Below are 57671 nucleotides of genomic sequence, written 5' to 3'. Positions count from 1 at the left end.
GATACCCAATTTGATTAGCAAAATAAGATATACCCAAAATAAATTTATTTGGATGAAAGCTGCTCTTGGAATAATGACAACAGACACTAAACCTAAGTTGGCTATGGAGGAATGTAAAATTGGAAATAAAAAGATTAAGATTTATGGAATAGCAAAAGGCTCGGGAATGATACATCCAAATATGGCAACTACATTGGCTTATGTATTTACAGATGCAAAATTATCAAATGAAATTTTAAGCAGACTATTAAAAAAAAATATTTCCACAACTTTTAATGCCATTACATGTGATGGAGACACAAGCACAAATGATATGTCAACAATTTTTGCAACAGGTAAAGCAGATAATCTAGTTGTAAAAAATTTTAATGATACAAAAATTAAGAGCTTTGATTTAGCATTAAACAAACTTTTATTAAGTTTAGCTAAAAGAGTAGTCTCTGATGGCGAAGGATCTTCAAAGTTTGTAGCCGTGAATGTAAAAAAATGTGAATCAGAAATAGATGCAAAAAATATTGCTTTCTCAATTGCTAATTCACCATTAGTAAAAACTGCAATTGCAGGTGAAGATCCAAATTGGGGTCGTATAATAATGGCAATTGGAAAATCAGGATCTAAAATAAATTTGAAAAAACTTTCAATCAAATTTGGTAATTTAAAAATTGTACAAGATGGTAAATTACATCAAAGTTATGATGAAAAAAAAACTAGCGAATACATGAAAAATGAAAATATTGAGATTAATATTGAAATTTTTACAGGTTCTGAGAATTTTACAGTTTATACGATGGATTTTACAAAAAAATATGTAGAAATTAATGCAGATTATCGAAGTTAGTAATATTGAAAACTATACTTTAATGATTAATTGAGTAGTAATGATAAAATACAAACTAATCTGTAATGACTGTGAAATAACATTTGATAGTTGGTTTGCTTCATCAAAAGAATTTGAAAAATTAAAAAGAAAAAAATTATTAAACTGCCATAATTGTAATTCGCTTAAGATAGATAAATCACTAATGGCACCAAAATTAATTAATAAAAATAAAAGTCAAAAAAATAATTCAGAATTTACAAAATTTCAAAATATAAAAAAAACCATAAAAGATTATCAAAAATTTATTAAAGATAATTTTAAATACGTAGGTGAAAATTTTGCCTATGAAGCAAGATCTATTCATTATGAGAAAAAAAAAAATTCTAAAGGTATTTATGGTAGTGCCTCAAAGAAAGATCTTATTGAGCTTCAAGAAGAGGGAATTGAAACACAAATGATCCCATGGGTAGAAGATAAAGAAAATTAAACTTTTAAAGATTTTGCAATATAATTAATTGAAGTATCTTTTGAAATATTCCACTCATCTTTGAATATATCAAAGTTCATTCCATCTATTTTTTCGATTTTTAAATTATTCTTATTTAAAATATTCTTAAGATCTTCAGGTTTCACAAATTTTTCCCAATCATGAGTTCCTATTGGTAGCCATCTCAATACATACTCAGCACCAATAATTGCAAAAACATATGATTTTAAAGTTTTATTTAAAGTAGCAACAAACATTAAGCCATTTTTTTTTAAAAGTTTTGAGCAAGATTTGATAAAAAAATTTATATCCTCAACATGTTCAATTATTTCCATATTTAATATTACATCAAATTTTTTTTTGATTTTTAGTTTTTCAGGAGATGAACAAAAATAATTAATATTAAGTTTATTTTTTTTTGCATGTAGTTTGGCAATTTTAATATTCTTATCAGATGCATCTATACCAGTTACATTTGCTCCTAATCTTGCCATTGGTTCAGATAAAAGTCCACCCCCACACCCTATATCTAATATATTAATCTTTTGTAAAGGCTTCTCCTTAGATTTTAATTTAAAACTGTAAATAATATTATCTTTAATATATTTTATTCTTATTGGATTAAATTTATGTAATGGTTTAAATTTGCCCTCAGGATCCCACCATTCAGCAGCCATTTTGGAAAATTTTTCAATCTCTTTTTTATTTACACTACTCATTTTTGTTAATTAGTTGACATAACAACTAAGATGTATTTTATCAATTGTTATTTAAGTTATAATAATTAAATTAATCAAATGAAAACCGTAGTATTAAAATTTGGTGGCACTTCTGTAGGAAGCATAGATAGAATAAAAAAAGTATGTAAAATTATCGCATCCTATAAAAAGAAAAAAAATAAAGTTGTTGTAATTTCCTCTGCTATGAGTGGAGTTACTAATGACCTTATAAATAAATCTAAGCAGATAAGTAATAATTTTGATAAAGCTGAGTACGACGCTCTGGTATCTACTGGTGAGCAAGTTTCGTGTGCATTAATAGCTGGGAGGTTGAATCATATTGGATTTAAATCTAGATCTTGGCTGTCATGGCAAGTTCCAATTTTAACTGAGGGATCTTACTCTGTCGCTAGAATAATTCATATAGTTACAAAAGAGATTAAAAATTATCTCAAAAATAATGGTATTCCTATTATTACTGGTTTTCAAGGTATCAACAGCAAATCAAGACTTAATACAATTGGTAGAAGTGGTTCAGATGCTACAGCAATTATGTTTGCTAAATTTTTAAATGCAGATGAATGTATTATTTATACAGATGTTGACGGAGTTTACACAACTGACCCTAGAGATTATAAAAATGCAAAAAAAATAAAAAAAATTTTTTACGATGAAATGTTAGAAATGGCGTCGCTTGGTTCAAAAGTAATGCAACCAACCTCAGTTCAAGATGCCAAATTAAATAAAATAAATATAGAAGTTAAATCTTCTTTTGTTAAAAAACCTGGGACTTTGATAACTGGATACTCCAAGTCATTTAGTGATCAGATTATAACAGGAATTTCCTCAACAAAAAATGATGCTAAAATTACAATTATAGGAGTAAAAGATAGGCCAGGTGTAGCAGCCTGTATTTTTAAGCCATTATCTCACAATTTAATTAATGTAGACATGGTTGTTCAAAATATCTCATTAAATGGCAAAGAAACTGATTTAACTTTTACAATAAAATCTGAAGATTTAAAAAAAACTGAAAAATTAATTAAACAAAATAAAAAAATATCTTTTAAAAAAATTTCTTTTGACAGAGAAGTTTCCAAAGTTTCAATTATTGGAGTAGGAATGATAACAACTCCAGGTATAACTTATAGAATGTTCCAAGCTTTAGCGTCACAAAAAATTAATATTCAAGTAATTTCAACTTCAGAAATCAAGATATCAGTTTTAGTCTCATCTAAAAATGTAAAAAAAGCTGTAGCAGTTTTACATAAAGAATTTAAATTAGATTAAAATGAGTGTTAGACCTTTCAGAGATATAAAAAGAAGAAAAACAAAAGTAATTAATGTCGGAAACGTAAAAATTGGTGGAGATAACCCAATTTCAGTTCAGTCTATGACAAATACATTAACAACAAACGTGAAAGCCACGATTAATCAAATTAATGATATTGTAAATGAAGGAGCTGATATTGTCAGAGTTTCTTGTCCTGATAAAGATTCCACTCTAGCACTTAAAGAAATAGTCAAAAATGTAACTGTACCTATTGTTGCAGATATTCATTTTCATTACAAAAGAGCAATAGAAGCTGCAGAAAATGGAGCAAAATGTTTAAGAATAAATCCAGGAAATATCGGTGACAAAGTAAAAATTCATGAAGTGCTTAGTGCTGCAAAAAATAATGATTGTTCGGTTAGAATAGGAGTTAATGCTGGATCCTTAGAAAGAGATATATTAGAAAAATTTAAAGAGCCATGCCCAGAGGCATTAGTTGAAAGCGCTTTAAGAAACATTCAAATTTTAGAAGATCAAGATTTTTTTAATTTTAAAGTAAGTGTGAAATCGTCAGATGTTTTTCTATCAATAGCTGCTTATCGTCAACTTTCTAAAGTGACAGACTATCCATTACATCTCGGGATAACAGAGGCAGGAAGTTTTGTATCTGGAAGTATAAAATCCTCAATAGGCCTTGGATCTTTGTTAATGGATGGAATTGGTGATACAATTAGAATTTCTCTGTCAGATGATCCACCTGAAGAAATAAAAGTAGGAAATGAAATATTAAAATCTTTAGGTTTAAGGAATAGAGGAGTTAGGATAATATCATGTCCTTCATGTGCAAGACAAGGTTTTCAAGTAATTGATACTGTAAAAATATTAGAGGAAAAGCTTTCTCATATAAAAACTCCTGTGACATTATCGATTATAGGATGTGTTGTGAATGGTCCAGGAGAGGCTGCCTTGACAGATATTGGCATAACTGGTGGTGGAAAAGGAAACAACATGCTTTATTTATCGGGAGTTCAAAGCGAAAAAGTTTTAACGAATGATATTATAGAAAAAGTTGTGTCAGAAGTTGAAAAAAAAGCTTCTGAATTAGAAAAAAATTCATGATACCAATAAAAACAATTGAAGAGTTAATATTAAAGCACTCAACTCTAGAAAAAGATTTGTCATCTAGAGATTTAGAAAAAAAGGTTTTTGCAGAAAAATCAAAAGAATATTCTGATATAAGTGAAGTAATAGTAAGTGCAAAAAAATATTTATCATATGAAAAAGATAAAAAAGAATTAGAAAATATTTTGAATGACAATTCTGTTGATGAAGAATTGAAAAAATTAGCTGATACGGAATTATTAGAGCTTAAAGATGAATATGAAAGAAATGAAAAAAAGCTAAAATTATTTTTACTACCCAAAGATGAAGCAGATAAAAAAAATGCGATCATAGAAATTAGAGCAGGAACAGGAGGATTAGAAGCAAGTTTATTTGCTTCAGACTTATTTAAAATGTACGAAAAAGTAAGTCACAAAAAAAAATGGGCACTAGAATTAATATCTATTTCAAGAAGCGATGCCGGTGGATTAAAAGAAGTAATAGCTTCAATAAAGGGTACAAATATTTATTCTACTCTAAAGTATGAGAGTGGAGTTCATAGAGTTCAAAGAGTGCCAGATACCGAAACCCAAGGAAGAGTTCATACGTCCGCAGCAACTGTAGCAGTACTACCTGAGGCCGAAGAAGTAGATCTTAAAATAAATGAGGCTGATTTAAGAATTGACGTATTTAGAGCTGGTGGCCCTGGTGGACAATCAGTAAACACTACTGATAGTGCGGTAAGAATTACGCATATTCCTACTGGCTTAACTGTTTCACAACAGGATGAAAAATCACAACACAAAAACAAGGCAAAAGGTATGAAAATTTTAAGATCAAGATTATATGAGCTAGAAAGATCTCGAATTGATCAAGAAAGATCACAAGATAGAAAAACAAAAATTGGAACTGGAGATAGATCTGAAAGAATAAGAACCTATAATTTTCCTCAAGGAAGAGTTACCGATCATAGAATTAATCTCACGCTACATAGACTGGAAGAGTTTTTAGAAGGTGAAGCTTTTGATGAAATGATTGAGTCATTAACACTTCAGGCACAAGAAGATAGCTTGAGCAATTTAAAATAAATGAATATACAATTAGCAATCCAACATGGAACAAATATATTAATAAATAAAAGAATAAATACCGCAAAATTAGACGCTGAAATTTTAATGGCTAAAGCACTTAAGAAAGATCGTAAATACATTATTTTGAATAACAAAGAGGATTTAGATGGTAAAGATTTAAAATATTTTAATAAATTAATAAAAGAACGTGCTAGCTATAAACCAATAGCGCAAATAATTAACAAAAAATTTTTTTGGAATAATGAATTTTTCGTTAATGAAAATACTCTTATCCCTCGACCAGATACAGAGGCAATTGTTGAGCAGGTTTTAAAATTAACTAAACATAAAAATATGATGAACATATTGGATATTGGTGTTGGATCAGGATGTATTCTTTTAAGCATTTTAAAAGAAAGAAAAAATTTTTATGGAACTGGAATAGATATCAGTAAAAATGCCCTTGATATATGCAAAATAAACGCAAAAAGACTCAAAGTTTATGGAAGAGCAAAACTATATAAATCAGATATTGACAAATTTGTGGAAGCCAATTATGATTTAATCATATCTAATCCTCCTTATATTAAAAGTTGTGAACTAAAATATTTGGAAAGTGATGTTGTTAAATTTGAGCCAAAATTAGCATTAGATGGTGGAGTAGATGGCTTATCAGAAATCAGAAAAGTAATAAAAAAATCATCTGAACTGATAAAAAAAAATGGCAAATTTGTTTTAGAGATAGGTTTTAATCAAAAAAATAAAGTAGTTAAACTATTAAAAGAAAAGGGTTTTTATATAAATTGTACTTTAAAAGATCTTGCGTTAAACGATAGATGCATTGTTAGTACAAAGATATAATAAATAAAGCTATGGTCACATTTAGAAATAATAACAATGTAAGAAGAAACAATTTTAGAAGAAATGACAGAAATTTTAAAAGCAATGCTGACAGACCAAAATTTGGGTCGAATTATTCAAACAATGAGAATTTTAAGAGAAAAGCCCCAGGTAGAAATAATCACAATGCTTCAAAATTAATAGAAAAATACAATGATTTAGCTAGAGAAGCTTCATCAAATGGAGACAAAATTCTTTCAGAGAATTATTTCCAGCACGCAGATCATTTTACTAGAATTTTAAATGAACAAGAAAACCAGAGAAGAGCAAGATTTTCTGAAAGCAAGTCAGATGAAAGCAACTTAGACGCTGAGGAAATATCTGAAAAAGTTGAGGACAAGGTTGAAACAATAAATAACGTTTCTGAGATAAAACCTACGATAAAAAAAAGTACTGAAACTAGTTAATTTAAGCCAATAATTTTCTCTGATTTTAAAACATCTATTTTAATTTTATTAGTCTCAAATAATTGTCGATTTTTCCCTTTTAAAATTTTACCTGATGGAAGTTTTAATGTTTGTGAATTAACTTTTTTTCCATTTACAATAACTTCATAATGTAAATGAGGGCCAGTTGATTTTCCAGTTGATCCAACAAATCCTATTGTTTGCCCTTGTTTAACTCTTACACCAGTTTTCATTCCGCGTGCAAATTTAGACATATGAGCATAAACAGTTTCATAAGTTGAGTTGTGTCTTATTTTTATACAGTTACCTCCACCCCCACACCAACCTACTTTTTTTATAATTCCATTCCCAGATGCCATAATTGGAGTTCCTTTAGGTGCAGCAAAATCAGTTCCTCTATGCATTTTAGTAAATCCATCTATTGGATGTTTTCTAAGTCCAAATGATGAAGATAACCGTGCTCCATTAATTGGAGTCTTCATCAATGCCTTTTGAACACTTTTGCCATTTTTATCATAATGACCCATTACATCTTCTTTATCAAAGTAATATAGAGAATTATCTTGACCACTAAGTTTAAGATTTGCAAAAATAATCTCTCCCGTTTCAATTACTTTTTTATTTTTATCAACGAAAACTTCATAAATGATTTGAAATTTATCCTCTTTTCTAATATCCCTTTGAAAATCTACCTGAAAACCATAAATTCTTGCAAATTCAATTATTGTATTTGGTGGAATATTTTGATCTGTAGCAGCTTTATACAAACTTTGTAAAATAGTATTTTCTTTAAAAATAACTTTTTTATCTAATTTCAAGGTTAAAATTTTTTGATTAAATTTTGTTCCTACATTATCCCTTGATAGATAAATTTTTTCTGTGTTAGAGATTTGAAAAATAAATTCTTTAATTTTATTATTGGTTTGATCTATGACAATTTGAATTTTTTGATTTGTATTTAATTTATTAATATTTACTTTTTTTAGAAGACTCTCTTTAATTTCTATAATTTCTTTTTTATTTATTGAATATTCTTTAAGTATCTTATCAAAAGTTTCGCCAGACTTAATTTTATGATTATATTTTTTATATCTAGGTTCTAAATTATTAATAATTTCATTAAGTGTTTTTTTCAAATAAACATTATCAATAAAATTATTGTATTTTTTTGAACCTAAATTTTTTTGATAATTAGAATATAGGGCGACTGTGATTGCAAATATAACTAGAGAAATTAACCCTATTATTTTTAAGTTTTTTGTTAAAAAAAAAATAATTTTTTTTTGCATTTTTAAATGTATTGTAAGGAATTATTAGTTGAGCAATGTAAAAAAATCAAAAAAAACCCAATAAAATCGTCGATTTTTTAACTTTTTTTTATTCATAATTGCTTGATTTCCTTTTATTTTAGCCTATAAGCACAACACTTTCTCTAATAAATTATTGTTAACACAATAAATTTGTTAGGATTATTGTGGCTTTTAAGCCCAATTAGCTATTTAAAAAGTAAAAATTTAAGAAGAGAAGTGTGGACGGTTAAGGTTACCAAAATTTGTCGTACACACTTCAACATTATATAAATTTTATTCTTAGAATTTATATAGAAGCTAGTGTGCGCCGTTTTTAAACTTGAGAGTTTGATCATGGCTCAGAACGTACGCTGGCGGCACGCCTAACACATGCAAGTCGAACGAAGTAGCAATACTTAGTGGCAGACGGGTGAGTAACATGTAGGTATCTGCCCTTTGGCCTGGAATAACACGAGGAAACTTGTGCTAATACCGGATAAGTCTTTACGGAGAAAGCTTTATGCACCATTGGATGAGCCTGCACTTGATTAGTTTGTTGGTGGGGTAATGGCCTACCAAGACTGTGATCAATAGCTGATTTGAGAGGATGATCAGCCACATTGGGACTGAGACACGGCCCAAACTCCTACGGGAGGCAGCAGTGGGGAATCTTGCACAATGGAGGAAACTCTGATGCAGCGATGCCGCGTGAGTGAAGAAGGCCCTTGGGTTGTAAAGCTCTTTCGTCGGGGAAGAAAATGACTGTACCCGAATAAGAAGGTCCGGCTAACTTCGTGCCAGCAGCCGCGGTAATACGAAGGGACCTAGCGTAGTTCGGAATTACTGGGCTTAAAGAGTTCGTAGGTGGTTGAAAAAGTTAGTGGTGAAATCCCAGAGCTTAACTCTGGAACTGCCATTAAAACTTTTCAGCTAGAGTATGATAGAGGAAAGCAGAATTTCTAGTGTAGAGGTGAAATTCGTAGATATTAGAAAGAATACCAATTGCGAAGGCAGCTTTCTGGATCATTACTGACACTGAGGAACGAAAGCATGGGTAGCGAAGAGGATTAGATACCCTCGTAGTCCATGCCGTAAACGATGTGTGTTAGACGTTGGAAATTTATTTTCAGTGTCGCAGGGAAACCGATAAACACACCGCCTGGGGAGTACGACCGCAAGGTTAAAACTCAAATGAATTGACGGGGACCCGCACAAGTAGTGGAGCATGTGGTTTAATTCGAAGATACGCGCAGAACCTTACCAACACTTGACATGTTCGTCGCGACTCTAAGAGATTAGAGTTTTCGGTTCGGCCGGACGAAACACAGGTGCTGCATGGCTGTCGTCAGCTCGTGTCGTGAGATGTTGGGTTAAGTCCCGCAACGAGCGCAACCCTCACTTTTAGTTGCCATCATTAAGTTGGGCACTCTGAAAGAACTGCCAGTGATAAGCTGGAGGAAGGTGGGGATGACGTCAAGTCCTCATGGCCCTTACGTGTTGGGCTACACACGTGCTACAATGGTATCTACAACAGGAAGCGAAACTGCGAAGTTAAGCAAATCCCTAAAAGATACCTCAGTTCGGATTGCACTCTGCAACTCGAGTGCATGAAGCTGGAATTACTAGTAATCGTGGATCAGCGTGCCACGGTGAATGCGTTCCCGGGTCTTGTACACACCGCCCGTCACACCATGGGAGTTGGTTCTACCTTAAGGCAAGGTTTTAAACCCTTGACCACGGTATAGTCAGCGACTGGGGTGAAGTCGTAACAAGGTAGCCGTAGGGGAACCTGCGGCTGGATTACCTCCTTTCTAAGGATGAATGAAAGTAAAATTTTATTCTAAATAATATACATAGGTAATGTTGACCGTCCTCATTTCTCTTCTTAAAGTAGTGTTTCTCTTGCATGGGGGCCGGTAGCTCAGTTGGTTAGAGCACACCCTTGATAAGGGTGGGGTCGAAAGTTCGAGTCTTTCTCGGCCCACCAATATAAGATCATGGGGGATTAGCTCAGCTGGGAGAGCGCCTGATTTGCATTCAGGAGGTCAGCGGTTCGATCCCGCTATCCTCCACCAAAAAACACTTAGTTATAAAAATCGTAAATAAAAATAATAATTAATATCAATATCTATATCCGAACATTAGTAATGTTATTAGCTAATGTTCAAAATAAAAATTTGATTCAACACAGAATTTTTTTCTGTGCATAAATCAAGCGTTTAAGGGCGTGTAGTGGATGCCTTGGCACTGAAAGCCGATGAAGGACGTGATATACTGCGATAAGTTTCGGGGAGCTGTATGTAAGTTTTGATCCGAAAATTTCCGAATGGGGAAACCCACCACTTTATGTGGTACTTTAAACTGAACACATAGGTTTAAAGAGACAACCTGGAGAACTGAAACATCTAAGTAACCAGAGGAAAAGAAATCAATTGAGATTCCGTTAGTAGTGGCGAGCGAACGCGGACTAGGCCAGTAGTTTTGTTAAAAAAATTTGAATAGTTTGGAAATGCTAACCATAGAGGGTGATAGTCCCGTATGAGTAATGTTTAACAAAATTCTTGAGTAAAGCGGGACACGTGAAATCTTGCTCGAATATAGGGGGACCACCCTCTAAGCCTAAATACTCTTCAGTGACCGATAGTGAACTAGTACCGTGAGGGAAAGGTGAAAAGAACCCCTATTAGGGGAGTGAAATAGAACCTGAAACTGCATGCCTACAATCAGTCGAAGCTCTTTTTAGAGTGACGGCGTACCTTTTGTATAATGGGTCAGTGACTTAATTTATAAAGCAAGCTTAAGCCATCTAGGTGTAGGCGCAGCGAAAGCAAGTCTTAATAGGGCGATTAGTTTTATGAATTAGACCCGAAAACGAATGAGCTTACCATGAGCAGGTTGAAAGTTGGGTAACACCAACCGGAGGACCGAACCAGTTGACGTTGAAAAGTCTTTGGATGACTTGTGGTAAGGGGTGAAAGGCCAACCAAATTCGTAGATAGCTGGTTTTCCGCGAAAACTATTTAGGTAGTGCGATGAATAAATAGATGCTTAGAGGTAGAGCACTAAATGGGCTAGGGGGAAGAGATTCTTACCAAACCTAATAAAACTCCGAATACTAAGTATTGTTCTTCATCAGACAGACTGTGGGTGCTAAGGTCCATGGTCGAGAGGGAAAGAGCCCAGACCACCAGATAAGGTCCCCAAATTATGATTAAGTGTGAAAGGATGTGGAAATTCCTTAACAGCCGGGAGGTTGGCTTAGAAGCAGCCATCCTTTAAAGATAGCGTAACAGCTCACCGGTCTAATAGAGTTTCTGCGCCGAAGATGTAACGGGGCTAAAATCATATACCGAATCTGTGGGTTTATAAAACTTTCGAGTTTTATAAGCGGTAGCGGAACGTTCTGTAAGCCTGTGAAGGGATACCTGTGAGGGATCCTGGAGGTATCAGAAGTGCGAATGCTGACATAAGTAACGATAAAAGAAGTGAAAAACTTTTTCGCCGAAAATCCAAGGGTTTCTGCGCAAGGTTAATCCGCGCAGAGTTAGTCGGCACCTAAGGCGAGGGCGAAAGCCGTAGTCGATGGAAATAAGGTTAATATTCCTTAACCAGATGGTAGTGACGAATCTTGTAAGTTGTGTACTCTTAATGGATTGAGTATGCCGCGAAAAGGTTCCAAGAAATAGCTCCATCATTAGACCGTACCCTAAACCGACACAGGTGGATTAATAGAGTATATTTAGGCGCTTGAGAGAATGATGTTGAAGGAACTCGGCAAAATGCTTCCGTAACTTCGGGATAAGGAAGACCTGTTTTTAGGCAACTAGAGATGGGTGGCACAAGCCAGGGAGAAGCGACTGTTTATCAAAAACACAGGGCTCTGCTAACACGTAAGTGGATGTATAGGGTCTGACGCCTGCCCGGTGCTGGAAGGTTAATGCGGTTGGTGCAAGCTAACTTCTGAAGCCCCAGTAAACGGCGGCCGTAACTATAACGGTCCTAAGGTAGCGAAATTCCTTGTCGGGTAAGTTCCGACCTGCATGAATGGCGTAACGATTTCTCCGCTGTCTCCAACATCAACTCAGTGAAATTGAATTCTCCGTGAAGATGCGGAGTTCGCGTAGTTAGACGGAAAGACCCCGTGCACCTTTACTGCAACTTTACATTGGTATTAGGAAAAACATATTTAGTATAGGAGGGAGACATTGAAGCAAAGGCGTCAGCTTTTGTGGAGTCACCAGTGAAATACCTCTTTTGTTTTTCTTGGTATCTAACTGATTGCCGTCATCCGGCATCAAGACATTGTATGGTGGGTAGTTTGACTGGGGCGGTCGCCTCCCAAATAGTAACGGAGGCGTGCGAAGGTAGGCTCAGAACGGTCAGAAATCGTTCGTAGAGTGCAATGGCATAAGCCTGCCTGACTGTGAGACTGACAAGTCGAGCAGAGACGAAAGTCGGTCATAGTGATCCGGTGGTTCTGAGTGGAAGGGCCATCGCTCAACGGATAAAAGGTACGCCGGGGATAACAGGCTGATACTGCCCAAGAGCTCATATCGACGGCAGTGTTTGGCACCTCGATGTCGGCTCATCACATCCTGGGGCTGGAGCAGGTCCCAAGGGTTTGGCTGTTCGCCAATTAAAGTGGTACGTGAGCTGGGTTCAGAACGTCGTGAGACAGTTCGGTCCCTATCTGCTATGCGTGTAGAAGAATTGAGAGGAGTTGACCCTAGTACGAGAGGACCGGGTTGAACATACCACTGGTGGACCGGTTGTAGCGCCAGCTGCAGTGCCGGGTAGCTAAGTATGGAAGAGATAACTGCTGAAAGCATCTAAGCGGGAAACTCACCTCAAAACTAGTTCTTCCTATAGAGCCGTGGTAGACCACCACGTTGATAGGCTGGATGTGGAAGCGCAGCAATGCGTGCAGCTGACCAGTACTAATAGCTCAATTGGCTTGATTTATGCACTGAAAAAAATTTTTATTTGATATTAAAAGTTAAGATAACAAAAAAGTATATTATTCTTTTATGTTTTGTATAAATAAATATATTTTATTTATATGAGAATTTTAGTAACAGGTGCTGCCGGATTTATAGGATCTCATTTATGCGAGACACTCCTTACTCAAAAGCATAAAGTTAAAGCGTTTGTAAGATATAATTCAACACAGTCTCAAGGCTGGTTAGACAATCTTTCACATAAGAATCTTGAAGTAGTTAGAGGAGATATTACTGATTTTGACTCAGTCAATAATGCTTTATTAAATTGTGATTATGTATTTAATTTAGCAGCTAGTATTTCTGTGCCATATTCATTTAAAAATCCACAAACATTTATTGACACGAATATTTTAGGAGCTCTAAATATATTTAGAGCATCTACAATAAAAAAAAATAAAATAAAAAAGATAATACAAATATCTTCTAGTGAAGTTTATGGAAATGATTTACTTAAAAATTCAAACGTTCTCACTGAAAAAACTATCACTGTATCAGAGTCACCATATGCGGCATCAAAAATAGCTGCTGACAATCTTGCAATATCAATGTTCAAAGCAACAGGCTTGCCAGTTGTTGTTGCAAGGCCATTTAATACGTTTGGACCAAGGCAGTCTTTAAGGGCTGTCATACCGACCATTATTTCACAATTTGCAACAATAAGTAAAAAGAACAACACTATTAAGGTAGGAAATTTGAAAACTAGTAGAGATTTTGTTTATGTTAGGGATACAGTTTCTGGATTAATCAGTCTTCTTAAGCCTTCATGTAAACCTGGTGAGATTTATAATATTTGTACAGGCAAATCATTTAAAATTTATGATGTAATTGAGTCATTAAAAAAAATTACTGGTCATAATCCAAAGATAATTATTTCAAAAAAAAGATTTAGAAAAGCTGAAGTATATAATTTAAGAGGCTCTAACAAGAAAATATACACCAGCAACAAATGGAAACCAAAATATTTAAATCATTCAGGTTTTAAAAAAGCTTTAAAAGAAACATATGAATGGTTTAAAGAAGAAAAAAACCTAACTAAATATACGAATATTCAGAAATATAACATTTAATCATGAGCCAAAATGAAATTATCCAAATTGGAAAAAGAAAAATTGGCCCAAATTATAAACCACTAGTAATCTTTGAGTTGGGAATAAATCATAATGGAAACTTAAAATTTGCAAAAAAAATAGTTGATGAGGCAATTAAGTGTGGGGCAGAGGTGATTAAACATCAGACTCATATTCCTAATGATGAAATGAGTGAAGAGGCAAAGAAAATAGTGCCAGTTCATACAAAAAAAAACATATACGAAATAATCCAAAATTGTGCTTTAAATGAAAAAGATGAATTAGAATTAAAAAAATATATTGAAAAAAAAGGAGCTATTTTTTTAAGCACACCTTTTTCAAGAGAAGCAGTTAATCGATTGATTAAATTCAAAGTGCAGGCATTTAAAATTGGAAGTGGTGAGTGTAACAATTATCCTCTTGTTAGTTATATAGCTTCATTTAAAAAACCAGTAATTATTAGCACTGGAATGAACGATTTAAAATCAATTAAAAAAGCAATAAAAATATTAAAAAAAAATAAAGTTAAGTGTGCAATACTTCACACAACAAATCTTTATCCCACACCACATAATTTGATTAGACTAAATGCACTTAATGAAATTAAAAAAAATTTTCCTAAAACAGTTTATGGTTTATCAGATCATACTGGAGAAAATTATACGTCTTTTGCTGCAGTTGCAATGGGCGCATCAATTGTAGAAAAACATTTTATTGATAAAAGTTCGAGAAAGGGTCCCGATATATCTGCTTCTGTAAATTCTAATCAAATGAGAGATCTTTTGCATGGTGTAGAATTAATACACCAAGCAAAACCAGGAGGAATAAAGCCAGTTAAAGAAGAGAAGAAAACAGCTGAATTTGCTTTTGCTTCTGTTGTAAGCAATAGAGATATTCAATCTGGGGAAATATTGAGCAAGAGAAATATATGGGTAAGACGACCAGGAACAGGTGACTTTAGCGCTGAAGATTATCCTTCATTAATTGGAAAAAAATTAAAAAAAAATATAAAGAAAAATACTCAAATTAAAAAAAATCATATTAAATAATTCAGATGAAAAAATTAAATATCGTTTTTTTTTCTGCAAATAGAGCAGAATATGGACTTATTTATCCTTTTCTGAAAATTTTTCTAAAACACAAAATGTTTAATGTTGAACTAGTTGTTGCGGGATCTCATTTTTCAAAAAAATTTGGATTATCAGTAAAGGAAATAAAAAAAGATAAGATAAAATATTTCAAAATAAATTTACCACTGAATACAAACACCTTAGGCAATACATCAGATTATTTTAATAAATTACAAAATAAAGTTAATTTGTTTTTAAAAAAAAGAAAAACAGATTTAGTTTTTTTATCAAGTGATAGATTTGAAACATTTGCATTCGCAATTTCTACCTATTTAAGAAAAATACCAATTATTCATTATGAAGGTGGCGATGTAACAGAGGGTGGTGCATTAGATGATAACATAAGACATGCTATAACCAAAATTTCACATATACACTTAACTTCTAATAATGACTCTTTAAAAAGAATACTAAAAATGGGAGAGGAGAAATGGCGTTGCTTAAATGTTGGTTATTCGCCTTTTTACTTAATGCAAAAGCAAAAGTTTAACCAAAAAAAAATAGAGAAGAAATTTTTACTTAATCATGAAAAGTCGTTAATATTATTTACATTTCATCCAGTTGTGAAAGATGAAAAAGATCAGAGAAAAGATGTTGATGAAGTTTTCAAAGCCCTTGAGCATTTATCAAAGGATAATCAGGTTATAATTACTTATCCTAATTTTGATCCTGGGTATCAATATATAATTAATAAAATTATAAAGTTAAAAAAAAAGGTTAAAGGAGTTAGAGTTATAAAACATTTAGGTCGTGTCAATTACCATTCATTGCTTTATTATATTGGAAAAAATAAAAAAGGTTTTTGTATGGGAAATTCTTCAAGTGGAATTAAAGAGACAATTTTTTTTAATTGCCCAACTTTAAATATAGGTAATAGACAGAAATCGAGATTAAAACCTAGAAATGTTGTGGATGTAAAAGCCAATAAAAAACAAATAATTTATAAAATTTATAATGGATTAAATAATTATAAGGCTCAAGAAAATCCATATAAATTAAGTAGAAAATTTAAAAAAATTCCAAATGAAATATTAAAAAAATTTTTGAGTAACGATTTAAAATTAAAAAAATGTACAATATAAAGAAAAAATTTCCAATAATTCATAAAGATCAAAATATTTCTGAAGCTATAAAAAAGATTTCAAAATCAAAAATAAAAATACTTTTTGTAGTTAATAAAAAAAATAAACTTTTAGGATCGATATCAAGTGGAGACTTAAGAAGATCAATAAGAAAAAAAATAGATTTAGAGCAATCAGTTGAAAAGATTATGTTCAAAAAACCAAGATATTTCAAAAAAAAAGGTAATGATTTGTCTTCTTTTAAAGATATTATTTGTATTCCGGTTGTAAATAAAAAAAAAGAGATTATCGATTTAGAGTTTAGTAAAAATTTATTAAATAATAAAAAAAATACAGTTTTTTTAATGGCCGGTGGCAAAGGTTCTAGATTAATGCCTTTAACTAAAAAAATTCCAAAACCACTCTTAAAAATTAAAGGAGTGCCAATTATAGAAAAAATTATATTAAATTTTATGAGGCAAGGTTTTAAAAATTTTATTATATCAGTTAACTATTTAGGACATAAGATAAAAAAATATCTTGGTAACGGTAAGAGATTAAAAGTTAATATTAATTACATTAATGAAAAAAAATATTTAGGCACGGCAGGATCTTTATCATTAATAAACCTAAAACAAACAGAATTTCCTTTGATAGTTGCAAATTCAGATTTACTATCTGAGATTGATTACAATAATCTTGTTGATTATCATAATAAAAAAAAGGCCGATATAACTATTTGTGGCAAAAATAAATTTTTTGAGATGCCATATGGAGAAATCTTAGGAAATTACACAAAAGTAAATGCAATAGTTGAAAAACCAAAAATTTATCATCTAATTAATGCAGGAGTTTATGTTATTGATAAAAAAATCTTAAAAAATATTATTAGAAATAAAAAATTAATGATGAATGAATATATTACACAGCAATTAAAAAAAAATAAAAAGGTATTCTGTTATCCAATTTATGAAAATTGGATAGATATTGGCAATAAAATAGATTATAAAAATAACAGGTAGATAGTGTTAATTTATTATGACAAAATCTTAAAATTTATTTTTTAGTAAATATACATTAATTAAAAGTTCATGTATTTAATTTTAATTTTAAATAAGAAAATTGAAGTATTTGTCGAGTAAGGATAAATTTTTTTATGAATAAAGAAAAGGTTTTATGTATAATATGTGCAAGAGCTGGATCAAAAAGATTAAAAAATAAAAATTCAAAAAATTTGTTTGGTAAACCTTTGATATATCACACTATCAAACAAGCTATTGCCTCAAAAATTTTTGATAAAGTTGTATTTTCTACAGACTCAGATAAACTTAGCAGAATGGCAGTAAAATTTGGTGCCAAATCCTGGTTTATAAGACCTAGAAAACTTTCAAATGATAAAGCTGCAAAAATGCCTGTTATAAGGCATGCAATTTTAGAAGCAGAGAAAAAATTCAACTGTAAATTTGACTATATTTGTGATTTAGATGTTACTTCTCCACTAAGAAAAATAGGTGACATTATAAAAGCGTTTAGAAAATTTAAAGTTTCAAAACAAGATATGTTAATTTCTGGAAATAAAGCAAGAAAAAATCCCTTTTTTAATATGGTACAAAAAAATGGAAAAAATTCACTTGAATTAGTCGTAAAGCCTAAAAAATTTTATGTAAGAACACAAGATGCCCCATTAGTTTACGAGCTTAATGCTTCAATTTATTTTTGGAAAAGGGAGTCATGTTTTAAACAGAAAGGACCGTTCTGTAAAAAAACACTTTTTTATGAAATGCCTTACAGAAGATCTATCGATATAGATAGTTTATCTGATTTTAAACTTGTAGAATTTTTTGGAAAAAATGAAAATTAATTTTAAAAATCTTTTTAGCCTAAAACACCATGAAATTTATGTTCTAGGTGGGTGTGGTTTAATTGGATCTCAAATTGTAAAAGCATTAGAGGAGTTTGATGCATCAGTTACAGTATTTGACTTGAATATAAAAAATAAAAGAAAAAACTCAAAAACTAAATATGTCAAATTTAATTGTGCTAATGAAAAAAGTATTAAAAATTTTTTTATTAATTATATGAGAAAAAATGAATGTCCGCATGTATTCATAAATGCATCTTATCCTGTATCAAAAGATTGGAAAAAGAATACTTTTGAAGAAATTAATTTTAATTCATATAAAAAAAATATTGAAATTCACTTAAATAGTTATGTGTGGATTGCTAAGTGTATTGCTGATAAAATGATGAAAAATAATATTCATGGAAGTATTATACAATTAAGCTCAATGTATGGTTTGGTGGCTCAAGATAACAATCTATATGAAAAAACAAATTTAAGTGAAAATATGACTTATGGGATAATTAAGAGTTCAACCATACATTTTACGAAACAAATGGCATCTTATTATGGTAAATACAATATAAGAGTGAATAATTTGGTTATCGGAGGTATAAAGGGCCATATTAAAGGGAGTAAAAAAAAACAAGATAAAATTTTTTTAAGAAAATTTTGTCAAAAAGTTCCTTTAAAAAGAATGGGCAAACCTCAAGAAATTGCCTCATCTGTGATTTTTTTAGCCTCACCTGCTTCATCATATATTACAGGATCAAATATTGTAATAGATGGTGGATATTCAATTATATGATAATAGGTAAATTAAACTTTATAAATCATCTAATATTTTGATGGAAGTTTTAATTATTGGTTATGGGTCAGCAGGAAAAAGACATGCAGAAATTCTTAATTCATTTAAAATAATTAAAAAGATCTTTATACAAACTAATCAAAAAAATCAGTCGTGTGATAAATTTCATTTTATAAAAAAAATAGATAATTTGAATCCAGATATAATTGTTATTGCTAATGAAACATACAAACATCACTCTGTTTGTAAGTTTCTTGAAGATAAATTTAGTAAAAAAATAATTCTTTGTGAAAAACCTCTTTTTAACAAATTCTATGATTTTAAACCAAAAAAAAATAAATTTTATGTAGCTTATAATCTTAGATTTCACAAATGTTTGCAGTACATAAAAAAAAAAATTAATTTAGATAAGGTTTTTTTTGTAGAGGCAGAATGTTCAAGTTTCTTACCTCTATGGAGAAAAAATACAGATTATTCAAAGAATTATAGTGCGTTTCCAAAAAAAGGTGGCGGTGTATTGTTAGATATGAGCCATGAATTAGATTATTTATTATGGCTATTTAAAGATTTTAAAATTTCAAAAATATATAAACGTAGAATTTCAAATTTAAATATCTTATCTGAAGATATTTCTTTAATATTTGGAAAGATAAAAAAAAAAGCATTAGTAAAAATTAAGTTAACTTATTTTAATAAAATTTCCAAAAGACATTTAACAATTTGTCTAAGAGATGGAACTCAATTATACTTAGATTTATTAAATTCTGAGATTAAATTATTAATTAAAAATAAAAATAAAACACTTCGGTTAGAAAAATATTCTCAATTTAAAACAACTAAATATATGTATTATGAAATTTTAAAAAATAATTTTGAAAATCTTTGTTCTTTAAAAGATGGTTTATCAATATTAAAAAAAATTAAAAATAGTAAAAAAATAGATTTTTAATTGCTTTTATTATAAAATTTTATTTGTAAATTACTGTATTTTCCTAATGATGGGTCTACTAAACAAAAAATATGTTGGTCATTTTTTTTATCACTAATATATTTCCAGTTTCTTTTGAAGTGATCTTTTAAAAATTTAGTATTTGCTGCTCTTCCATCACAAACTATTATTGTTCCAGGTGTATAAAAATACTCAAATTTTAAAATATCTGATACCATTGGCATCATATCTTTATGAGTCGTGGTAATACCATTTATATTTTTTTTTACAATAAATTGACCTGGTCCATCTAAATAAATAAAATCAGGATTACAAAGTGGTAACTTTTTGTATTGGGTACAAATTCTATTGTTAAAAGTTGTCATTTCCACATCGGAATAATAGTAGTTTATTTTAATTGGATCTTTAATTTTGAGGTATTTATAAAATTTTTTAATTCTATTTTTAGTTATTTTTAAATATTTTTTTTCACTTTCCAAAACAAATAGTTCAAATGGATTATTTCTTCTTAATGATTTTACTTCATTAGAAAACTTATTTTTTAATTCTTTTAAAGCTAAACTGAATATAAGGGTTGACCAACCAGAACCAAATTCTAGTATTGTTGTTCTCTTATTTATTAATATGTACTGATATAGATTATAAAGATCATTTAACTCAGGAATAAAAGGTTCATTTATTTTCATTTCATTCACTGAAGGTTTTTTCTTTTTTGATATATCGACTAATAATTTTAAACCTTTTTTAATAAAAAAATTTTCAATATATTTATTATTTTTTTCAGATGGTTTTTTACATTTGTAAGATGAATTCATATATTTTAATATTAAATCTAATAAAAACTTTTACTATAGAAACACAAGTTATATATGTAATAATAAAAGAATTTCAAAGAATTTACTACTCTAAATATTCCTTCTATCTTGATCTGCATCAGCTTTAAAAAATACTAATTTTTTATCTGAGGTTTGATAAAAAATATCAATATTTTTTTTTATAAACGGATTGAAATATATTGGAATAACATTTTTATCTTTGGGTAACTTGATTTTAAATCCTGATCTAATTAAAATTTTAGAAAGATTACCTGTGCACAGCATATCTACGTACTCATAATTTTTTTTATCTATTAGATTTCTAATAAGATGATTAATTTTTTCAAGTTCTTTTATTGAACCAACAAAATCAACTAAAGAAAAGATTTTTCTCTTATATTTTTTTAAATGTATTTCTCTGCCAATTAAAAGATTTTTTTTATTTATTAAAAAAAATTCGTATTTAAAATTTGGATTATTAAAATATCTTTTTTTTATATATAATTCACTTTTAAATGGTAAATTATTTTTAACTTCATTAAATTTTAATTTATTTTTAATTTCGTCAAAAGATGAAATTTTTTTATAAAAAAATTTTTTTGAATTTAACTTAAATTTAGTTTTTTTTTTTATTTTTGCAATTTTAAAATTTTTAATTTTTTGGTTTAAAAAATAATGATGAGTCATTTTAGAAGTATATCTATTAAAAAATTTTTCAACTAAAGGTATCATGTTCAACGGATTAGTTCCTATTCCACAATAACTTTTAGCTTGAGTTTTTTTAATCATATTTTTCATTGTTTCAATTCCAAGAAAAGGAAATTTCAAACCTGGCTTTACTAATATAATTGATCCACATATATGTAAGTTTTTTTTATTTTCTGAATATGGAATAAAACCTTGTATTGCATTTATTTTTTTATTTTTTTTGTTAATCGCCATCATAAAGTTAACCTTATCTTTATGACAATATTCATATTCAAAAATTTTTTTATTTGTTCCACATAAATGATTTTTCTTCCAATAAAGTTTTATAAATCGCATAATTTGATTTATATCTTTTCTATTCGCTAGTCTAAATTGAAAATTTTTTTCAATGAGATTCATTTCTTATTGATTAATTTATTTTTTTTATTTTATTGTGGAAAGTCATTTGTATCAAACCTAGGCAAAGTTAAAGGATTATCATTCAATAAATCAGCCATACGAACCTCAGTTGTTACTCCAATTGAGGCACCTAGCTCTTTAAGTATTGATATGGTATCATCATTATAAGCGCCGTAAGGATAACACATAATCCAATCTGTTGTTGAAGCTCCAACCTTTTTTAAAAAATTGATAGATTTTTTAATCTCTTCTTTTTGTTCTTGATAACTAAGTTGATTAAGCCACGGATGAGTAGAACTATGATTTCCAATGGACATACCATTTTTTATAAGCTCTGAAATATCATCTATGTTCATATATAATTTTTTTGAAAATTCTTCTTTAGAAGTACCCATGTATTTATCAAATAGTTGATCCACGATCTTACTTCTAGTTTTTTCTGGCAATTTATACTGAAGCATTCTTTTCACATAAATTGTCTTTTCATCGTCATACCTATGATATTTTCTTTTATAAGTATTAATTTCTTTTTTAAATATAGCGTTTCTATCACTTAAAAAATGTATTTCCTTAATAAGTTGATCGATATCATCAATAATAGACAATATATGATGGATAGAATTAACATCTAGGACTACTGACTTAGTAATGACTTCTTCTGGTGGAAAAAAAGTAGCACGAAGTCTTCTAGCAACTAATTCCGGCATAACATGTGTTATGTGATCTTTATATCCATCATCAAAGGTTAGCCAGCAAGCATTTTTAGGTAAGTTTTTTTTTTTTAATAATGCTTCAATAATCTCTTCCGGGTCAATAATTGAATAATTTTTTTGGAGATAATCTAATTGTCGTTGAAAACTTTTTAATTCTAATCCTTTTAAACCTGGATATTTACTATTTAAAATTGGACGGACATAATGATACATCACAATAGTAATTTTTTGATTTGTTGTCATAATTTTTTTAACAAGTCATTTTATAGATATGAGATTAATTTTGAGACTAAGATTTCATGCCCTTGAGGACCAACATGATTAAAATCAATATAACACTCATTACATCCGTCATACACACCAGTGAGATCTATGAAATTAAAATTTCGCTCATTGGCAAGCTCAATAATTATTGGATAAACAGCTTGATACTGGGCAGCTAGTGATTTCTTTTCATCATTGCTTGTTAAGTTAAGGTAACTTGTGTCAGCATTACCATAATATGCAACTGGTTGTAGAATTGCAGTGAATTTACCTCCACGACTCTCAACAAAATCTGCAGTAATTTCCCATGTATCAACAAGAGATTTAGCAACTGTGAGCGCTCGTTTTTTTTTAGAAGCGCAACTGTAAAGATTTGATGTATCTTTGTGTATATATTTTTGAAAAATTAAATTTATAAAGTCTTTCATCTGATTAAAAGTCCTCATAAAACTAAAGCGTTTTTCACTTTTTAACAAATTTTGAATTTGATTTTCTCGCCCTGTTCCCATTCCATTAAATTCATTTCGACATCTATAATTAACATCATTAACACCATCGTAAAATACAACGCTAACATTTGACATATCAAGAAGAGAATAATTTATAACATGATTATTAAGATACGCTAATGACTGTCTTGCAATATAACCTGACTCACCAAAATTTGTTACATGGCTTCTTGTTAATTTTGAAAATATAGAGGGATATGTGTTTTTATCATCAACACCAGTACCCCATGTAGTCGAGCCGCCAAAGAAAAAATAATTGAGAGTTTTACCATTTAATTTATCTGGTTTTGAAGTTACTCTTAAACCGTTATTAATGTTAATTGTTTCACCAGCATAATCATTTCTCCTCCAGGTAATGAAGTCATAATATGTTGTAGACAATTCAGCAACTTCAACAAAATGTTTATCTGACCATTCAAAGTTTTTGTATAGATCTAATGTAGATCTTTCATCTAGACTTGTTTTAGTTTTGTCGCCTTTAATTAATTGGTATGTTGAATAAAGAATTGGAGGAGTTAATATAAACATACCTATTAAAGCAAATGTTAAAATAAAATTGATTAATATAATCTTAATCCAACTCATAAAGGTTCTAAATTCTGGATTTTAGTGTAATTTAATTTCATACAGATTATTTTTCTTTTTTAATTTACTATAACTTATTTTGTTATTTATGGTTCTTGGAAAAGATTTTAATTTAATCAATTTAAAAGAGCTCAAATTAAGATTTGTTATTTTTGAAATAGAATTAAGCACTTTTTTTTTATTATATTTTTTTTCAATATAAACAAATATGTTCTTATTATCACTTATGCATACAACCTTATATCCTTTTTGACTCATTAAAATTTCTAAAGTACCTAAATCAATTCTATTTCCAAAAATTTTAGCAATTCTATTAATTCTACTTGTGAGATAAAAAAAACCATCTTTGTCAAAATATCCTAAATCCCCAGTTTTTAACTTATAATTTTCCTCATTAGCTTTCTTTAAATCACTATAATTTTTTGAATATCCCATAAATACATTTTTTCCATTACAAACTACTTCTCCTTCCTTAAAAGGTTTAAATATTTTTTTACCAGATTTATCAACTATATAGATCTTATTTCCCGGTATTCCTTTTCCTATACTTCCCATTTTTTTTTCTAAAAATTCAGGTTTTAAATAAGATATTCTAGGTGAGGCTTCTGTTTGTCCATACATCGAAAAAAATTTCAATTTATTTTTTTTGCAAAATTGTATAATTTTTTTTAATTTACTTATTTCAAGTTTGCCTCCAGCCTGTGTTAAGTATTTTAAAGTGTTAACTTTTATATTTTTTAATCCTACACTCGTAAGCATTTCATAGGTATAAGGGACGCCATTAAAAGATGTTATTTTACTTTTTTCAACAATTCTCCAAAATTCTTTTTCAATTAATGAATATTTAGAAACTATAATTGATGCTCCAACTTCAAAATGTGTATTTATAATTGAAAGCATATAACTATAACTAATAGGTAAATTAGTTATAGTAGAATCTTTTTTATTAATTTTTAAATAACTAATAATAGAATCTGCATTATATTTTAGGTTGCTATTAGATAGTTTGACAAATTTAGTTGATCCCATTGATCCTGATGTAGATAATAAAAGAGATAAATTTTTATTTAATTTTTTCTTTTTATCTAGTTTGTTTTTCATTAAAATTTGATCAAAAAAATAATATTTCTCCAAACAAATTTTTTTAAACATATTCTTCTTTTCTTTAGACAAAAAAACATAATTTGGTTGATAATTTTTGAAAATTTTAAGAATATTTTTTTGGGTTGTTTTTGAGTCAACAATTATACCTACATGGTTTTTTATAATACAAAATATATAAGCCAGCAAAGAACCAACAGAATTTTCAGAAATAATCAATATGAGAGAATTATTTTTTACTTTATTTTTAATTTTATTTGTTTCAATTAAAATTTCTTTGTATGATAAATTTAAATTTTTATTGTCAATAATTGCAACATTGTTTTTATATTTGTTAAAAAATTTAAATAATCTCATTTTTAAAGAATTTTATTTTTTATTTATTAACTTAAATAATTTTTTTTGTTATGTTAATTATTAAATATCAAATAAAGTTATTTAATAATTTTTTTTCTTAATAAATTAAATTATAATTTTATACTTTTTGAGGATTTTTTTACCATTTTCAAATGAATTTAAGTCTATTATATCATCCATATCAATTGAAATTTTAAAAGCTTTTTCTAGACTACTAATCATGTGCATATGTCCTACCGAATCCCACTGAGGTATTGATTGATACTTTAGTTTTTTTAGCTTTGATTTTTTGATTGAAAAACTTTTTTCAAAAACTTTTGAATATTTATCAGAGTTATTCATATAAAATTACTTTACATATTAGGTTTAAAATAACAAATAAATTTACAAATTTTATAGAAATAAATAGAGAGTCGATATAAATAAAATGTAAAATAATATTTTTATTAAATTAAGATTGTATTTATTATTAATTCTATATTAAAGAAGAGTGTATATGAAAATAATTATAACTGGAGGTGCAGGTTTTATAGGCTCTCACTTAGCAGAGTTTTTAGTTAAAAAAGGTCATAAAATTGTAATTATTGATAATTTAAGTACTGGCAGACTAAGTAACATAAAAACATTTAAAAATAGTATAAAATTTGTAAAAGCAGACATTTCCAAAATAGGTAAATGGATTGAAAATTTTGAAAATACACAAGTAGTATACCATCTGGCTGCTCTAGCAGATATTGTTCCTAGTATTCAAAATCCAAAAAAATATTTTGAATCTAACGTAGTTGGAACTGAAAATATAGCTTCAGCAAGTATTAAATATAAAGTAAAAAAAGTTATTTATTCAGCATCATCATCTTGTTATGGTATTCCAAAAAATTATCCAACATTAGAAACTGCAAGTATTGAACCTCAATATCCATATGCCTTAACTAAAAATTTAGGTGAACAAATTTTAATACATTATGCAAAAATATATGGTGTTAATGTTACTTCCTTAAGATTGTTTAACGTTTATGGCACAAGATCAAGAACCTCAGGAACTTATGGAGCAATGTTTGGTGTTTTTCTAGCGCAAAAATTAAAAAATAAACCTCTTACAGTAGTTGGAGACGGAAAACAAAAAAGAGACTTCACATATATTAGTGACGTAATCCAAGCATTTTATAAAGCAATAAAAATCAAAAAAAATTTTCAGACCTTTAACTTGGGAACAGGAAAACCTGTAGCAGTTAATGAAATTGTAAAGTTACTGGGGTGTAAAAGTATAAATATCCCAAAGAGACCTGGAGAGCCAGATTTGACAAGTGCTAATATAACTAAAATTAAAAAAGAACTTAATTGGAAACCAAAAATTAGCATCAAACAAGGAATTAAAAATCTTTTAAATGAAATAAATTATTGGAATAGTGCACCAGTGTGGACTCCTAAGAAAATTAAAGTTGCAACTAAAGATTGGTTTAAATATTTAGGAAATAATTAGTGTATGGAATAAATAAAAAATTTTAATCTAATTCAAATTTATTTTTGTACTCTTTTTTCAAACTTTTATTTTGATTTTTTTTATCTAGATAACAATTGCCTATAACTAATTTATCCAAATTCGTACCCATAAAACAATTAAAAGCATCAAAGACAGTATTTACAATGGGTTCTCCTCTAACGTTAAAAGATGTATTTATAAGAATAGGACAATTTGTTTTATCCTTGAATCTTTTAATTAAATCATAATATTTACTATTTGTTTCTCTGTGAACAGTTTGTATTCTCGCAGAATAATCAACATGCGTAACTGCAGGTATTACAGATCTTTTTACATTTAATTTGTCTATGCCAAATAACTTTTTTTGATCATTAGTCATTTCAATTGTCTTATCTTTATTAATATTTGAAACCATAAGCATGTAAGGACTATCAACATCAATATTAAACCATTCAGATACATCCTCTTTTAACACTGATGGTGCAAATGGTCTAAAGCTCTCTCTATATTTAACTTTCAAATTTAAATTTTTTTGCATATGATCTGATTTAGGATTAGCTAAAATAGATCTTGCACCTAGTGCACGTGGTCCAAATTCCATTCTTCCTTGAAACCAACCAATTGCATTATCTTGAGATAAATCATTAGCAGTTTTATCTATTAATTCTTGATCTGAAATAATTTCATATTTTGCTCCAATTTTAGTAAGTTGCTCTTCAATTTCATTTTGTGAGTATTCGGGTCCAAGATAAGAACCTTGCATATCATCTTTAATATTAATTTTTCTAGGATTATTTTGTTCAATATACCATAAAGCTAAAGCTGCACCTAATGAACCCCCAGCATCCCCCGCAGCTGGTTGAACCCAAATTTTGTCAAAAATTTTTTCTTTCAAAATTTTTCCATTAGCAACACAATTTAGTGCAACACCACCAGCTAAACATAAGTTCGAAATATTAAATTCATTTTTTAAGGATTTGCAGAGTTTAATCATTATGTCCTCTGTTATTTTTTGAATTGAAGATGCTATATCCATATGAAATTGTGTAAGTTCTTCATACCTAGGGTTCCTAGCTTTTCGTCCAAATAAATTATTAAACTTTTCATTCGTCATTGTTAAACCAGTAGCATAATTAAAATATGACTGATCAAGATGAAAGGACCCATCCTCCTTTATGTCAATTATATTTCTCTTTATTACTTGCTCATAAATAGGATCTCCATAAGGAGCCAGACCCATGAGTTTATATTCTCCACTATTAACTTTAAATCCAGTATAATAAGTAAAGGCTGAATAAAGTAATCCTAATGAATGAGGGAAATGTATTTCTTTTTTAATTTCAAGACTATTTCCCTTACCGATAGCAACTGTAGTTGTTGCCCACTCACCAACACCATCAGCAGTTAAAACTATCGCCTCTTCGAATGGAGACGGAAAAAAGGCGCTTGCAGCATGACTTAAATGATGTTCTGAAAAATAAATTTTTTTATTATCATTAAATTTATCGTCATGTTTTTTTAATTTAGTAAAAAGTAATTTTTTTTGAAATAATTTATCTTTCAGCCATATTGGCATTGCAGTAGAAAAAGATTTAAAACCTTTTGGTGCAAAAGCAACGTATGTTTCCAATAATCTTTCAAATTTTAAAAAAGGTTTTTCAAAGAAAATAATTTGATCAACTTCACTAAGTTTAATTTTAGCAAAACTTAAAACAAATTCAATTGCATGATATGGGTAACTCGAGTCATGTTTTTTCCTTGTAAATCTCTCTTCTTGTGCAGCAGCTATTATTTTTCCATCTATAAGAATAGACGCAGCGCTGTCATGATAAAATGCTGATATACCAAGAATAGATTTCACTAAAAAATTGTATAAATAAAAGGCGCTATAGCTGAACCTTGACTTAAAACGATTAAACCTCCAAATATAACTAAAACAATTAAAATTGGTAATAACCAATATTTTTTTCGTACTTTTATAAATTGCCAAAATTCTTTTATAAAATCCATAATTAAAATTGATCTTTCATTTTACTTTTAATTTTAGATCTTTCAATCCAGTATGAATTTTTCTTTTTTTTTTTTAAATTAAGTAGGTTTTTACCTAAAATTTTCATTACAATAGAGGTGGGTGTAACAATTGAAAAAAAAACTATTGCCATAATAATTGGAGAAATAAAATTTCCTAGAAAAATTCCAAAATTAGACCAAAGTTTATTTAAAGGTGTTAAAAATTTTGAATTTAATAAACCTAAAATTAAAAAAACTACAGAAATGATTAAAGACCAAATTCTAATACCCTCACCATTTAGTAGAGGAAATAATGAAATAATTAAAAACAAGACACAAAAAACTATTCCAAAACTTTTATTAGATGAAATTTTAATATCGCTATGTTTCATTTGATATGAGAAGATTTTAGTATTTATAAAATCTTTTTATTGTTCCACATACTTTTTAATAACTTTCCATATTATATTGTAAATTATGATAAATTACCAATTTACCATACATGAGTGTTAAAAAGTATAATTATTTAGCTTTTACTTGTTTTGTTTTATTTTAGAGATAAATAGAAAGTATGACTGAAATAAAAAAAATTTTTATAACTGGTGGAGCTGGTTATGTTGGTGCTATGTTGGCTCCATTCTTGATTTCCAAGGGATATGAACTAACCATTTATGATCTAATGATATATGGTGAGGATGTCATTGCCGATAATTCAAAAATAAAAAAAGTTACAGGCGATATTAGAGATATTGAGAATGTTAAAAAATCAATGAAAGGTCATGACGCTGTAATTCATTTAGCATGTATATCCAATGATCCAAGCTTTGAATTAAACCCAAATCTTGGAAAATCAATAAATTTGGATGCATTTGAGCCAATGGTGAAAATAGCTAGAGAATTAAATGTTAAAAGATTTATTTACGCTTCTTCATCATCTGTATATGGAATTAAAAATGAAATAAACGTTCATGAGGATATGGCTCTCGAACCTTTGACTGATTATTCAAAATTCAAAGCTGAGTGTGAGTCTATTCTATCAAGATATAACACTGAAGATTTTACAACTGTTACAATTCGTCCTGCAACTGTATGTGGTTATTCAACAAGACAAAGGTTGGATGTTGTTGTAAATATTTTAACAAACTTAGCCTATCATAAACGTAAAATTACAGTTTTCGGAGGTGAACAATTAAGACCTAATTTACATATCAAGGATATGATTGAGTCTTATTACTTGGTGCTTAATGCAAAAAAAAATTTGATATCAAATCAAATATTTAATGTTGGGTTTGAAAATCAAAAAGTTATCGATTTAGCAAATGTAACAAAAAAAATTATTGGTGAGGATGTGGTATTGGAAACTACTCCTACAAATGATAATAGATCTTATCATATTTCCTCAAAAAAGATAACTGAAATACTTAATTTTAAAACTCAATTCACAGTTCAAGATGCTGTTATAGATCTTAAAAAAGCTTTTGATGAAAAGTTATTAGTTAACTCTCTCGAAAATGAAATGTATTTCAATATTAAAAGAATGCAGTCATATCAACTTAAATAACAAAAATGAAAAAATTTTTTGATGCTAAATTACGATGTAAAATTCATAGACGCGAAATTCTTAATTTATCCCAAAAAGTTCAAGCTTTACACATAGGTGGATCATTTTCATCAGTAGAAATTGTTGATTGTATTTATAATATTTGTTTAAAAAAAAGAGATAAATTTATTCTTTCAAAAGGTCATGCGGGAATTATTCAATATGTATTACTATATTATTTGAAAATTATATCTAAAAAAGAATTAAATTCATATTGCCAGAGGGGTGGTTATTTGGGTGTTCATCCTGATTTTGGTAAAAAAGGAATTAATGCATCAACAGGATCATTAGGTCATGGTTTAGGAATGGTTTCTGGTATGGCTTTAGCAAAAAAAGATAGCACTTATTTCGTGTTATTAAGTGATGGAGAATTACATGAAGGATCTGTGTGGGAGTCTGCACTTATTATAGGTGCACTAAATTTAACAAATATTGTTTTAATTATAGATAATAATGATCTTCAAAGCTCAACAAGGTCATCAGAAACTCACCCAAATTTATATCCTATATCAAAAAAATTTAAAGAGTTTGGATGGGAGTCCTCTAACTGCAACGGGCATTCTACAGAGGAAATTTTCAAAAAAATTAAATCACGTAAAGGAAAAAAACCTTTTGCATTAATTGCTAAAACTATAAAAGGCTATCCAGTCAGTTTTATGAAGAACGTTGCATTATGGCATTACAGATCACCTAATAAAAACGAATATAAACAAGCGATAAAAGAAATAAATAATTTATGAGAAATATATTTGCAGAAACATTATATCAAAATGCAATAAAAAATAAAAATATTTACGTTGTGGTAGCTGATATATCAATAGCTGGAAATATGTTAAATTTTCAAAAAAAATATCCACGAAGATTCATCAATGTAGGTGTTTCAGAAATGACCATGATAGGTATGTGCGCAGGTCTAGCTCTAGAAGGCAAAAGATCTTTTGCATACACAATAGCAAACTTCACTCTTTATAGACCATTTGAAATGGTTAGGAATGACTTATGTTATCAAAATTTACCAGTTACAATAGTTGGAATGGGTTCAGGGACAACTTATGCTACACTTGGAGGTACACATATAACTATGGAGGATATATCTGTAGCAAGGTCTATACCAAATATGACTATCATTGCTCCATCTGACCCTCTCGAATTAAAACAAGCAGTTGATTATTGCTGCAACAAGTCAAATTCACCCACATATCTTAGAATTGGAAAATCTGGAGAAAAAAATTATACACAAATTTCCAAAGAAAAATGGCAGTTTGGTAAAATCAGAAGAATAATTGAAGGTAAAGATATTTGTTTTCTGACCTATGGAAATATTATTAGAAAATCATTTACCGCGGTAGATGCTTTAAAAAAATATGGAATTAAGAGCTCAATTTATAGCTGCAGCACATTAAAACCATTTGATGAAAAAAGATTAAAAAAAATTTTTAAAGAATATAAATATATTGTAAATATTGAAGATCATTCAATTGTTGGAGGTCTTTCAGAAATTGTTAAAGGATTAGCCTACGAGAATAAATACTCTGGAAATATTCAAAATTTTTCACTTAAAGATAAATTTATTAATAATTATGGTTCTCAAGATGATCTTTTAGATAGTCATGGATTAAGCGATAAAAAAATTATTAAAACTACTTTAAATTTTCTAAAAAAATATGAGTAACATATTCATTACTGAGTCTGAAAATTATTTGTCTAAAAGATATCTTAAAGATGGATATATCATTGTTGATATCCAAAATATAAGGTCTTTAGATTGGATAAGAAATTTTTATTTAAAATTTATTAAAAATTATTTTAATCAAGATTACTCAAATAAAGATATTTTAAATAACTTTCATAAATTGATAAAAATTAATGATCTTAATAATTTTAGACTTAGTTTAATCCAGGAAGTCAATAAAGATAAAAATTTTAGAAAAGAATATTATAATGTTGCTTCTCCATTTTTAAATGAAATTGTTGGCAACGAACTTGTTATGCAAAACCGAGTAAACCTCAGTATTCAATTACCTAAAGATAAAAGTTCATTGTTAGATGTTCACGCAGATACCTGGTCAGGAGACTCTCCATTTGAGTCAGTTGTATGGCTACCTCTCGTGAACTGCTTTAAGACAAAAAGTATGTTTATACTTCCAGCCTCAAAGTATAAAAAAATTACTAATCTGCTTCAAAGTTCAAAATTTAAAAATAGTTCAGAGCTTTTTCCGAAAATTAAAAATGATATAAAATGGCTTAAAATAAACTATGGTCAGGTTTTAATATTCAATCAATGTCTACCACATGGAAATTTAGTAAATGAGGAAAAAGAGACAAGATGGTCGATGAATTGTCGATTTAAAGGTATTTTTACTCCATATGGTGACAAAAAGTTAGGAGAATTTTTTGAGCCAATTTCACTTAAAGCAGCTTCAAAATTTGCAATGAAATATAAATTGCCAAAGATTAAATGAAAAAAGCAAGAGGGTATATCTTTAGTAGGAAATTTCTTGGTGAACGAATTCCTCAATCCATTCAAAACCTAGCTATTAGAGATTATTGTTCAAGAAACAATATTATGTATTTATTGAGTGCAACTGAATATGCAATGAAGAACTCATCAAAAGTTCTTTTTAAAATAATTAATGAAATTAATAAAGAGGATATAATTCTTTATAGTTTGTTTCAATTACCAAATGATACTAGTCAAAGAGAAAAAATTTATAAAATTGCCATTAAAAATAAAAAAAAAATTTACTTTGCTCTAGAAAATAGGATTTTTAATAATAAAGATGATATTCAAATAATTGAAGATATTTGGAGTATAAAAGAAGTATTACCTAACTGTTTGGAAAAATTTTAAAGGAATGGGACGATTAAAAGATTATATAACTGCACTTCATAAATCTACTAAACGTGAATATCTGGAAAGGATGAATGATGATAAGGTTTCATGTATGATTGAAGCTAAGAAATATGAATTTAATTATTGGGATGGTGATAGAAGATATGGTTATGGAGGCTATAAATATATAAAAGGAAGATGGAGCAGTCTTGCTAAGCAAATAATAACTGATTATAACTTAAAAGATAATTCTAGAATTTTAGATGCAGGATGTGGTAAAGGATTTTTGCTTTTAGAGATAAAAAAACAATTACCATCAATAAATATAGTTGGAATAGATATTTCTAAGCATGCTCTTAAAGAGGCTCCTGAAATATTTAAGAATAATTTTTTCATTCATAATTTGAAAAAAACTCTTCCTTTTAAAGATAATGAATTTGACCTAGTCATATCTATAAATGCCTTGCACAATCTTCAAATACCTGACTTAAAAACTGCTATTACAGAAATTGAGAGAGTAGGTAAAAACAAATATATAGCTGTCGAAAGTTATAGAAACGAAAAAGAACAATTTAATTTACAATGCTGGGCCCTCACATGTGAATCTTTTTTTAATAAAGACTCATGGATATGGTTATTTGAACATTTTGGATATAAAGGTGATTATGAATTTATCTACTTTGAATAATACCAGTAAAAAATCTTTCCATGCAGTTAAAGCCATAATATATAGATCAGACAAAAAATTGCTGCTTCAAAAAAGAGATAATAACCCTGAAATTCCATACCCTCTTCATTGGAATTTTTTTGGGGGAGAGGTTGAAGTTGGAGAAAATTTTCATGAAGCTCTCAGACGAGAATTGATTGAAGAAATTGAATACTCTCCAAAATTAATTGAAAGCGAAATTTTTCAGAGTAAGTGGAAATCAATTGATCTTCATTATTTTCCAATTTTTATAAGTAAAGAAGACGAAAATAATAAATTTAAACTTAATGAAGGTATAGAATATAACTGGTTTAGTATAGATGAATTAGTGCATCTCGATATTGTTCCAGCTATTTATGAAAATTTATTCAAAATTAGCAATTATCTTTCAAAAAAATTTAGAGATTTTAATAAAAAATATGAAAATTTAATTGAAAAAAATATAATAAATCAACTTAATATAGTTAAAAAAAACGAGAGAGTATACTATTCTAAAAATAATATTTTTAATGTTTCTAAAAAGCATCTTTATTTTTTTCTTTTTCTATCACAAATAAGAAATATTAAAGTAAGCAGAATATGTCTTCACAAAGATGATGATTCAAATTTGCATGAAATGTACATGTTTCATTCCTGTCCATCCTCTGTTGGTCCACTAAAACAAAATAAAGAATCAATCAGTTATCATATTATTGATGGTTTGCTTGAGATTTCAAATAAAGATAAAAACAAAAAAGTTATTCTAGGATCAGAAACATTTGAAAATGAAACATTATCAAAATCATATAGATTGAAACCTAATGAATTTAGAATTGTCGAGAGTAAATCTGATTATTGCATTTTTCTAGAGGTAAATAATGGACCTTTCAAAGACAATGATACAATTTGGGAATAATTATTTATATAATTTTAAACTTTGGCAATGGAATAATAAACTTAATCCCTCTTTTTTTTAAATATTGATATTTTTTTAATATTGTTTTTTGATGTTGCCATGCCAGAACATAAATGTAATTAGGTATTTTTTTTCCAAATTTTACTGGACGAACAATTAAATTTGAACCTGGTGAATAAAGCCCATGTTTCTTTTTGTTATCATCTACTAAGTAATCGAAAAATCTATTTAATTTAAAATGATGTGTTAGAGTAGAAACACTATGAGATGCACCTAAACCTACTATTGTTTTTTTTTTAAATTTTATTTTTTCAAGTTCATTTTGTGATTTAGTTTTAAGTTTAACCAATCTTTTTTCAAAGTTCATAAAATACTTATCACTATTTATATTTAATTTTTTTTCATAATTTATGACTTTATCAATTTTTTTCTTATTTTTTTTTGCTTTTTGATCTTTAGAAAAAATGACCCTAATTGAACCACCTTTTTTAGTATTGGTTTCAACATCAACAAGCTTTAATTTATATTTAGACATTAAGAATATTAATGTATTTAACGAAAAATAAGAAAAATGTTCATGATACACGTAATCAAACATATTTTTTTTAAATTGTTTTGGATGGTACCCAGTCTGTATTACAAAGCTCCCATTTTTTGAGAGTAATTTATATATATTTTTTACAAAAGAATTTACATCTAGTATATTAGCAAAAACATAATTTGCAGTTATTACATTAAATGTCCCATATTTTTTTAAAATATAAGAACTTGTATTACTGTTCAAATATCCATTAATAGTTTTAAATCCACTATTATTTGCAATTTTAGCTATTTCCGAAGCAGGCTCTACACCTAAAGTAAATAGTCCTTCTTTTTTAAATGAACTTAACATTGACCCGTCATTACTTCCAACATCAAGTATTTTGTCTTTTTCTGATAGACTTAATTTTTTACATATTTCTTTTGCATATTTATCATAGTGAGTCAAAAGACCTACGGTTGTTTTGCTCTCATAAATATAATTTGTGTAACTCAATTTTGGATTTACTTTATCTATTAAAGATAAATAACCACACTTAGCACAATTATATAAGTCTAATGGATACAACTTGTTAGATAAGTGTTTTTTATCTGATGGTAGATAAATGTCACCTAAGGGAGAAGGGCTAAAGCTTAATGCCGGTTTGATAGATTTTGAACCACATATATCACATTTATTATCTTTCAAGATCTCTTTAAAATTTATCATTTTAAAATTTATTTCTTAAAAATTGAATATGTACTGAGAGGAAATATTGATTTAATTTTAATGTTACCATATTTTTTTTTAATTAATTTTATTAATTTTTTTTCACTGGTTAAGTTAACTGTAAGTAGTAAAAGTATATTTTGTTTATTGGTAAGTTCATTCGATGATTTTATTTGAATCGAGCTACCTGGCATAAACATTCCTTTCTTGTTTACATCATCATCAACAATAAAACTTATATACTTATAAATATCATAAAATGCGATGAATGCTAATGAAAGATGTCCACCACCAAATAACACAATCTCTTTTTTCTTTTTAGTTATTACTGAAAAGAGTTTATTTAAATATTTTTTATTTTTTTGATATTGTTTTCCATAATTGACACCAAGACTTATCTCTTTTTTTAAATTATGAAGATTTGAAATTAAGCTTCTCTTTTTTTTATACGGTTTAACACATAATAAAATACTGTTTTCAGTAGGATAGCTTATTATTTTTTTACTTATTACTCTTAAACCATTTTGTCTCAAAGAAGTTATGATAGTTTGTGAAGTATAATAAAAGAGATGCTCTTCCCAAATCATTGTTATATCTTTACTTTTTAGTAATTTACGGCAATCAGGAATTTCAATAAATATTATACCATCTTTTTTGATCAAACCTTTTAATACGTCGCTGAATTCTTTTTGATTATAAACATGTTCCCAAATATGTCTTACGACTAAAAAATCTACCTTGTCATACTTTTTATTGAGATGAATAAGTCTATTCTTTGCCAAATAGTGCTGAATAGTTTCAATCCCAGATCCATAACTTATTTTAAGATCTTTTTTTTCATCTATTCTCCAAATTTTATGACCAAGCTTCAAAAATCGATTAAGCGTAGAATCATCTTTTGAGGATATGCCACCTACAATTATTTTTTTATTATTAAAATATTTCTTTAATATAGTGTTAACAAATTGATCAAGATGAGGTTCTGGCTCATTATATTTAATCCATTTAACTAATGGTTTGTAGATAATAGGATTTCTACTATTTTTTAGTTTAATAATTCCAGTTTCACTTGATTGTTCTAAAATCAAATCTGTTTTTAAGCATTCTTTATTTGGAGATTTATTATATCTATTAGAAACAGGTTGTAATCCAAGATTTATAATTTCGTTATATCTATTTATTTTTTTTTTCATAAGATTTTAAAAATTTAACAATACCTTCTTCCAATGTATGAAATTTGTATCCATGTGAGAACTTTAATATTTTTTTATTATCAAATTTATGATCTACTTTCTTTTTTGATCTTCTTTTATAGTTAATCTTATATTTTTTTGAAAATATTTTATTTAAAATTTTAATAATTGTAAAAAATGTATAACTTTTGCCAGAGACTATATTAAATATTCCTTCGGACTTATTATTTAAAAATTTATAAGTTAATTCTACGATATCTGAAATATATATAAATTCTCTGTATTCATCTCCTTTTCCCCAGAGAGTGATTGGTCTACTGTCAATAAAACTATTTATAAAATCTGAGGGCCCGTATCCTTTTGTACTATCTCCAACACCATATACAAGCGGTATTCTAAAAATTATTAATTTAATACCAAGTTCTTTTGCAGTTTTTTCTAAAATTCTTTCAGAAATAAATTTACTCAAACCATAATAACTTTTGAGGTTTAGTTCAGTATTTTCATTTATTCTTTTTTTATGTAATTTATCTTCTCCGTAAACGGAGGCTGAGCTAAAGTAAATTATTTTCTTAACATTTGTATTTAGAGATTTTGCAAAGTTAGTGATTATTTTTATATTTAAATCAAAAATGTTTAAATTATCACCGTATTGTTTTTTTATTCCAGAACAAAAAATAATAGTACAATCTTTTTGGTATCTTTTTGAGAGACTCCTAACAGCTTTTTTTTTTGATAAATCAAATTCTTGAGAGGAAAAAGTAGACAAACTACTAATTTTTTTTTTTGTTTTAAGATATTTATATATTTCGCTACCAAAAAAACCCGTGTGGCCAAATAAAGATATATGCATAATATATTTAAATATACTGAATAATATGAAATATATGCAATTAATATTTATTTAAAGAATAAAATACATGAAAAAAAATATATTAATTATTGGAGGTGGATCGGGTATCGGTAAAAAACTTCTTAATATATATAAAAAAACACATAACGTAATAGCAACTTATAGATACTCTAAACCAAAATTAAATAATAAAAACGTCTACAAATTAGATATGAGTCGATTAAAAGAAGTTAAAAAATTTGTGAAATGGTTAGCATTAAAAGAAATAAAAATTGATTATATTTTATTAATTGCTGCACAAACTGGTTCAAACAATAGATCATCTAACATACAAGATAAAACAGTTTTTTTAAAAGGTTTGTCCTCAAAACAATTTGAATCTTATTTGAAAATAAATTGTATAAACCCAGTTATACTTTTTGAACTTTTATTACAAAAAAAAATTTTAAAAAAAGAATGTAGAGCAATTTTTTTTTCGAGTTTAGCTGGAAGTATAAGTTTGAGAGGACAAATGGCACATAATAAAGTTGGTGGGAATATGATTTATAGAATATCAAAAAGTGCTTTGAATTCAGCCATAAAAAGTATTTCTTATGACTTATCTAAAACAAATATGATAATTGTTGCTCTACACCCAGGATGGGTTAGAACTAAATCAGGAGGATTTGCAGCTGATTTATCCGTTGCATATTCAACAAAAAAAATTTATGAACTTATTTTTAAACTCGATCGCAAACATAATGGTAAGTTTCTTAACTATGATGGAAAAGAGTTAAAGTGGTGAATAAAACAATTTTTATTTCAGGTGCTTTTAATGTCTTACACCCCGGCCACATAAGACTTCTTAGATTTGCCAAGGATATGAACGGAAAACTTATTGTTGGAGTTTTATCTGATAGAAATGCTGGGAAGGCTGCTTATATAAATGAAAATTTAAGACTAGAGGGGATTTCTTCAAATAACTTAGTTGATAAAGCAGTGATTATTGATGAGCCAATTGAAGATTTCATCAAAAAATTAAAGCCAGATATTATTGTAAAAGGAAAAGAACACGAACAAAAATTTAATGTTGAGAAAGAAATTTTAGAAGAGTTTAACGGTCAACTACTATTTGGCTCAGGTGAAAATTTATTATCTTCTATGGATTTGATTAGAAAAGAAATTAAAAATGACTCAAACGAGGACTTTTTAATGCATCATGATTACCTCAAAAGACACAATATTAAGGTTGAAAGATTAACAAATTTACTGAATACTTTTTCAAGTGTTAAAGTAAGTGTGATAGGAGATCTTATAATAGATGAATATATTAACTGTGAAACACTTGGTATGTCTCAAGAAGACCCTTCTCTTGTTGTTACTCCAGTAGATAGCTCAAAATATATAGGTGGAGCAGGTATAGTTGCTGCTCATGCAGCTGGTCTAGGTGCTTCATCCAGTATTTTTACTGTGTCAGGTGATGATGAAAATAAAAATTTTGCTGAAAAAACTTTATCTAGACAAGGCGTACATAGCAATATTATTGTCGATTATAATCGTATAACAACATTAAAAAAGAGATTTCGAAACAAAAATAAGACCTTACTTAAAGTAAGCCATCTTAAACAAAACTCAATAAGTGATAAATTTATAAATATTCTTATTAGTAAAATTGAAAAACAATTAGAAAGTTCAAATTTATTAATTTTTTCAGATTTTAATTATGGGGTGTTACCACAAAAAGTTGTTGATCATATAACTAAATTAGCAATATCTAAAAAAATAAAAATTGTTGCAGATAGTCAGTCGTCATCACAATTTGGTGATATTAGTAGATTTAGAAATATGGACTTGATTACACCCACAGAAAATGAGGCCCGTATAACATTGAGAAATCGAGAAGATGGATTAGTAGTACTTGCAGATAAGATTAAAGAAATTTCAAAAGCTAACAATGTACTTCTGAAATTAGGAGAAGAAGGTCTTTTAATTCACTCTAAAAACAAAGTACAAGATAAACTATTTACAGATCAGCTCAATACATTCAATACAAATGCAGTTGACCCTGCTGGAGCTGGAGATTCTCTTCTGGTATGCAGCGCTCTTGCACTTTCTTGTGGAGCTAATATTTTTGAAGCAGCATACTTAGGTTCTGTTGGTGCTGGAATTCAAGTAAGTAGAGTGGGTAATATACCTTTAAAAACAAAAGAAATTCAAAATAAAATCAATAACATATGAAGGCAATATTATTGTGTGCTGGCAAAGGTATGCGATTAAGGCCATATACTAATAATACTCCAAAGTGTCTTATGCCAATTAAAGGAATACCATTACTTGAAATATGGCTAGATAAATTATCAAATGCTGGCATAAGTGATTTTCTAATTAATACTCATTATCTTAGTGAAAAAGTTAATGATTATATAAATACTTCAAAATATAAAAAATCAATAAAAGTTGTTTATGAAAAAGAATTATTAGGAACAGCTGGAACTTTATTAAACAATATTTCTTTTTTTGATGAACAAGATGGTTTTTTTATACATGCAGATAACTATACTTTAGATGATCTAAAAGATTTTATAAATTTTCATATAAATAGACCTAAGAGCTGTCAATTAAGTATGATGACGTTTGAAACAGATACTCCATCAACCTGTGGAATAATCAAAAAAAATAATAAAAACATAGTCACAAAATTTTATGAAAAGATGAATAAAAATTATGGAAATGAAGCTAATAGTGCTGTTTACATATTATCTAAAGAATTTCTAAAAATTTTTTTTGAAAAATTTCCTGAGTCATATGATTTTAGTAAAGAAGTTCTTGGTTCAATGGAAAATAAAATTGCAGCATACAAAACTGATAAACTATTCATAGATATAGGCACAGTTAAAAATTATAATTTAGTAAAGTAATGATAAATAAAAGAATTATAGGAATATTAAAATATGAATTAGACCTTTTTTTAACGTTACCTCTTTCATTACCTTTTTTATTTTTTCTTATTGTTATTTATCCATTTATCAAAATAAAAGTTGGCTTTCTAAGGTCTGATAGAATTGGGCATTTTACATTAGATACAGAGTTATATCTTTTAGAAAAAAAAAAAAAGAAAATTAAATCAATAGATCTATTTTATTTAGGACGTAAAAATGTATGTAATAAAACGCTTGAAAGACTTTGGAGAGAGGAATTGACAATATTTCCAAGATTTATTTTAAGGCCATTATGTCTTCAAATTCGTTATTTCAAATTTTTAAAGTTTTTAAGATGTGGAAATACATTATGTGGTCAACGAGATATATTAAATTTATTAGATCAATATCCAGCTACCATAAAATTAAATAATTATGATTTAATTAATGGAGAAAAAGAAAGAGCAAGAATCGGATTACCAAAAAAAGCAAAATTTGTTTGTCTTATCGTAAGGGATTCATCTTATCTAGAAAAATTATACGGTAAAAAAATAAGCATTCATGATTATCGTGATGCAGATATAAATGATTTTGTAAATGCTTGTGAGGCATTAACTAAACTAGGATATTACGTGATAAGGATGGGTGCTGTTGTAAAAAAACCAATTGATACAAATAATAAAATGATAATTGACTACGCGTATAATAATTTAAGAACTGACTTTATGGATATTTATTTAGGCTCACAATGTGAATTCTGTTTAACAACAGGAACAGGATTTGATGGCATTACCCTCATGTTTCGAAAACCAAACATTTATGTTAATATAGCGCCATTATTTGATTTAAGAATGGAATGTTCAAGTTTGTTATCAATACCCTGTCACTACTATAGTAAAAAATTATCAAGAAGACTAACTATTTCAGAAATAACAAATAGTGAGTCGGCAGTATATCTTAAATCAAAAAACTTTAAGGATGCAGGTATTGAATTAATGCAAAATTCAGCTGACGAGATAGAAAAATTGGCTATTGAAGCTGCAAAAAGAAATATAAAAGAATGGAAAGACAAAGAAGGTGATAAATTGAATGAAAAATTTATCAAAATTTTTCCAAGTAAAAAAATATTTAATTCAAAATTATATCATGGGGAAATTAAAGGAAGAATTGGTAGTGATTTTTTGAAAAAAAATCAATGGTGGTTAAACTAAATTATAATATTTTTTTTATATTACTTGCATATTTTCTTCTAGCTCTATTAAATGAATAAAAATAAGAATATATTTGTGGTAAATCGTTTTTAACTTCTTTTAAATTAAAATATGAAATATTTTCTCTAGCAAAGTGTATACTTATTTTTAATTCAATTATTTTTCGAATTAAATCGATATTAAAAGAATTTTCATAACAAAACTGATCTATTGTAAAGAAGATAACACCATCAATTTTAGGTGTCCTGCGTAACTTTTCATAAATAAATGGTTGGTACTTAGTAACCAAAACATCTTCTGCTCCATAAAATATTATTTTTCCATTATTTAAGCTAGCTATTTTTTCACAGATTATATGTTGCTCTGGCTGTGTTGCCGGAAGAAGACTGTCAATACAACAATAAAATGATTTAATCAAATAAGTTACCGGATTCAAAATCTATTCCAATATTTGAAATATTACTAAGTTTTAAAGATTTAAAGTATTGAAGCTGATTTTTTTTACCAGCCGGTGAGAATAATGATTTAAATCTTATATTTAAACTAATTCTTGTTTCTTTTTCTACATTAATGTCAGATCCATGAATTAGACATGAAGAAAAAAACAGTCCCTGTCCAAATTTTACTTCAGGATTTGATTTTATTTTTTTGCTATAAATTTCAAACTTTTTCCAATCTTTAGTATTTTTTTTTAAAAATTTTAATGCTTTTTTGGTTGAAGGGTAATCCAGAATATACATTGCTTTAGATTTATAGCAATCTACAAGAGGTATCCATGCTACAATTTCATATGCCGAGTTTAGAGGTGCATCTCTATGGATCTCAGATGGATTTGGATCATTTGGCATTTGGATTACAATATTACAGTTTTTCTGAACAATTATATCTGGACCTAAATTATTAACTAGATACTTTTCAAATGCTTTAAAAATAATTTCTCCAAAATTAATTTTTTTTGTTACTGTATTAATTAATTTTTTTCTTTTTGCATTAAGATCCTTACTAGATAAGTTGCCTACAGCTTTATGAAAATGATTTAATCCTTTCTCAGGATTTTTTTCACTTAACTTAAAGATTTTTTTCATCTCAAAATAAATATCAGTTCTTAATTTAGTTAATAATTTGATATTATTTGATTCATAGATTTCAAATCCATTATGAAAAGATAGTTTTGATTTATTAGTCATTTTTTTTTCAATTTCCCACACCATCTTGTTTAATAATTACACCCGGAAGATATGAAGAAAGATCAGAGCATAAAAATTTTACTGTATTTGCTACTTCAGCTGGCGTACACATTCTATGAATAGGTAATTTATTTTGATAATATTCATTTAATTTTAAAATATTATTATTTTTTAAATAATTAAAATATCCCTCTTCTTTATCAATTAATCCAGGTGCTATACCACTAATAATAACATTATTTCTTGAAACTACTTTACTGACAGATTTAATATATCCCTCTAAGGCACATTTTGCGGAAGCATATGGTGAGTATCCATCAAAAGAAGTTGTTATTGCTGAAGATATATGAATGACACGACCCCATTTATTTAAAGCCATTTTAGGGATAAAAAAATTATTAATATCAATAGCATAACCCAAATTGATATTCCAAACTTTTGACCATTTTACAGATGAAGCAAATGGATCTTTAATGCTAAGTGATCCACCTAAATTATGAATAATTATATCAATTTTTTTATGATTTTTGTTAACTTTATTAATAAGCTTATTAATGTTACTTTTTATACTCAGGTCTATTTTTATTATAGAGTTATTTTTTGAGTATTTATCAACTTCTTTTTTTAATTTAGTCAATTTATCTCTTGATCTAGCTACCATAATCAGTGCAACTTTTTCTTTTGCTAGAGCAACTGAGATACTTCTACCTATATTTTTACTTGCTCCAATAATAAGTGCTGTTTTATTTTTAATTTTAAATTTCATAGCAACGGCTCTTTTTTTGAATAATAAATTAAATTAAATAATTTTGAAACAAGTAAATTAGATTAAACTCATATTTTTTTTCTAAAAGTAATGATATAATAAAAAAATATGAAGCTATTAATAAAATCTTTTTTAAACTTTTTTTGGAGATTACATAAAAGTAAATTAAAAAAGAACAAAACTTTAGAGAATTTATATAAAGGAAATTCTTGTGTAATTATAGGAAATGGAGGCTCAATAAAATATTTTGATATAAAAAGGCATGAAGGTTTCTTTTATATGGGAACAACATATGCCATGTTCCACAAAGAAATTGAGAATTTAAAACCAGATTTTTATGTAATTCCTCAAAAACATGATTTTTATCCATTTAACTATAGTGGTCGTTATAAATCTAAGTTGTATATTAATTATAGACTTAAAATTTACAAAAATATTTTTAAAAAAGCTAAGCAGACAAGATTTTTTATAAATTTATCAAATTATTATGGTTTTTTTAAGAGACCCAAATTGCTTAATTTTTTCTATTCTTTTAAAGATCTCAAATCAACTAATGGTGAGTTTGAATATGATTTGACTAACAATTTCAATTGTACAGAGGGTTCTTTGGGGATAATGATCGGTATTTCTAAATATTTAGGTTTTAAGAGAATAATATTAATTGGCTGTGATTATTTAGGCACGCCTAAGCTCGAGGGCCATTTTTATTCAAATAGCGATCCGCGGATTGGAGAACCAATTTATGAGTCCTATATAAAAAAAATCAAAAAATTAACACATGATATGGAGGTAATTACTATATTTCCAAAGGGAATAAGTTCAAATGAATTTAAAAGTTTCACATATGATGAATTTTTTGAAAAAAATTACAATAAAAAAACTCAAATAAAAAAAAATTACGAAATTATTAGTAGAGAGGATTTAAATTTATTAAATGAAGCATCTAAATCACAATTAATAATTTAAATCTTTAATTTTTTCTTTAACAAATTTGCCCAATTTTTTTTAAAAAATAGAGACTTATCATCAATAAATAAATCAAAACTTGGTTTTCCAAAATAAATTTTATGATACTTTACCCTCCAATTTTCTAGTTGTTTTAATGTTAAAGGTTTTATTAGTTTATTTACTTTTCTTAAGTTTCCATTACATCTACCCATATACCTTGCTGTATATAGAATTATGTTATGCCCTTTATCATAAGCTTTATTTATAATCTTTATATTTTTTTTTATAGGTGACGATTTTGAGTAATCGTTTTTATTATTAGTTTTACAAATGATATTATCAATATCAAAACAGATAGTTTTTAACTTCATAAAATTAAATTATATTTAAGTTAATAATAAACAATTTTTGATTAATCAATTTTTTTTTATTAAAACAACGAATAGTTTTGTTTTTATATATTATATAATTTACTCTAAATTTTAATTGAAATTATTATATAAAAATAATTTTTACCTATATATATATCTATTATGAAAAAAAATTATTTTACAAATTATCTAAATAAGTTTTCTAAAATTCATTTAAATTATGACAATAAAAATTTTTTAAAGATTGTTGAAATTTTAAAAAAAATTAAAAAAGATAAAAAAAAAGTTATTATAGTGGGAAATGGTGGTAGTGCTGCTATAGCAAGTCATGTCACTGTTGATCTAACAAAGATGTGCAAGATAAGAGCAATTAATTTTAATGAAGCTGATCTTTTAACCTGTTTTTCAAACGATTACGGTTATGAAAATTGGGTTAAAAAAGCTTTATCTTCTTATGCTGATAAAGGTGATTTATTAATTTGCATTAGTAGTAGTGGAGAGTCTAAAAATATTATAAATGGTGCAAATTTTGCAAAAAAAATTGGTTGTAAAGTAATTACACTTACTGGTTTTGATGGAAAAAATAAAGTAAGAAAAATTGGAAATATAAATTTATGGTTAAATAGTAAAAACTATAATATAATAGAAATGACTCATCATATTTGGCTTCTCTCAATTGTAGATTTTATTGCAAAAGCAAAGTTTTAACTTAAATAAGAACTTATACGTTTTAGGTTACATCTAAGCTATCAATAATAAACAAATTATTTATTATTATATTGAAGATCGCTAATTTAGGTAATAATAAATTAAATAATCAAAAAATTAAAAAGTGAAAAATGTTTTTATCACAGGTGGTGCAGGGTATATTGGTTCTCATTGCGCTATATCTTTATTTAAAAATGGTTATAATCCAATTATTCTTGATAATTTTTCAAATAGCCGTAGTAGTGTAATTAAAAATTTAGAAATTATTACAGACAAGAAAATAACTTTTTATGATGTTGATATAAGGGACAAAAAAAAGTTAATCTCAATTTTTAAAAAAATTTCTTGTTATGCTGTAATTCATTGTGCAGGTTTAAAATCAGTTGCTGAAAGTATTCGAAGACCAATTGATTATTTTGACAACAATATTGGATCTACACTATCTTTGTTGGAGTGTATGAGAAAGAGCAACGTATTCAAACTAATATTCAGCTCATCAGCTACCGTTTATGATAACAATCAACTACTACCTTTAAAAGAAACAAACAAAACTGGAAATATTAAAAACCCATATGGTAATACTAAATATATTATTGAGAGAATTTTAATGGATCTTGTAAAATCTGATTATAGATGGAGTATTAGAATTGCAAGATACTTCAATCCAATAAGCAATCACTCATCTGGGCTAATAAAAGAAAACCCTAAGGGTATTCCAAATAATTTAATTCCTTGCATTATAAAGGTTGCTCAAAAAAAATTACCTATATTAAAAGTATTTGGAAAAAATTATAAAACTAAAGATGGAACAGGAGTAAGAGATTATATTCATGTGATGGATTTAGCTGACGGACACGTTGCAATGATAAAAAACAATAGACTAAAAAAAGGTTTAAAGATTTATAATTTTGGTACTGGTAAAGGGTCAAGCGTTTTAGAAGTGATAAGGTCATTTGAAAAGCATACTGGAATTCTTATCTCTTTTAAATTTACAAAAAGAAGAACAGGAGATGTGGCAGAGTCTTTTTGTAGTGCTAATAAAGCAATAAAAGAGTTAAATTGGAAATATAGATATGATCTTAAGCAAGCTATGATAGATATTAAGAAAATTCTTTAATATAAAGAAGTAGTTTATATGAAAAAAGCTTTAATAACTGGAATAACGGGTCAAGATGGATCTTATCTTGCTGAATTTTTACTTAATAAAGGTTACGAAGTACATGGCATTAAAAGAAGAACTTCTTTAATTAATACAGATAGAATAGATCATTTATATCAAGATCCTCATGAACAAAATAGAAACTTTATTTTACATCATGGCGATTTAACAGATGGAACCTCTTTAATTAGAATTATCCAAGAAGTTAAGCCTGATGAAATTTATAATTTAGCTGCACAAAGTCATGTTGCAGTATCCTTTGAGCAACCTGAATATACTGCAAACTCTGATGCTTTAGGAGCCCTTAGAATTTTGGAAGCAATTCGAATTTTAAAATTAGAAAAAAAAATAAAATACTATCAAGCATCGACATCTGAATTATATGGAGCTACAAAAGAAACTCCTCAAAATGAACAGACACCATTTTATCCAAGAAGTCCATACGGAGTTGCTAAATTGTATGCTTACTGGATAACAGTAAATTATAGAGAAGCTTATGGTATTTATGCTTGTAATGGAATTTTATTTAATCATGAAAGCCCCGTTCGGGGCGAAACTTTTGTTACTAGGAAGATCACAAGAGCTTTAGCAAGAATAAAATTAGGAATTCAAAAAAATTTATATATAGGAAATCTAAGTTCATTGAGAGACTGGGGACATGCTAAAGATTTTGTTGAAGCGCAATGGTTAATGTTACAACAACAAAAACCAGAGGATTTTGTTATTGCAACTGGTACACAATTTTCAGTTCGAGATTTTATCAATTTAGCTTCAAAAAATCTAAATATGAAAATTGATTGGAATGGAAAAGGATTAAATGAAGTTGGTTCTTTTAATGGTGAAGATATCATAAAAGTAGATCCAAGATATTTTAGACCAACAGAAGTTGAAAATTTATTTGGAGATGCCAGTAAAGCAAAAGATAAATTAAACTGGGTTCCTAAAATATCATTTGAACAACTAGTAAAAGAAATGATCGATGAAGATCTAAAGTTAGCAAAAAATGATGCACTTAATAATCTTTAAGCTTGGTTATATATTACAAAAATAGAATTAGAGATGTCTAAACTCAAAATATTTATAGCAGGACATAATGGTATGGTTGGATCAGCCTTAATCCGTAATTTAAAAACACAAAATGTAGAAATTATTACTAAAGAAAAAAAAGAACTTAATTTATTAAACCAAGATGATGTTCAAAATTTTTTAAAATATCAAAAAATAGATCAAGTATATTTAGCAGCTGCAAAAGTTGGAGGTATTCATGCAAATAATACTTATCCTGCAGAATTTATTTATGAAAATCTGATGATACAAACAAATGTAATTCACGGTTCTTTTTTAGGTGGGATCAAAAAGCTATTATTTTTGGGATCTAGTTGTATTTATCCTAAGAATGCTAACCAACCTATGAAAGAAGATGAGTTATTAACTGGAAAGTTGGAACCAACTAATGAGCCTTACGCTATTTCTAAAATTGCTGGGATTAAAATGTGTGAAAGTTACAACCGTCAATACGCCCAAAGTCATAATATTGACTATAGAAGTATAATGCCAACAAATCTCTATGGACCAGGAGACAATTATCACCCTGAAAATAGCCATGTAGTTCCAGGACTAATCTACCGTTTTCATGAAGCAAAGGTTAATAATTTACAAAGTGTAACTATTTGGGGTACTGGCAAACCAAAACGTGAGTTTTTATATGTAGATGATATGGCTAATGCAAGTATCCATCTTATGAATATAAATAAAAAAATTTATGATAAGCATGTTTTACCTATGTGTAGTCATATAAATATTGGAAGTGGTGAAGATCTTACTATTAAAGAACTTGCAGAAATCATTAAAGAAGTAGTTCGATTTAAAGGAAAAATTAATTTTGATCACTCGAAACTTGATGGAAGTCATAGAAAGTTTTTAGATAGTAAAAAAATAAATAATTTTGGCTTTAAACCAAAAATTAGTTTAAAGAACGGACTTTTAAAAACATATCAAGATTACATAAAGCTTTAATGGAAACATTTAAAAAATTACTGTTTTTACTTAATTCTAATGAGCGTAAACGCCTAGTATTATTATTGATAATGATCACAATAGGCGCTTTGTTAGATATGATTGGAGTAGCATCAATCTTACCTTTCATGGCAGTTTTAACTAATCCCAGTATTGTTGATACAAATTTAGCTTTAAATATTTTATATCAAGCTTCCTACAATTTTGGAGTTGAAAATATTCAACAATTTCTGTTTGCATTAGGAGTTTTAGTATTTGTAACATTAGTTATTACACTTATCTTTAAAGCTTTTACATTTTACGCACAAATTAGATTTATTCAAATGTGTGAATACGGTATAGCCAAACGTTTAGTAGAAGGATATCTAAAACAAGCCTATAGTTGGTTTTTAAGTCGTAATAGTGCCGAGCTTGGAAAAAATATTTTATCAGAAGTCGGTGCAATAATTGGATATGGTATAAATCCATTCTTAGGATTTGTTAGTAAAGGTTTAGTCGCAATTGCAATTATATCTTTATTAATTATAGCTGATCCAAAACTTACACTTATAGTTGGTTCTTCACTTGGTATATCTTATGTTATTATTTTTTATTCTATACGTAACTATCTTAAAAAACTTGGAAAGGTGCGTTTTAAAAAAAATCAGTTACGTTTTTCAGCTATCAGTGAAGCATTTGGTGCAGCAAAGGAAGTTAAAGTTGGAGGTTTAGAGCAAGTATATATTAAACGTTTTTCTGATCCTGCACATAGTTTTGCAGAAGCTCAGGCTTCTTCATCAACTATAGCTCAATTACCTCGATTTTTTTTAGAAGCAATAGGTTTTGGTGGCATAATCCTATTAATACTTTATATGATGACAAAAACAGGAAACTTTAACAATGCTTTACCTATTATAAGCCTCTATGTTTTTGCAGGATATCGCCTCTTACCTGCATTGCAAGTACTATATTCCTCTTTTGCTCAATTTACATTTGTTGGGCCTGCTCTTGATAAATTATACTATGATATCAAAAATTTGGAACCTTCTCATGAAAATCAAGATCAGGGAGTTATATCTTTAAATGAAAATATAACTTTAAAAAATATTCATTATAATTATCCAAATTCATCAAGAATAACCTTAAATGATATTAGTATTAATATTCCTGCAAAATCTACAGTTGGACTGGTTGGTGCAACTGGAAGTGGAAAAACTACAATAGTGGATATTATATTAGGATTACTTGAAGCTCAAAAGGGAACTTTAGAAATTGATGGAAAAGTAATTACTAAACAAAACTCAAGATCTTGGCAAAAATCTATTGGTTATGTGCCACAATTCATTTATCTTTCTGATGACTCTGTGACTAATAATATTGCTTTTGGAGTGGAGACTAAGTGTATTGATCAAAAGGCTGTAGAAAAGGCTGCTAAAATTGCAAATTTACATAATTTTGTCATAGAAGAATTGCCCAAACAATACCAAACTACAATTGGTGAAAGAGGAGTAAGATTATCAGGTGGTCAAAGACAACGTATTGGAATAGCACGTGCGTTATATCATAATCCAAAATTATTAATTCTAGATGAAGCAACCAGTTCATTAGATAATCAAACTGAGGAGGTAGTTATGGAAGCAGTTAATAACCTTGGCAAGAAAGATATTACGATTATCCTAATTGCCCATCGCCTAAACACAGTTAAAAATTGTGATGTGATATTTAAACTTCAAAAAGGTCAAGTTATAGATCAAGGATCATTTGATAAAATCATAACTAGTAATAAAAATCTTAGTTCATTTTCATAAAATTTAATAATCTTATCTAATTATAAAAATTCAAATTTTATTTTATCAGCAACTATCAATTTTAGAATTATAACAATGTTATTAATTAATAGAAAATAATTAATTCGTAATTTTATTTATAAGATTAATTATATAATCTTGTTCTTTAAGTTTTAAATCAGGAAAAATTGGAATGCTTAAAGCTTGATTGTAATAATTTTGTGAATTTTTAAAGTTTTTAATCTTAAATTTATATTTTTTATTGTAATAAGGTTGTTCATATACAGGGATATATAAAACTTGACTTCCAATTTTATTGTTAAATAATTCTGTCATAATTTCATTTCTTGTTTTGCCGATCTTTTTAAAGTTAATTAAAATAGTGTAGAGATGATAAGCATGATTTATATTTTTATTGACTTTAGGTGTAATAATGTTTTTATTTTTTTTAAACCCTTCATCATATCTTTTTGCAATTTTATTTCTTTTAACTGTAAATTCATCCAATTTTTTTAATTGACTCAGACCAAGCGCTGACTGAATATCAGTTAATCTATAATTATATCCTAAATCTATCATTTCATAATACCATCTGTTAACAATTTTTTTATCAAATGCATTTTTTTTATTAAGAAATTTGTTTTGGTCTTTTATAATCCCATGGGTTCTATAAATTAACAATTTTTCATAAATTTGTTTATTATTTGTGGTAATCATACCACCTTCTCCAGTTGTGATAGGTTTTACAGGATGAAAGCTAAATGTTGATACATCTGAATATTTACAAGAGCCAATTTTGTATTTGTTATATTTGCCTCCTAGTGCATGACATGAGTCTTCTATAATTTTAAAATTATATTTTTTTTTTAATCTATAAATTTTTTTCATATCTGAGCTATGACCAGACATATGAACAGGCACAACAACATCTATTTTATTTTTTTTAAGTAATTTTTCTAATGATGTTGGACACATACAATATGTATCTTTATCAACGTCTGTTAAATAAACTTTAGCACCTAAAAATTCTGCACAGTTAGCAGAGGCTACAAATGTTATACTTGAGGTTAACAAAGATGATTTAGAATTAAGACCAAGAGCTAAACAAGATAAGTGTAATGCAGCTGTACCAGTTGCACAAGAAACTGCATATCTAGCCCCTACATATTTAGCAAATTCTTTTTCGAATTTATTAATATTTGGTCCTTGTGTAATAAAATCTGATTTTAAAACTTGAATTACACTTTTAATATCACGATTATCTATGTTTTGTCTGCTATAAGGTAAAAATCTTTTTAGCATACTATTTCAAACTCAAAAAATTATTGTAGATTTTATTATCTGGGTTTTTTATTTTTTTTAATCTAAACATATTTTTTATCTCTTTTAATGAATTTTCAATACTTTTCTTTGCTACAAAACCAGTTTTATTTTTGATTTTTCTTGAAGTAACCTTGTAATTTCTAGGGTCTGTAGAAGTTTTTATAACATTAAGTTTTGCATTTTTGAATGTGGTTTTTACTTTTTCGGCAATATCAATTATTTGTAAATTTAATTTATCATTTGATAAGTTAAAGATTTGATTTTCTATTTTCTTCTTTTTCGACTTTATTATTGAAATTATTCCATCAGCTACATCTTCAACATGTATATTTGGTCTCCACTGATTTCCACCGAAAACATCAATTTTATTATTAAAATAAGCAAATTTTGACATTGTATTTACCACAAGATCAAACCTCATTCTTTTTGAAGGACCAAATACTGTGCCAAGCCTTACTATTGTTGGTTTAAAATAATTATTTGAGCTAGATAATAATGCTTTTTCTGACATGATTTTTATTCGTGCATAATGAGAAACTGGGTTTAGATTAGATTTTTCATTTAAAAGTTTATTATTTTTATCTAATCCATAAACACTACAGGAAGACGTATAGATAAATTTATCAATAGCAAGATGTGAACAGAGGTGTGCAAAACTCAGTACTGATAAATAATTCGTCTTAAGAGCATCTTCAGGCTTAGCACTACAGGCAGGATCCCCAACTATCTCTGCTAAATATACCACAATATCAATTTCTTTTATTGCTTTAATTTGGGTATTTAAATCACAGACGTCACCTAATATGAAATTTAAATTTTTTTTTTTGTTAAAATTTTTTTTAATTATTTTATGATCATAAATTAATTTATCAAGTATTGTGACGTGGTAGTTTTTCTCTAAAAGTTTAGAGGCTAAAACAGTACCAATAAAACCACCCCCACCTACTATTAAAATTTTTGGTAGCGTTCTTTTTTTTTTACTGGGCATTAGTTTTCTATTTTCAAGAGTTGCCAAGACCTTTTCAACTGGTATCATGTCATAAACTTTTTTATTATTATTTACTATAGGCACATAAAAGGTTGAGTCTCCTAAACTGCCACTGCCAAAATTACTTTTATTTAATTTCTTTTTTTCCAGTTCATCTTTGTAAACATAAGTTACATTACGATTATATATTTTTTTTATTTTATCATTTAAATTATAACCATCTAAAATTGCCCTTCGTAAATCACCGGTAGAAATCACTCCAAGAAGAGATTTTTTTTTATCAATTACGGCCAATATTTTTCCATGTTCTCCATGTAGTCTTTTAAAGGCTAAGCGAATTGTATTGTTTTCTGTAATACTTGAAAATTTAGCCATCTAAGATTTATCTAAATTGAATATTCCAATCATACCAAAGATCGCTTTTGAATCTATAATCATCTCCAATGGTTTGCTGTAATGAAAATGTTGAAAATACCATAAGTTTAGAATCAGCTTTTAAATTCTGTGTACCATGAGCGTACCCACCTGGAATGTATAAAATTTTAGGCGAGTTGGCATTTATTACAAATTCCTTAACAGACAATGTTTTTGAAGGACTTTTCCAATTATCAATTTTTACAGCACAAATTTTAAATACTCCTTTTTGAACTAATAAAAATTTATCTTCTTTTTTGTGACCATGCCAAGCTCTAATAAAATTTATGTTATTATTAGTAATCTGGTAAAATCTTTTAATTTTTTTTTTTATGAAGTTAAATTCGTTACAATATACAATATCACCTCTATCATCATAGGCAGTATTTACTTTGATAATTTCTATACCTTTTGATTTCATAACAAAAATTAGTTAACATTAATGATATTTTAAAATATATATATATTTATTATATTTTAAAACAATAAATTTAATTCTCAAACTCTATGGATGATTTAGAAACCTCTTCTCTTAGCAAACATAAAGAAGCAGTAAAATCTTGGTGGAATTCAGAACACACAAAACAAAAGTGGCATGGACAAACTTATAAATCTGATTTTGATACTCATTTACACTACTGGATTAGACAAGAAAAGACTCTCAAATTATTAGATGAACTTAATTTACCAAAAAGCTCGAGAATTTTAGAGCTTGGATATGGAGGCGCTGAAACTGCTGGAAAAATTTTAGAAAGAGGGTTTAAATATTATGGTGTCGATATCTCTGAACATCTGTATGAGAATGCAAAAAAGAATTATTCTTACTATATTAAAAATGATCAGGCTTATTTTTATCAAGGAAGCTTGGAGGAAAAGTTTCATTTTGAGGATAATTTTTTTGATCTAGTAATAATTTGTGGAGCCATTCACTATGCTGGAAAACTTTCAAATAATTTTTTAGAAGTTAAGAGAGTTTTAAAACATGATGGTCACTATATTATTGGTCAAGGAAACATGTTTACACTTAATGATTTAGTAAGTTTTAGAAAATTGCTCAAATGTATAATTTGGTATTTTACAAATGAACAATATATTTATTCTTATTCTTTATCTTTTAAAGATATAATTTTTGAGTCAAAAATAAAAAAATATTTTTTAAAATATGAAAATAATAAATTTTTTAATTCAAAATTTATGAATCAAAAATCTAATAGTTGGAAATATAAAATTCATAAAAGAATTTTTTCTTTCTCCACATTAAAAAGAACAATCGAAGATAACGATTTTCGGGTAACCAAGTTTTATGGAGGACCATTTTTGTACGCGTCTGAAAATGAAAATAGTATAATAAAAAAAACTTTAAATAAAATTTTACAGTATTTGTTAGATAAAAAGATATTTATTTTTTTGATAAAAATTTCAGATAATTTTGTTTTTTTATCAAAACCAAATAAGAAGCTATAGATGAATATAGCTATAATACCTGCAAGAAAAAATAGTCAGAGAATAAAAAATAAAAATATTAAAATATTTAATGGAAAACCAATTATCTTTTGGTCAATAAAAACAGCTTTAAAATCAAAACTATTCAAAGATATTTTTGTATCAACTGACTCCAAAAAAATTGCTCAATACGCAATTAAATACGGTGCAAAAGTTCTATATCCTAGACCTTCAAAATTATCCGATGCACACACAACAATTATGGACGTAATAAAATTTGAAATAAAAAATTTAGAAAATAGAAAATTTAAATTTAATAATGTTTGTTGTATTTTTCCTGCAACACCATTTTTAAGAGCTAAATATCTATCAGAGGGTCTTAAATTTTTAAAAAAATCTAATTTAAAAGGGTTTATATTTGCTGGCAATAAACTTCCAAGATCTAATCTTAGAGCTTTTTATTTTAAACAAAAAAAGCTTAATTTGATTCAAGCTGATTTCAAAAATACTAGAACTCAAGATTTACCAAATACATATATTGATGCAGGCCAATTTTATTGGGGAACAAAAAAATTATGGAAAAAAGAAAGTAGTGTTTTTATAAAAAATTCAAATATATTACTGTTACCACGCACAAAATCAGTTGATATTGATAATAATAGAGATTGGAAAGAAGCCGAAATTTATGCAAAAAAAAAATGACCCTTTAATCAATATTTTAACTAGCAAACTAATATTTATAGGTGGTGTTACAAGAAGTGGGAAAAGTTTTTTATGCCCAATTGTTTCTACATTTAATAAAACAGAAATGTTTATTTATAATTCAGCTGCTGAAAATATTTATTATTTAAATTATTTAAAAATGTTAAGTAATGAAAGTGCATATTATTTGTTTAAGCACATTTTTAACGAGAAAATCTATAATCTTAATATTGGAAGAGATTTAAATAGAAGAAAATTCGATTATACTTCAATAGATAGATATAGAAATTCAAAAATTTACCTTCAGAGAGAAAAATCTATAATAGAAGGTGATTTAAAAATAAAAGATATTAGAAAAAGTCAAAATTATTATCCAATAATGTTCCATGATATATTGATAAATCCTAACTTTATTTTTAAATCCTTTGAAAAATCAAAAGTTATCTTTATAGAAAGACATCCAGTTGATTTAATTTTTGAATGGAAAGAAAAAAAATATTATGGTCAATTTTATTCAAACCCAAGAAATTGCACGTTAGCCTTTAACTATAAAAAAAAATTTTCATATCCATTCTGGTGTAAGGGACACGAAAATGAATTCGCTAAATTGAACAATGTATATGAAAAAACAATTTTTTTATTAGATAAATTATATAATATTCAAAAAACGAATTATTTAAAATATAAAAAAAAATATAAAAAAAATCTTTTACTTTTAAAATTTGAAACTTTAGTTCAAGATACAGATATTGAAATTAACAAAATTGAGAAATTCTTAAATTTAAAAAAAAGTAGTTTTACTCAACTAGAAATAAAAAAACAAAATGGTAATAGAGATAATCTATTTTCGATTCGCAAAAATAGAAGAGATAAGATCATTCACAATATCAGCGATAAATATAAACAAAAATTAATAAAGTTGGAAAAATTATATAAAAAAAAATGAAATTTATAAAAAAAAATTTTTTAAAAAATTTAATTTTAGTGACAGGAACTCATACCTCAGGCAAGAGTATGGTTTCTCCAATTATTGCAAGTCTCACAAATGTAGAGATGTTAAGAAAAATTTATTATTTAGATCAACTTTCAATTTTATATAACTTTAATAAAATTAGTTCAGAAAGTGCAAGATTCATGGGTCAGCATATATTAGATTTAAGTTACTATGAGCAGTTAATTGGCAGAAATATGAATTTTAGAGAAGAAGACGAAACAAGTGTATATCAATCGAAAAGCCCAAAGTTATATAAAAAAAGGATTTTTTTAAGGAGAGGACCAAATGTTTTAGCTCATCATGAAAAAATCAATACACATATGCTTCTCGATGCACATGATGGCATATGGTTTTATAAATTCTGGGAAAATCTAAAAATTAAAAATTTAAAAATAATTAATATTCATCGAAATCCAATAGATATAGTGAATTCTTGGATAAATTCAGATTTAGGTTTGGTTGAAAAACAAATTCTTTGTCAAATCCCATTACTCTTAAAAAATAAAATAGTCAAACCTTTCTATTTTTACTAATAACTTTACTAAAAATAATTTAAAAAATAAGACGGGAAGTAATAATTGATATGG

General features: G+C 27.6%; 57 protein-coding genes, 2 tRNA genes and 2 rRNA genes (1 of these 61 running past the window's edge). 40 read left to right on the top strand and 21 right to left on the bottom strand.

Annotated elements, in window-relative coordinates:
* A protein-coding gene (gene argJ / locus PB7211_RS00300; protein WP_008544148.1) for a bifunctional glutamate N-acetyltransferase/amino-acid acetyltransferase ArgJ crosses the window boundary here: on the top strand, window positions 1-838 show its 3' portion. It extends 464 nt beyond the left edge of the window; only the last 838 of its 1302 coding nucleotides appear in the window; its start codon lies off the left edge, out of view; its stop codon occupies window positions 836-838.
* 40 nt (window positions 839-878) lie between these two features.
* Window positions 879-1307, top strand: a complete 429-nt coding sequence (locus PB7211_RS00295) for a DUF1178 family protein (RefSeq protein WP_008545521.1) — start codon at window positions 879-881, stop codon at window positions 1305-1307.
* Here PB7211_RS00295 and ubiG read toward each other — a convergent pair.
* On the bottom strand, window positions 1304-2026 hold the full coding sequence (ubiG, locus tag PB7211_RS00290) for a bifunctional 2-polyprenyl-6-hydroxyphenol methylase/3-demethylubiquinol 3-O-methyltransferase UbiG (protein WP_008544566.1): 723 nt from the start codon (window positions 2024-2026) through the stop codon (window positions 1304-1306). The genes PB7211_RS00295 and ubiG overlap by 4 nt on opposite strands.
* Before the next feature lie 78 nt (window positions 2027-2104).
* Between ubiG and PB7211_RS00285 the strand changes: the two genes are divergently transcribed.
* The 5 genes from PB7211_RS00285 to PB7211_RS00265 are packed head-to-tail and all read left to right on the top strand — an operon-like array spanning window position 2105 to window position 6777.
* Complete coding sequence (locus tag PB7211_RS00285) at window positions 2105-3316, top strand: aspartate kinase (protein ID WP_008544952.1); 1212 nt, start codon at window positions 2105-2107, stop codon at window positions 3314-3316.
* A gap of 1 nt (window position 3317) precedes the next feature.
* Window positions 3318-4418, top strand: coding sequence for a flavodoxin-dependent (E)-4-hydroxy-3-methylbut-2-enyl-diphosphate synthase (gene ispG / locus PB7211_RS00280; RefSeq protein WP_008544058.1), 1101 nt, complete (start codon window positions 3318-3320; stop codon window positions 4416-4418).
* The gene (gene prfA / locus PB7211_RS00275) at window positions 4415-5488 is read left to right on the top strand and encodes a peptide chain release factor 1 (protein ID WP_008544389.1); all 1074 of its coding nucleotides are present in this window, start codon (window positions 4415-4417) and stop codon (window positions 5486-5488) included. The genes ispG and prfA overlap by 4 nt, the downstream gene beginning before the upstream one ends.
* A complete protein-coding gene (prmC, locus tag PB7211_RS00270; protein WP_034398626.1) occupies window positions 5489-6331 on the top strand; it encodes a peptide chain release factor N(5)-glutamine methyltransferase in 843 nt (280 codons plus the stop codon).
* Between the two features lie 11 nt (window positions 6332-6342).
* A complete protein-coding gene (locus PB7211_RS00265) occupies window positions 6343-6777 on the top strand; it encodes a DUF4167 domain-containing protein (RefSeq protein ID WP_008545176.1) in 435 nt (144 codons plus the stop codon).
* Here PB7211_RS00265 and PB7211_RS00260 read toward each other — a convergent pair.
* Window positions 6774-8066 carry a M23 family metallopeptidase gene (locus tag PB7211_RS00260; protein WP_008545574.1) on the bottom strand — a complete coding sequence of 431 codons (1293 nt, stop codon included), beginning with the start codon at window positions 8064-8066 and terminating at the stop codon, window positions 6774-6776. The two genes, PB7211_RS00265 and PB7211_RS00260, sit on opposite strands and share 4 nt — an antisense overlap.
* 336 nt (window positions 8067-8402) lie before the next feature.
* Here PB7211_RS00260 and PB7211_RS00255 point away from each other — a divergent pair.
* From PB7211_RS00255 to PB7211_RS00205, 11 genes are all read left to right on the top strand, one after another.
* Window positions 8403-9877 (top strand): 16S ribosomal RNA (locus PB7211_RS00255).
* Between the two features lie 99 nt (window positions 9878-9976).
* Window positions 9977-10053: transfer RNA gene (locus PB7211_RS00250), tRNA-Ile, on the top strand.
* Between the two features lie 12 nt (window positions 10054-10065).
* A tRNA-Ala gene (locus PB7211_RS00245) sits at window positions 10066-10141 on the top strand.
* 134 nt (window positions 10142-10275) lie between these two features.
* Window positions 10276-13028 (top strand): 23S ribosomal RNA (locus PB7211_RS00240).
* The 16S and 23S rRNA genes sit together here with 2 tRNA genes alongside, the layout of an rRNA operon.
* A 97-nt stretch (window positions 13029-13125) precedes the next feature.
* The gene (locus PB7211_RS00235) at window positions 13126-14133 is read left to right on the top strand and encodes an SDR family NAD(P)-dependent oxidoreductase (RefSeq protein WP_008545550.1); all 1008 of its coding nucleotides are present in this window, start codon (window positions 13126-13128) and stop codon (window positions 14131-14133) included.
* A 2-nt stretch (window positions 14134-14135) separates the two neighbouring features.
* Window positions 14136-15182 carry an N-acetylneuraminate synthase family protein gene (locus PB7211_RS00230; protein WP_008545341.1) on the top strand — a complete coding sequence of 349 codons (1047 nt, stop codon included), beginning with the start codon at window positions 14136-14138 and terminating at the stop codon, window positions 15180-15182.
* A 5-nt stretch (window positions 15183-15187) separates the two neighbouring features.
* Window positions 15188-16345 (top strand): UDP-N-acetylglucosamine 2-epimerase, encoded by a 1158-nt coding sequence (gene neuC / locus PB7211_RS00225; protein WP_008545313.1) that lies wholly within the window; start codon window positions 15188-15190, stop codon window positions 16343-16345.
* Window positions 16333-17346, top strand: a complete 1014-nt coding sequence (locus tag PB7211_RS00220; protein ID WP_008545798.1) for a sugar phosphate nucleotidyltransferase — start codon at window positions 16333-16335, stop codon at window positions 17344-17346. The genes neuC and PB7211_RS00220 overlap by 13 nt, the downstream gene beginning before the upstream one ends.
* Before the next feature lie 134 nt (window positions 17347-17480).
* Complete coding sequence (locus PB7211_RS00215; RefSeq protein WP_008546135.1) at window positions 17481-18185, top strand: acylneuraminate cytidylyltransferase family protein; 705 nt, start codon at window positions 17481-17483, stop codon at window positions 18183-18185.
* A complete protein-coding gene (locus tag PB7211_RS00210; protein ID WP_008545373.1) occupies window positions 18175-18972 on the top strand; it encodes an SDR family oxidoreductase in 798 nt (265 codons plus the stop codon). The genes PB7211_RS00215 and PB7211_RS00210 overlap by 11 nt, the downstream gene beginning before the upstream one ends.
* 40 nt (window positions 18973-19012) lie before the next feature.
* Window positions 19013-19921, top strand: coding sequence for a Gfo/Idh/MocA family oxidoreductase (locus PB7211_RS00205; protein WP_008544937.1), 909 nt, complete (start codon window positions 19013-19015; stop codon window positions 19919-19921).
* On the opposite strand, the gene PB7211_RS00200 is transcribed toward PB7211_RS00205, so the two are convergent.
* From PB7211_RS00200 to PB7211_RS00175, 6 genes are all read right to left on the bottom strand, one after another.
* Window positions 19918-20736 (bottom strand): hypothetical protein, encoded by an 819-nt coding sequence (locus PB7211_RS00200; RefSeq protein ID WP_008545485.1) that lies wholly within the window; start codon window positions 20734-20736, stop codon window positions 19918-19920. The two genes, PB7211_RS00205 and PB7211_RS00200, sit on opposite strands and share 4 nt — an antisense overlap.
* Window positions 20737-20826: 90 nt before the next feature.
* Complete coding sequence (locus PB7211_RS00195) at window positions 20827-21843, bottom strand: hypothetical protein (protein ID WP_008544302.1); 1017 nt, start codon at window positions 21841-21843, stop codon at window positions 20827-20829.
* A gap of 29 nt (window positions 21844-21872) precedes the next feature.
* The gene (locus tag PB7211_RS00190; protein ID WP_008545911.1) at window positions 21873-22799 is read right to left on the bottom strand and encodes a polysaccharide deacetylase family protein; all 927 of its coding nucleotides are present in this window, start codon (window positions 22797-22799) and stop codon (window positions 21873-21875) included.
* A 20-nt stretch (window positions 22800-22819) separates the two neighbouring features.
* Window positions 22820-23914 carry an SGNH/GDSL hydrolase family protein gene (locus PB7211_RS00185; protein WP_034398622.1) on the bottom strand — a complete coding sequence of 365 codons (1095 nt, stop codon included), beginning with the start codon at window positions 23912-23914 and terminating at the stop codon, window positions 22820-22822.
* Between the two features lie 21 nt (window positions 23915-23935).
* Window positions 23936-25372 (bottom strand): AMP-binding protein, encoded by a 1437-nt coding sequence (locus PB7211_RS00180; RefSeq protein WP_008545946.1) that lies wholly within the window; start codon window positions 25370-25372, stop codon window positions 23936-23938.
* 105 nt (window positions 25373-25477) lie between these two features.
* Window positions 25478-25714 carry a hypothetical protein gene (locus tag PB7211_RS00175; RefSeq protein ID WP_008544469.1) on the bottom strand — a complete coding sequence of 79 codons (237 nt, stop codon included), beginning with the start codon at window positions 25712-25714 and terminating at the stop codon, window positions 25478-25480.
* A 154-nt stretch (window positions 25715-25868) separates the two neighbouring features.
* On the opposite strand from PB7211_RS00175, the gene PB7211_RS00170 reads away from it, so the two are divergent.
* A complete protein-coding gene (locus PB7211_RS00170) occupies window positions 25869-26852 on the top strand; it encodes a GDP-mannose 4,6-dehydratase (RefSeq protein WP_008544260.1) in 984 nt (327 codons plus the stop codon).
* A gap of 22 nt (window positions 26853-26874) precedes the next feature.
* Here PB7211_RS00170 and PB7211_RS00165 read toward each other — a convergent pair whose 3' ends face one another.
* Genes PB7211_RS00165 through PB7211_RS00160 form a run of 3 tightly spaced genes read right to left on the bottom strand, consistent with a single transcriptional unit; the run spans window position 26875 to window position 29254 of the window.
* Window positions 26875-28713, bottom strand: coding sequence for a carbamoyltransferase family protein (locus tag PB7211_RS00165; protein WP_008545186.1), 1839 nt, complete (start codon window positions 28711-28713; stop codon window positions 26875-26877).
* Entirely contained in the window at window positions 28713-28862 is a 150-nt protein-coding gene (locus PB7211_RS08035; RefSeq protein ID WP_008544618.1) for a DUF5989 family protein, read from the bottom strand. Before PB7211_RS08035 ends, PB7211_RS00165 begins: the two co-directional genes overlap by 1 nt.
* A gap of 2 nt (window positions 28863-28864) precedes the next feature.
* On the bottom strand, window positions 28865-29254 hold the full coding sequence (locus PB7211_RS00160; protein ID WP_008545278.1) for an SxtJ family membrane protein: 390 nt from the start codon (window positions 29252-29254) through the stop codon (window positions 28865-28867).
* A gap of 179 nt (window positions 29255-29433) precedes the next feature.
* Between PB7211_RS00160 and PB7211_RS00155 the strand changes: the two genes are divergently transcribed.
* Genes PB7211_RS00155 through PB7211_RS07810 form a run of 7 tightly spaced genes read left to right on the top strand, consistent with a single transcriptional unit; the run spans window position 29434 to window position 34896 of the window.
* Window positions 29434-30423 (top strand): SDR family oxidoreductase, encoded by a 990-nt coding sequence (locus PB7211_RS00155; RefSeq protein ID WP_008544091.1) that lies wholly within the window; start codon window positions 29434-29436, stop codon window positions 30421-30423.
* Window positions 30424-30428: 5 nt separating this feature from the next.
* Entirely contained in the window at window positions 30429-31202 is a 774-nt protein-coding gene (locus PB7211_RS00150; protein WP_008544264.1) for a 1-deoxy-D-xylulose-5-phosphate synthase N-terminal domain-containing protein, read from the top strand.
* On the top strand, window positions 31199-32134 hold the full coding sequence (locus PB7211_RS00145; RefSeq protein ID WP_008544593.1) for a transketolase family protein: 936 nt from the start codon (window positions 31199-31201) through the stop codon (window positions 32132-32134). Before PB7211_RS00150 ends, PB7211_RS00145 begins: the two co-directional genes overlap by 4 nt.
* 1 nt (window position 32135) lies before the next feature.
* Window positions 32136-32924 carry a sporadic carbohydrate cluster 2OG-Fe(II) oxygenase gene (locus PB7211_RS00140; RefSeq protein ID WP_034399193.1) on the top strand — a complete coding sequence of 263 codons (789 nt, stop codon included), beginning with the start codon at window positions 32136-32138 and terminating at the stop codon, window positions 32922-32924.
* A complete protein-coding gene (locus PB7211_RS00135) occupies window positions 32921-33313 on the top strand; it encodes an LIC12192 family sporadic carbohydrate cluster protein (protein WP_034398615.1) in 393 nt (130 codons plus the stop codon). The genes PB7211_RS00140 and PB7211_RS00135 overlap by 4 nt, the downstream gene beginning before the upstream one ends.
* A gap of 4 nt (window positions 33314-33317) precedes the next feature.
* Window positions 33318-33983: a class I SAM-dependent methyltransferase gene (locus tag PB7211_RS00130; RefSeq protein ID WP_008544602.1), complete on the top strand. Its 666-nt coding sequence runs from the start codon at window positions 33318-33320 to the stop codon at window positions 33981-33983.
* The gene (locus tag PB7211_RS07810; RefSeq protein WP_008544175.1) at window positions 33961-34896 is read left to right on the top strand and encodes an NUDIX domain-containing protein; all 936 of its coding nucleotides are present in this window, start codon (window positions 33961-33963) and stop codon (window positions 34894-34896) included. Before PB7211_RS00130 ends, PB7211_RS07810 begins: the two co-directional genes overlap by 23 nt.
* Window positions 34897-34900: 4 nt before the next feature.
* Here PB7211_RS07810 and PB7211_RS00120 read toward each other — a convergent pair whose 3' ends face one another.
* From PB7211_RS00120 to PB7211_RS00110, 3 genes are read right to left on the bottom strand one after another with little or no spacing between them, the layout of a single operon-like run.
* Window positions 34901-36145 carry a class I SAM-dependent methyltransferase gene (locus PB7211_RS00120; protein ID WP_008544709.1) on the bottom strand — a complete coding sequence of 415 codons (1245 nt, stop codon included), beginning with the start codon at window positions 36143-36145 and terminating at the stop codon, window positions 34901-34903.
* An 8-nt stretch (window positions 36146-36153) separates the two neighbouring features.
* Window positions 36154-37338 carry a methyltransferase domain-containing protein gene (locus PB7211_RS07805; RefSeq protein ID WP_008544967.1) on the bottom strand — a complete coding sequence of 395 codons (1185 nt, stop codon included), beginning with the start codon at window positions 37336-37338 and terminating at the stop codon, window positions 36154-36156.
* Entirely contained in the window at window positions 37319-38191 is an 873-nt protein-coding gene (locus PB7211_RS00110; RefSeq protein ID WP_008544404.1) for an NAD-dependent epimerase/dehydratase family protein, read from the bottom strand. Before PB7211_RS00110 ends, PB7211_RS07805 begins: the two co-directional genes overlap by 20 nt.
* Window positions 38192-38258: 67 nt before the next feature.
* Between PB7211_RS00110 and PB7211_RS07800 the strand changes: the two genes are divergently transcribed.
* Genes PB7211_RS07800 through PB7211_RS00090 form a run of 4 tightly spaced genes read left to right on the top strand, consistent with a single transcriptional unit; the run spans window position 38259 to window position 42299 of the window.
* Window positions 38259-38975 (top strand): SDR family NAD(P)-dependent oxidoreductase, encoded by a 717-nt coding sequence (locus PB7211_RS07800; RefSeq protein WP_008544751.1) that lies wholly within the window; start codon window positions 38259-38261, stop codon window positions 38973-38975.
* Window positions 38969-40408 (top strand): PfkB family carbohydrate kinase, encoded by a 1440-nt coding sequence (locus PB7211_RS00100; protein ID WP_034398612.1) that lies wholly within the window; start codon window positions 38969-38971, stop codon window positions 40406-40408. Before PB7211_RS07800 ends, PB7211_RS00100 begins: the two co-directional genes overlap by 7 nt.
* Window positions 40405-41088, top strand: coding sequence for a nucleotidyltransferase family protein (locus PB7211_RS00095; RefSeq protein ID WP_034398608.1), 684 nt, complete (start codon window positions 40405-40407; stop codon window positions 41086-41088). Before PB7211_RS00100 ends, PB7211_RS00095 begins: the two co-directional genes overlap by 4 nt.
* On the top strand, window positions 41088-42299 hold the full coding sequence (locus tag PB7211_RS00090; RefSeq protein ID WP_008544371.1) for a TIGR04372 family glycosyltransferase: 1212 nt from the start codon (window positions 41088-41090) through the stop codon (window positions 42297-42299). The genes PB7211_RS00095 and PB7211_RS00090 overlap by 1 nt, the downstream gene beginning before the upstream one ends.
* A 1-nt stretch (window position 42300) precedes the next feature.
* Here PB7211_RS00090 and PB7211_RS00085 read toward each other — a convergent pair whose 3' ends face one another.
* The 3 genes from PB7211_RS00085 to PB7211_RS00075 are packed head-to-tail and all read right to left on the bottom strand — an operon-like array spanning window position 42301 to window position 44252.
* Window positions 42301-42735, bottom strand: coding sequence for a hypothetical protein (locus PB7211_RS00085; RefSeq protein WP_232208806.1), 435 nt, complete (start codon window positions 42733-42735; stop codon window positions 42301-42303).
* Entirely contained in the window at window positions 42710-43486 is a 777-nt protein-coding gene (locus PB7211_RS07795; protein ID WP_198001868.1) for a sporadic carbohydrate cluster 2OG-Fe(II) oxygenase, read from the bottom strand. The genes PB7211_RS00085 and PB7211_RS07795 overlap by 26 nt, the downstream gene beginning before the upstream one ends.
* Before the next feature lie 7 nt (window positions 43487-43493).
* Complete coding sequence (locus PB7211_RS00075) at window positions 43494-44252, bottom strand: SDR family oxidoreductase (protein WP_008544520.1); 759 nt, start codon at window positions 44250-44252, stop codon at window positions 43494-43496.
* A gap of 108 nt (window positions 44253-44360) precedes the next feature.
* Here PB7211_RS00075 and PB7211_RS00070 point away from each other — a divergent pair, with 108 nt between their 5' ends.
* Entirely contained in the window at window positions 44361-45218 is an 858-nt protein-coding gene (locus PB7211_RS00070) for a hypothetical protein (protein WP_008545862.1), read from the top strand.
* Here the strand turns inward: PB7211_RS00070 and PB7211_RS00065 are convergent.
* Complete coding sequence (locus PB7211_RS00065; protein WP_008545884.1) at window positions 45215-45571, bottom strand: hypothetical protein; 357 nt, start codon at window positions 45569-45571, stop codon at window positions 45215-45217. The genes PB7211_RS00070 and PB7211_RS00065 overlap by 4 nt on opposite strands.
* A 162-nt stretch (window positions 45572-45733) precedes the next feature.
* On the opposite strand from PB7211_RS00065, the gene PB7211_RS00060 reads away from it, so the two are divergent.
* The 5 genes from PB7211_RS00060 (at window position 45734) to PB7211_RS00040 (ending at window position 51241) form a co-directional block, all read left to right on the top strand.
* A complete protein-coding gene (locus PB7211_RS00060) occupies window positions 45734-46279 on the top strand; it encodes an SIS domain-containing protein (RefSeq protein ID WP_008544452.1) in 546 nt (181 codons plus the stop codon).
* A 124-nt stretch (window positions 46280-46403) separates the two neighbouring features.
* Window positions 46404-47396, top strand: coding sequence for a UDP-glucose 4-epimerase GalE (gene galE, locus PB7211_RS00055; protein ID WP_008544312.1), 993 nt, complete (start codon window positions 46404-46406; stop codon window positions 47394-47396).
* Window positions 47397-47414: 18 nt separating this feature from the next.
* Entirely contained in the window at window positions 47415-48464 is a 1050-nt protein-coding gene (gmd, locus tag PB7211_RS00050) for a GDP-mannose 4,6-dehydratase (RefSeq protein WP_008544990.1), read from the top strand.
* Window positions 48465-48497: 33 nt separating this feature from the next.
* Window positions 48498-49454 (top strand): GDP-L-fucose synthase family protein, encoded by a 957-nt coding sequence (locus PB7211_RS00045; protein ID WP_008545792.1) that lies wholly within the window; start codon window positions 48498-48500, stop codon window positions 49452-49454.
* A gap of 71 nt (window positions 49455-49525) precedes the next feature.
* Window positions 49526-51241, top strand: coding sequence for an ABC transporter ATP-binding protein (locus PB7211_RS00040; protein WP_008544859.1), 1716 nt, complete (start codon window positions 49526-49528; stop codon window positions 51239-51241).
* A 99-nt stretch (window positions 51242-51340) separates the two neighbouring features.
* Here PB7211_RS00040 and pseC read toward each other — a convergent pair whose 3' ends face one another.
* The 3 genes from pseC to PB7211_RS00025 are packed head-to-tail and all read right to left on the bottom strand — an operon-like array spanning window position 51341 to window position 54366.
* Complete coding sequence (gene pseC, locus PB7211_RS00035; protein WP_008545380.1) at window positions 51341-52522, bottom strand: UDP-4-amino-4,6-dideoxy-N-acetyl-beta-L-altrosamine transaminase; 1182 nt, start codon at window positions 52520-52522, stop codon at window positions 51341-51343.
* Between the two features lies 1 nt (window position 52523).
* Window positions 52524-53906 (bottom strand): NAD-dependent epimerase/dehydratase family protein, encoded by a 1383-nt coding sequence (locus tag PB7211_RS00030; RefSeq protein WP_008545131.1) that lies wholly within the window; start codon window positions 53904-53906, stop codon window positions 52524-52526.
* Window positions 53907-53913: 7 nt separating this feature from the next.
* Window positions 53914-54366 (bottom strand): WxcM-like domain-containing protein, encoded by a 453-nt coding sequence (locus tag PB7211_RS00025; protein WP_008545466.1) that lies wholly within the window; start codon window positions 54364-54366, stop codon window positions 53914-53916.
* 86 nt (window positions 54367-54452) lie between these two features.
* On the opposite strand from PB7211_RS00025, the gene PB7211_RS00020 reads away from it, so the two are divergent.
* Genes PB7211_RS00020 through PB7211_RS00005 form a run of 4 tightly spaced genes read left to right on the top strand, consistent with a single transcriptional unit; the run spans window position 54453 to window position 57617 of the window.
* Window positions 54453-55409 carry a class I SAM-dependent methyltransferase gene (locus PB7211_RS00020; protein ID WP_008544789.1) on the top strand — a complete coding sequence of 319 codons (957 nt, stop codon included), beginning with the start codon at window positions 54453-54455 and terminating at the stop codon, window positions 55407-55409.
* Window positions 55410-56090, top strand: a complete 681-nt coding sequence (gene pseF, locus PB7211_RS00015) for a pseudaminic acid cytidylyltransferase (protein ID WP_034398597.1) — start codon at window positions 55410-55412, stop codon at window positions 56088-56090.
* Window positions 56074-57036: a sulfotransferase domain-containing protein gene (locus PB7211_RS00010; protein WP_034398595.1), complete on the top strand. Its 963-nt coding sequence runs from the start codon at window positions 56074-56076 to the stop codon at window positions 57034-57036. The genes pseF and PB7211_RS00010 overlap by 17 nt, the downstream gene beginning before the upstream one ends.
* Window positions 57033-57617 (top strand): sulfotransferase family protein, encoded by a 585-nt coding sequence (locus PB7211_RS00005; protein WP_008546113.1) that lies wholly within the window; start codon window positions 57033-57035, stop codon window positions 57615-57617. Before PB7211_RS00010 ends, PB7211_RS00005 begins: the two co-directional genes overlap by 4 nt.
* Window positions 57618-57671: the final 54 nt, after the last annotated feature.

The sequence above is a fragment of the Candidatus Pelagibacter sp. HTCC7211 genome (genome assembly GCF_000155895.1).
In the GTDB taxonomy this organism is placed as follows: Bacteria; Pseudomonadota; Alphaproteobacteria; order Pelagibacterales; family Pelagibacteraceae; genus Pelagibacter.
Note: the sequence above shows the minus strand (reverse complement) of the source record. Positions and strands in the feature narration are given on the sequence as shown.

Excerpts from the sequence above, each read along its gene's own strand:
- PB7211_RS00200 (WP_008545485.1), bottom strand. The coding sequence starts at position 20,736 with ATGAATTCATCTTACAAATGTAAAAAACCATCTGAAAAAAATAATAAA.
- PB7211_RS00185 (WP_034398622.1), bottom strand. The coding sequence starts at position 23,914 with ATGAGTTGGATTAAGATTATATTAATCAATTTTATTTTAACATTTGCT.
- PB7211_RS00260 (WP_008545574.1), bottom strand. The coding sequence starts at position 8,066 with ATGCAAAAAAAAATTATTTTTTTTTTAACAAAAAACTTAAAAATAATA.
- PB7211_RS00090 (WP_008544371.1), top strand. The coding sequence starts at position 41,088 with ATGATAAATAAAAGAATTATAGGAATATTAAAATATGAATTAGACCTT.
- PB7211_RS08035 (WP_008544618.1), bottom strand. The coding sequence starts at position 28,862 with ATGGATTTTATAAAAGAATTTTGGCAATTTATAAAAGTACGAAAAAAA.
- PB7211_RS00030 (WP_008545131.1), bottom strand. The coding sequence starts at position 53,906 with ATGGCTAAATTTTCAAGTATTACAGAAAACAATACAATTCGCTTAGCC.
- PB7211_RS00005 (WP_008546113.1), top strand. The coding sequence starts at position 57,033 with ATGAAATTTATAAAAAAAAATTTTTTAAAAAATTTAATTTTAGTGACA.
- PB7211_RS00215 (WP_008546135.1), top strand. The coding sequence starts at position 17,481 with ATGAATAAAGAAAAGGTTTTATGTATAATATGTGCAAGAGCTGGATCA.
- PB7211_RS00065 (WP_008545884.1), bottom strand. The coding sequence starts at position 45,571 with ATGAAGTTAAAAACTATCTGTTTTGATATTGATAATATCATTTGTAAA.
- PB7211_RS00110 (WP_008544404.1), bottom strand. The coding sequence starts at position 38,191 with ATGCATATATCTTTATTTGGCCACACGGGTTTTTTTGGTAGCGAAATA.
- PB7211_RS00195 (WP_008544302.1), bottom strand. The coding sequence starts at position 21,843 with ATGAATCTCATTGAAAAAAATTTTCAATTTAGACTAGCGAATAGAAAA.
- prfA (WP_008544389.1), top strand. The coding sequence starts at position 4,415 with ATGATACCAATAAAAACAATTGAAGAGTTAATATTAAAGCACTCAACT.
- PB7211_RS00020 (WP_008544789.1), top strand. The coding sequence starts at position 54,453 with ATGGATGATTTAGAAACCTCTTCTCTTAGCAAACATAAAGAAGCAGTA.
- PB7211_RS07810 (WP_008544175.1), top strand. The coding sequence starts at position 33,961 with ATGAATTTATCTACTTTGAATAATACCAGTAAAAAATCTTTCCATGCA.
- PB7211_RS00190 (WP_008545911.1), bottom strand. The coding sequence starts at position 22,799 with ATGACAACAAATCAAAAAATTACTATTGTGATGTATCATTATGTCCGT.
- PB7211_RS00120 (WP_008544709.1), bottom strand. The coding sequence starts at position 36,145 with ATGATAAATTTTAAAGAGATCTTGAAAGATAATAAATGTGATATATGT.
- prmC (WP_034398626.1), top strand. The coding sequence starts at position 5,489 with ATGAATATACAATTAGCAATCCAACATGGAACAAATATATTAATAAAT.
- ubiG (WP_008544566.1), bottom strand. The coding sequence starts at position 2,026 with ATGAGTAGTGTAAATAAAAAAGAGATTGAAAAATTTTCCAAAATGGCT.
- PB7211_RS00175 (WP_008544469.1), bottom strand. The coding sequence starts at position 25,714 with ATGAATAACTCTGATAAATATTCAAAAGTTTTTGAAAAAAGTTTTTCA.
- PB7211_RS00045 (WP_008545792.1), top strand. The coding sequence starts at position 48,498 with ATGTCTAAACTCAAAATATTTATAGCAGGACATAATGGTATGGTTGGA.
- PB7211_RS00155 (WP_008544091.1), top strand. The coding sequence starts at position 29,434 with ATGACTGAAATAAAAAAAATTTTTATAACTGGTGGAGCTGGTTATGTT.
- PB7211_RS00145 (WP_008544593.1), top strand. The coding sequence starts at position 31,199 with ATGAGAAATATATTTGCAGAAACATTATATCAAAATGCAATAAAAAAT.
- PB7211_RS00075 (WP_008544520.1), bottom strand. The coding sequence starts at position 44,252 with ATGAAATTTAAAATTAAAAATAAAACAGCACTTATTATTGGAGCAAGT.
- PB7211_RS00220 (WP_008545798.1), top strand. The coding sequence starts at position 16,333 with ATGTACAATATAAAGAAAAAATTTCCAATAATTCATAAAGATCAAAAT.
- PB7211_RS00095 (WP_034398608.1), top strand. The coding sequence starts at position 40,405 with ATGAAGGCAATATTATTGTGTGCTGGCAAAGGTATGCGATTAAGGCCA.
- PB7211_RS07795 (WP_198001868.1), bottom strand. The coding sequence starts at position 43,486 with ATGACTAATAAATCAAAACTATCTTTTCATAATGGATTTGAAATCTAT.
- PB7211_RS00160 (WP_008545278.1), bottom strand. The coding sequence starts at position 29,254 with ATGAAACATAGCGATATTAAAATTTCATCTAATAAAAGTTTTGGAATA.
- PB7211_RS00060 (WP_008544452.1), top strand. The coding sequence starts at position 45,734 with ATGAAAAAAAATTATTTTACAAATTATCTAAATAAGTTTTCTAAAATT.
- PB7211_RS00025 (WP_008545466.1), bottom strand. The coding sequence starts at position 54,366 with ATGAAATCAAAAGGTATAGAAATTATCAAAGTAAATACTGCCTATGAT.
- PB7211_RS00235 (WP_008545550.1), top strand. The coding sequence starts at position 13,126 with ATGAGAATTTTAGTAACAGGTGCTGCCGGATTTATAGGATCTCATTTA.
- pseF (WP_034398597.1), top strand. The coding sequence starts at position 55,410 with ATGAATATAGCTATAATACCTGCAAGAAAAAATAGTCAGAGAATAAAA.
- PB7211_RS00010 (WP_034398595.1), top strand. The coding sequence starts at position 56,074 with ATGCAAAAAAAAAATGACCCTTTAATCAATATTTTAACTAGCAAACTA.
- PB7211_RS00180 (WP_008545946.1), bottom strand. The coding sequence starts at position 25,372 with ATGAGATTATTTAAATTTTTTAACAAATATAAAAACAATGTTGCAATT.
- PB7211_RS00265 (WP_008545176.1), top strand. The coding sequence starts at position 6,343 with ATGGTCACATTTAGAAATAATAACAATGTAAGAAGAAACAATTTTAGA.
- gmd (WP_008544990.1), top strand. The coding sequence starts at position 47,415 with ATGAAAAAAGCTTTAATAACTGGAATAACGGGTCAAGATGGATCTTAT.
- PB7211_RS00170 (WP_008544260.1), top strand. The coding sequence starts at position 25,869 with ATGAAAATAATTATAACTGGAGGTGCAGGTTTTATAGGCTCTCACTTA.
- PB7211_RS00070 (WP_008545862.1), top strand. The coding sequence starts at position 44,361 with ATGAAGCTATTAATAAAATCTTTTTTAAACTTTTTTTGGAGATTACAT.
- PB7211_RS00135 (WP_034398615.1), top strand. The coding sequence starts at position 32,921 with ATGAAAAAAGCAAGAGGGTATATCTTTAGTAGGAAATTTCTTGGTGAA.
- pseC (WP_008545380.1), bottom strand. The coding sequence starts at position 52,522 with ATGCTAAAAAGATTTTTACCTTATAGCAGACAAAACATAGATAATCGT.
- PB7211_RS07805 (WP_008544967.1), bottom strand. The coding sequence starts at position 37,338 with ATGAAAAAAAAAATAAATAGATATAACGAAATTATAAATCTTGGATTA.
- PB7211_RS07800 (WP_008544751.1), top strand. The coding sequence starts at position 38,259 with ATGAAAAAAAATATATTAATTATTGGAGGTGGATCGGGTATCGGTAAA.
- PB7211_RS00285 (WP_008544952.1), top strand. The coding sequence starts at position 2,105 with ATGAAAACCGTAGTATTAAAATTTGGTGGCACTTCTGTAGGAAGCATA.
- neuC (WP_008545313.1), top strand. The coding sequence starts at position 15,188 with ATGAAAAAATTAAATATCGTTTTTTTTTCTGCAAATAGAGCAGAATAT.
- PB7211_RS00295 (WP_008545521.1), top strand. The coding sequence starts at position 879 with ATGATAAAATACAAACTAATCTGTAATGACTGTGAAATAACATTTGAT.
- PB7211_RS00230 (WP_008545341.1), top strand. The coding sequence starts at position 14,136 with ATGAGCCAAAATGAAATTATCCAAATTGGAAAAAGAAAAATTGGCCCA.
- PB7211_RS00040 (WP_008544859.1), top strand. The coding sequence starts at position 49,526 with ATGATCACAATAGGCGCTTTGTTAGATATGATTGGAGTAGCATCAATC.
- ispG (WP_008544058.1), top strand. The coding sequence starts at position 3,318 with ATGAGTGTTAGACCTTTCAGAGATATAAAAAGAAGAAAAACAAAAGTA.
- PB7211_RS00150 (WP_008544264.1), top strand. The coding sequence starts at position 30,429 with ATGAAAAAATTTTTTGATGCTAAATTACGATGTAAAATTCATAGACGC.
- PB7211_RS00205 (WP_008544937.1), top strand. The coding sequence starts at position 19,013 with ATGGAAGTTTTAATTATTGGTTATGGGTCAGCAGGAAAAAGACATGCA.
- PB7211_RS00210 (WP_008545373.1), top strand. The coding sequence starts at position 18,175 with ATGAAAATTAATTTTAAAAATCTTTTTAGCCTAAAACACCATGAAATT.
- PB7211_RS00130 (WP_008544602.1), top strand. The coding sequence starts at position 33,318 with ATGGGACGATTAAAAGATTATATAACTGCACTTCATAAATCTACTAAA.